The organism is Nocardia amikacinitolerans NBRC 108937 (assembly GCF_001612615.1).
GTDB classification, from domain to species: domain Bacteria; phylum Actinomycetota; class Actinomycetes; order Mycobacteriales; family Mycobacteriaceae; genus Nocardia; species Nocardia amikacinitolerans.
The window spans coordinates 171,389-228,899 of the sequence record NZ_BDAU01000030.1 but is presented as its reverse complement, the minus strand read 5'-3'; the positions used below and the strand labels follow the sequence as shown (position 1 = coordinate 228,899).

General features: G+C 69.8%; 51 protein-coding genes (1 of these 51 only partly in view). 38 read left to right on the top strand and 13 right to left on the bottom strand.

The window, feature by feature from the left end:
- The 3 genes in view from NAM01S_RS22475 to recN are tightly spaced (each overlapping or abutting the next) and all read left to right on the top strand, a layout consistent with a single transcriptional unit that may run on beyond the window.
- On the top strand, positions 1-643 hold the 3' portion of the coding sequence (locus NAM01S_RS22475) for a TlyA family RNA methyltransferase (protein WP_067788262.1). 179 nt of this gene lie to the left of the window's left edge; the window shows 643 of its 822 coding nt (coding positions 180-822); its start codon lies beyond the left edge, outside the window; its stop codon occupies positions 641-643.
- On the top strand, positions 640-1,632 hold the full coding sequence (locus NAM01S_RS22470; protein ID WP_067788260.1) for an NAD kinase: 993 nt from the start codon (positions 640-642) through the stop codon (positions 1,630-1,632). The genes NAM01S_RS22475 and NAM01S_RS22470 overlap by 4 nt, the downstream gene beginning before the upstream one ends.
- Complete coding sequence (gene recN / locus NAM01S_RS22465) at positions 1,610-3,379, top strand: DNA repair protein RecN (protein ID WP_067788258.1); 1,770 nt, start codon at positions 1,610-1,612, stop codon at positions 3,377-3,379. The genes NAM01S_RS22470 and recN overlap by 23 nt, the downstream gene beginning before the upstream one ends.
- A gap of 66 nt (positions 3,380-3,445) precedes the next feature.
- On the opposite strand, the gene NAM01S_RS22460 is transcribed toward recN, so the two are convergent.
- Positions 3,446-3,868, bottom strand: a complete 423-nt coding sequence (locus NAM01S_RS22460; protein WP_067788255.1) for an SRPBCC family protein — start codon at positions 3,866-3,868, stop codon at positions 3,446-3,448.
- Between the two features lie 159 nt (positions 3,869-4,027).
- Between NAM01S_RS22460 and NAM01S_RS22455 the strand changes: the two genes are divergently transcribed.
- Together NAM01S_RS22455 and NAM01S_RS22450 are read left to right on the top strand one after the other, a co-directional pair.
- Entirely contained in the window at positions 4,028-4,363 is a 336-nt protein-coding gene (locus NAM01S_RS22455) for a hypothetical protein (protein ID WP_067788253.1), read from the top strand.
- A 201-nt stretch (positions 4,364-4,564) separates the two neighbouring features.
- Positions 4,565-5,752, top strand: a complete 1,188-nt coding sequence (locus NAM01S_RS22450; RefSeq protein ID WP_067788251.1) for a zinc-dependent alcohol dehydrogenase — start codon at positions 4,565-4,567, stop codon at positions 5,750-5,752.
- 1 nt (position 5,753) lies between these two features.
- Here NAM01S_RS22450 and NAM01S_RS22445 read toward each other — a convergent pair whose 3' ends face one another.
- Positions 5,754-5,975, bottom strand: a complete 222-nt coding sequence (locus NAM01S_RS22445) for a lipopolysaccharide assembly protein LapA domain-containing protein (RefSeq protein ID WP_067788250.1) — start codon at positions 5,973-5,975, stop codon at positions 5,754-5,756.
- A gap of 246 nt (positions 5,976-6,221) precedes the next feature.
- Positions 6,222-7,028, bottom strand: coding sequence for an LLM class flavin-dependent oxidoreductase (locus NAM01S_RS22440; protein ID WP_067788249.1), 807 nt, complete (start codon positions 7,026-7,028; stop codon positions 6,222-6,224).
- A 331-nt stretch (positions 7,029-7,359) separates the two neighbouring features.
- Here NAM01S_RS22440 and steA point away from each other — a divergent pair, with 331 nt between their 5' ends.
- From steA to NAM01S_RS36190, 12 genes are all read left to right on the top strand, one after another.
- Positions 7,360-8,586, top strand: a complete 1,227-nt coding sequence (gene steA, locus NAM01S_RS22435) for a putative cytokinetic ring protein SteA (protein WP_067788247.1) — start codon at positions 7,360-7,362, stop codon at positions 8,584-8,586.
- A complete protein-coding gene (locus NAM01S_RS22430) occupies positions 8,586-9,530 on the top strand; it encodes a copper transporter (protein WP_067788245.1) in 945 nt (314 codons plus the stop codon). Before steA ends, NAM01S_RS22430 begins: the two co-directional genes overlap by 1 nt.
- Positions 9,531-9,687: 157 nt before the next feature.
- Positions 9,688-11,400 (top strand): CTP synthase, encoded by a 1,713-nt coding sequence (pyrG, locus tag NAM01S_RS22425; RefSeq protein ID WP_067788241.1) that lies wholly within the window; start codon positions 9,688-9,690, stop codon positions 11,398-11,400.
- A gap of 7 nt (positions 11,401-11,407) precedes the next feature.
- Complete coding sequence (locus NAM01S_RS22420; RefSeq protein WP_067788240.1) at positions 11,408-12,067, top strand: NUDIX domain-containing protein; 660 nt, start codon at positions 11,408-11,410, stop codon at positions 12,065-12,067.
- 12 nt (positions 12,068-12,079) lie between these two features.
- Complete coding sequence (gene xerD / locus NAM01S_RS22415) at positions 12,080-13,021, top strand: site-specific tyrosine recombinase XerD (protein ID WP_067788238.1); 942 nt, start codon at positions 12,080-12,082, stop codon at positions 13,019-13,021.
- Positions 13,022-13,330: 309 nt separating this feature from the next.
- Positions 13,331-14,275, top strand: coding sequence for a ParA family protein (locus NAM01S_RS22410; RefSeq protein ID WP_084483178.1), 945 nt, complete (start codon positions 13,331-13,333; stop codon positions 14,273-14,275).
- A 197-nt stretch (positions 14,276-14,472) separates the two neighbouring features.
- Positions 14,473-15,423 carry a segregation and condensation protein A gene (locus NAM01S_RS22405; RefSeq protein ID WP_067788341.1) on the top strand — a complete coding sequence of 317 codons (951 nt, stop codon included), beginning with the start codon at positions 14,473-14,475 and terminating at the stop codon, positions 15,421-15,423.
- A gap of 56 nt (positions 15,424-15,479) precedes the next feature.
- Positions 15,480-16,289 (top strand): SMC-Scp complex subunit ScpB, encoded by an 810-nt coding sequence (scpB, locus tag NAM01S_RS22400; protein ID WP_301318106.1) that lies wholly within the window; start codon positions 15,480-15,482, stop codon positions 16,287-16,289.
- A gap of 8 nt (positions 16,290-16,297) precedes the next feature.
- Positions 16,298-17,584 (top strand): pseudouridine synthase, encoded by a 1,287-nt coding sequence (locus tag NAM01S_RS35795; protein ID WP_169810883.1) that lies wholly within the window; start codon positions 16,298-16,300, stop codon positions 17,582-17,584.
- 65 nt (positions 17,585-17,649) lie between these two features.
- On the top strand, positions 17,650-18,321 hold the full coding sequence (cmk, locus tag NAM01S_RS22390) for a (d)CMP kinase (protein WP_067788335.1): 672 nt from the start codon (positions 17,650-17,652) through the stop codon (positions 18,319-18,321).
- A complete protein-coding gene (gene der, locus NAM01S_RS22385; RefSeq protein WP_067788237.1) occupies positions 18,318-19,733 on the top strand; it encodes a ribosome biogenesis GTPase Der in 1,416 nt (471 codons plus the stop codon). Before cmk ends, der begins: the two co-directional genes overlap by 4 nt.
- Positions 19,734-20,536: 803 nt before the next feature.
- On the top strand, positions 20,537-21,778 hold the full coding sequence (locus tag NAM01S_RS36190; protein ID WP_218018433.1) for a helix-turn-helix domain-containing protein: 1,242 nt from the start codon (positions 20,537-20,539) through the stop codon (positions 21,776-21,778).
- Positions 21,779-21,932: 154 nt separating this feature from the next.
- Here NAM01S_RS36190 and NAM01S_RS22375 read toward each other — a convergent pair whose 3' ends face one another.
- Positions 21,933-22,814 (bottom strand): YobF C-terminal domain-containing protein, encoded by an 882-nt coding sequence (locus NAM01S_RS22375; protein WP_067788231.1) that lies wholly within the window; start codon positions 22,812-22,814, stop codon positions 21,933-21,935.
- A gap of 129 nt (positions 22,815-22,943) precedes the next feature.
- On the opposite strand from NAM01S_RS22375, the gene NAM01S_RS22370 reads away from it, so the two are divergent.
- From NAM01S_RS22370 to car, 4 genes are all read left to right on the top strand, one after another.
- The gene (locus NAM01S_RS22370) at positions 22,944-23,294 is read left to right on the top strand and encodes a DUF3703 domain-containing protein (RefSeq protein ID WP_067788333.1); all 351 of its coding nucleotides are present in this window, start codon (positions 22,944-22,946) and stop codon (positions 23,292-23,294) included.
- Positions 23,295-23,373: 79 nt separating this feature from the next.
- On the top strand, positions 23,374-23,919 hold the full coding sequence (locus NAM01S_RS22365) for a carboxymuconolactone decarboxylase family protein (RefSeq protein WP_067788229.1): 546 nt from the start codon (positions 23,374-23,376) through the stop codon (positions 23,917-23,919).
- 49 nt (positions 23,920-23,968) lie between these two features.
- Positions 23,969-24,727 carry an acyl-[acyl-carrier-protein] thioesterase gene (locus NAM01S_RS22360; RefSeq protein WP_067788227.1) on the top strand — a complete coding sequence of 253 codons (759 nt, stop codon included), beginning with the start codon at positions 23,969-23,971 and terminating at the stop codon, positions 24,725-24,727.
- A 112-nt stretch (positions 24,728-24,839) separates the two neighbouring features.
- Positions 24,840-28,328, top strand: a complete 3,489-nt coding sequence (car, locus tag NAM01S_RS22355; RefSeq protein ID WP_067788226.1) for a carboxylic acid reductase — start codon at positions 24,840-24,842, stop codon at positions 28,326-28,328.
- A 215-nt stretch (positions 28,329-28,543) separates the two neighbouring features.
- Here car and NAM01S_RS22350 read toward each other — a convergent pair whose 3' ends face one another.
- The 4 genes from NAM01S_RS22350 to NAM01S_RS22335 all read right to left on the bottom strand — a co-directional run bounded on the left by NAM01S_RS22350 (position 28,544) and on the right by NAM01S_RS22335 (position 33,264).
- The gene (locus tag NAM01S_RS22350) at positions 28,544-29,407 is read right to left on the bottom strand and encodes an ABC transporter permease (RefSeq protein ID WP_067788224.1); all 864 of its coding nucleotides are present in this window, start codon (positions 29,405-29,407) and stop codon (positions 28,544-28,546) included.
- On the bottom strand, positions 29,400-30,245 hold the full coding sequence (locus tag NAM01S_RS22345) for an ABC transporter ATP-binding protein (RefSeq protein WP_067788223.1): 846 nt from the start codon (positions 30,243-30,245) through the stop codon (positions 29,400-29,402). Before NAM01S_RS22345 ends, NAM01S_RS22350 begins: the two co-directional genes overlap by 8 nt.
- Positions 30,242-31,321: an ABC transporter substrate-binding protein gene (locus NAM01S_RS22340; protein ID WP_084483176.1), complete on the bottom strand. Its 1,080-nt coding sequence runs from the start codon at positions 31,319-31,321 to the stop codon at positions 30,242-30,244. The genes NAM01S_RS22345 and NAM01S_RS22340 overlap by 4 nt, the downstream gene beginning before the upstream one ends.
- A gap of 353 nt (positions 31,322-31,674) precedes the next feature.
- The gene (locus tag NAM01S_RS22335) at positions 31,675-33,264 is read right to left on the bottom strand and encodes a putative glycoside hydrolase (RefSeq protein ID WP_253799051.1); all 1,590 of its coding nucleotides are present in this window, start codon (positions 33,262-33,264) and stop codon (positions 31,675-31,677) included.
- Positions 33,265-33,369: 105 nt separating this feature from the next.
- Between NAM01S_RS22335 and NAM01S_RS22330 the strand changes: the two genes are divergently transcribed.
- Complete coding sequence (locus NAM01S_RS22330; protein ID WP_067788218.1) at positions 33,370-34,383, top strand: polysaccharide deacetylase family protein; 1,014 nt, start codon at positions 33,370-33,372, stop codon at positions 34,381-34,383.
- A 25-nt stretch (positions 34,384-34,408) separates the two neighbouring features.
- On the opposite strand, the gene NAM01S_RS22325 is transcribed toward NAM01S_RS22330, so the two are convergent.
- Positions 34,409-35,263, bottom strand: a complete 855-nt coding sequence (locus NAM01S_RS22325; protein WP_067788216.1) for an aminoglycoside 6-adenylyltransferase — start codon at positions 35,261-35,263, stop codon at positions 34,409-34,411.
- 469 nt (positions 35,264-35,732) lie between these two features.
- Here NAM01S_RS22325 and NAM01S_RS22320 point away from each other — a divergent pair, with 469 nt between their 5' ends.
- Positions 35,733-36,431, top strand: a complete 699-nt coding sequence (locus NAM01S_RS22320) for a hypothetical protein (RefSeq protein WP_067788214.1) — start codon at positions 35,733-35,735, stop codon at positions 36,429-36,431.
- A 49-nt stretch (positions 36,432-36,480) separates the two neighbouring features.
- Here the strand turns inward: NAM01S_RS22320 and NAM01S_RS35790 are convergent, their stop codons facing one another.
- The gene (locus NAM01S_RS35790) at positions 36,481-36,642 is read right to left on the bottom strand and encodes a hypothetical protein (RefSeq protein WP_169810882.1); all 162 of its coding nucleotides are present in this window, start codon (positions 36,640-36,642) and stop codon (positions 36,481-36,483) included.
- 310 nt (positions 36,643-36,952) lie between these two features.
- On the opposite strand from NAM01S_RS35790, the gene NAM01S_RS22310 reads away from it, so the two are divergent.
- Complete coding sequence (locus NAM01S_RS22310; protein ID WP_067788210.1) at positions 36,953-38,194, top strand: alpha/beta hydrolase; 1,242 nt, start codon at positions 36,953-36,955, stop codon at positions 38,192-38,194.
- Positions 38,195-38,371: 177 nt separating this feature from the next.
- A complete protein-coding gene (locus NAM01S_RS22305) occupies positions 38,372-38,767 on the top strand; it encodes a hypothetical protein (protein WP_067788208.1) in 396 nt (131 codons plus the stop codon).
- A 54-nt stretch (positions 38,768-38,821) separates the two neighbouring features.
- Here the strand turns inward: NAM01S_RS22305 and NAM01S_RS22300 are convergent, their stop codons facing one another.
- Entirely contained in the window at positions 38,822-39,283 is a 462-nt protein-coding gene (locus tag NAM01S_RS22300) for an RskA family anti-sigma factor (RefSeq protein ID WP_067788206.1), read from the bottom strand.
- Positions 39,284-39,513: 230 nt separating this feature from the next.
- Here NAM01S_RS22300 and NAM01S_RS22295 point away from each other — a divergent pair, with 230 nt between their 5' ends.
- The 11 genes from NAM01S_RS22295 (at position 39,514) to NAM01S_RS22245 (ending at position 54,763) form a co-directional block, all read left to right on the top strand.
- Positions 39,514-41,400 carry a cutinase family protein gene (locus tag NAM01S_RS22295; protein ID WP_157107850.1) on the top strand — a complete coding sequence of 629 codons (1,887 nt, stop codon included), beginning with the start codon at positions 39,514-39,516 and terminating at the stop codon, positions 41,398-41,400.
- Positions 41,401-41,982: 582 nt separating this feature from the next.
- Entirely contained in the window at positions 41,983-42,999 is a 1,017-nt protein-coding gene (locus tag NAM01S_RS22290; protein WP_253799052.1) for a FecCD family ABC transporter permease, read from the top strand.
- Positions 42,999-44,042 (top strand): FecCD family ABC transporter permease, encoded by a 1,044-nt coding sequence (locus NAM01S_RS22285; RefSeq protein WP_067788202.1) that lies wholly within the window; start codon positions 42,999-43,001, stop codon positions 44,040-44,042. Before NAM01S_RS22290 ends, NAM01S_RS22285 begins: the two co-directional genes overlap by 1 nt.
- A gap of 59 nt (positions 44,043-44,101) precedes the next feature.
- The gene (locus NAM01S_RS22280) at positions 44,102-44,863 is read left to right on the top strand and encodes an ABC transporter ATP-binding protein (RefSeq protein WP_084483187.1); all 762 of its coding nucleotides are present in this window, start codon (positions 44,102-44,104) and stop codon (positions 44,861-44,863) included.
- A 70-nt stretch (positions 44,864-44,933) separates the two neighbouring features.
- On the top strand, positions 44,934-45,953 hold the full coding sequence (locus NAM01S_RS22275) for an ABC transporter substrate-binding protein (RefSeq protein WP_067788198.1): 1,020 nt from the start codon (positions 44,934-44,936) through the stop codon (positions 45,951-45,953).
- Between the two features lie 84 nt (positions 45,954-46,037).
- On the top strand, positions 46,038-47,228 hold the full coding sequence (locus NAM01S_RS22270) for an ATP-grasp domain-containing protein (protein ID WP_067788196.1): 1,191 nt from the start codon (positions 46,038-46,040) through the stop codon (positions 47,226-47,228).
- Entirely contained in the window at positions 47,225-49,009 is a 1,785-nt protein-coding gene (locus NAM01S_RS22265; RefSeq protein ID WP_067788194.1) for an IucA/IucC family protein, read from the top strand. The genes NAM01S_RS22270 and NAM01S_RS22265 overlap by 4 nt, the downstream gene beginning before the upstream one ends.
- Positions 49,006-52,005: an MFS transporter gene (locus tag NAM01S_RS36185; RefSeq protein ID WP_084483174.1), complete on the top strand. Its 3,000-nt coding sequence runs from the start codon at positions 49,006-49,008 to the stop codon at positions 52,003-52,005. Before NAM01S_RS22265 ends, NAM01S_RS36185 begins: the two co-directional genes overlap by 4 nt.
- Positions 52,002-53,225, top strand: a complete 1,224-nt coding sequence (locus tag NAM01S_RS22255; RefSeq protein ID WP_067788192.1) for a type III PLP-dependent enzyme — start codon at positions 52,002-52,004, stop codon at positions 53,223-53,225. Before NAM01S_RS36185 ends, NAM01S_RS22255 begins: the two co-directional genes overlap by 4 nt.
- Complete coding sequence (locus NAM01S_RS22250; RefSeq protein ID WP_067788190.1) at positions 53,225-53,989, top strand: HpcH/HpaI aldolase family protein; 765 nt, start codon at positions 53,225-53,227, stop codon at positions 53,987-53,989. Before NAM01S_RS22255 ends, NAM01S_RS22250 begins: the two co-directional genes overlap by 1 nt.
- Before the next feature lie 57 nt (positions 53,990-54,046).
- Positions 54,047-54,763, top strand: a complete 717-nt coding sequence (locus tag NAM01S_RS22245) for a DUF8020 domain-containing protein (protein ID WP_372511704.1) — start codon at positions 54,047-54,049, stop codon at positions 54,761-54,763.
- Here NAM01S_RS22245 and NAM01S_RS22240 read toward each other — a convergent pair.
- Positions 54,729-55,265 (bottom strand): hypothetical protein, encoded by a 537-nt coding sequence (locus tag NAM01S_RS22240; protein WP_157107849.1) that lies wholly within the window; start codon positions 55,263-55,265, stop codon positions 54,729-54,731. The two genes, NAM01S_RS22245 and NAM01S_RS22240, sit on opposite strands and share 35 nt — an antisense overlap.
- 107 nt (positions 55,266-55,372) lie before the next feature.
- On the opposite strand from NAM01S_RS22240, the gene NAM01S_RS22235 reads away from it, so the two are divergent.
- The gene (locus tag NAM01S_RS22235; protein WP_067788186.1) at positions 55,373-56,050 is read left to right on the top strand and encodes a phosphodiesterase; all 678 of its coding nucleotides are present in this window, start codon (positions 55,373-55,375) and stop codon (positions 56,048-56,050) included.
- A complete protein-coding gene (locus NAM01S_RS22230; protein ID WP_067788184.1) occupies positions 56,047-56,436 on the top strand; it encodes a cupredoxin domain-containing protein in 390 nt (129 codons plus the stop codon). Before NAM01S_RS22235 ends, NAM01S_RS22230 begins: the two co-directional genes overlap by 4 nt.
- Positions 56,437-56,521: 85 nt before the next feature.
- Here NAM01S_RS22230 and NAM01S_RS22225 read toward each other — a convergent pair whose 3' ends face one another.
- Positions 56,522-57,460, bottom strand: a complete 939-nt coding sequence (locus tag NAM01S_RS22225; RefSeq protein WP_253799054.1) for an alpha/beta hydrolase — start codon at positions 57,458-57,460, stop codon at positions 56,522-56,524.
- Positions 57,461-57,511 lie beyond the last annotated feature (51 nt).

The following is a 57,511-nucleotide window of genomic DNA, read 5'->3' as shown; positions in this document are numbered from 1 at the left end:
GGTGCAGTGGGCGTCGCGCGGTGCGCACAAACTCCTCGGCGCGCTGGAGCGTTTCGAGGCCGAGGGCGTGCGTGTCGCTGGCAAGCGCTGTCTCGACGCGGGCGCGTCCACCGGCGGGTTCACCGACGTGCTGCTCAGCAGGGGCGCGCGCGAGGTGGTGGCCGTCGACGTCGGGTACGGCCAGCTGATCTGGCGGTTGCAGAACGACGACCGGGTGCGCGTGTACGACCGCACCAACGTCCGCAACCTGACACCCGAACTCATCGACGGCACGGTCGAACTCGTCGTCGGTGACCTGTCCTTCATCTCGCTCGGCCTGGTGCTTCCCGCACTCGCCGCCTGCGCCGCCGACGGCGCCGACCTGCTGCCCATGGTGAAACCGCAGTTCGAGGTGGGCAAGGAAAGGGTCGGCTCCGGCGGCGTGGTGCGTGATCCGGCGTTGCGCGCGGAGGCCGTGCGGACGGTCGCCGCGGCGGCTGCCGAGCACGGGCTGCGCACGCTCGGCGCGGTGGCCAGCCCGCTGCCGGGTCCGTCGGGCAATGTCGAATACTTTTTGTGGCTGCGCAAGGACGGGCAGTTCGAATACGACGCGGAACAGGTCGCTGCTCTCGTCGAGCGTGCGGTTGAGGAGGGTCCACAGTGAACGCGGTGGCGCCGGTATCCGGCGGCCGGGAGATCCTGCTCGTCTCGCATCCGGGCCGGGCCGAGATCATCGAGACCGCCCACCGGGTGGCGAAGATCTTCACCGAGGCGGGAATCGGGCTGCGGGTTCTGGACGACGAGGCCGACAGCACCCGCTTCGACGTCGAGGCCGGGCCGGACGCGGTGGCCCTCGCGGCCCCGGGCGGCTATCCGGTGCGGGTGGTCGAGCACGGCCCGGACGCCGCGGTCGGCTGCGAGATGGTGCTGGTGCTCGGCGGCGACGGCACGTTCCTGCGCGCCGCCGAACTGGCGCGTCCCGCGTCGGTGCCGGTGCTGGGAATCAACCTGGGCCGCATCGGTTTTCTCACCGAGGCCGAGGCCGAGCACCTGGACGAGGCATTGGGCCAGGTGGTGCGCGGCGACTACCGCATCGAACACCGGATGACGATCGACCTGTCGGTCCGGGTGGACGACGAGGTGGTGGAGACCGGCTGGGCGTTGAACGAGGCAAGCATCGAGAACGCTTCGCGGATGGGCGTGTTGGAGGTGGTGCTCGAGGTCGACGGGCGTCCCGTCTCGGCGTTCGGCTGCGACGGCATCCTGCTCTCCACACCGACCGGTTCCACGGCCTACGCTTTCTCGGCGGGCGGGCCGGTGGTGTGGCCGGAGCTGGAGGCGCTGCTGGTGATCCCGAGCAACGCGCACGCGCTGTTCGCCCGGCCTCTGGTGACCAGCCCGGAGTCCAGGATCGCGGTGGAATCCGTTGCCACGGGCCACGATGCGATAGTTTTCCTGGACGGCAGGCGCACCATGGCGCTGCCGAAGGGCGGCCGCGTCGAGGCCGTCCGCGGCGCCGAGCCGGTGCGCTGGGTGCGGTTGGACTCCGCGCCGTTCGCGGACCGGATGGTGCGCAAGTTCCAGTTGCCTGTGACCGGCTGGCGAGGCCGACGGCGAACGGAGAGCACACGTGCTGACAGAGATCAGGATTGACAGCCTCGGCGTCATTTCCACGGCCACGGCGCAGTTCCACGAGGGTCTCACCGTCCTGACCGGTGAGACCGGCGCGGGCAAGACCATGGTGGTGACCAGCCTGCATCTGCTGAGCGGGGCCCGCGCCGACGCGGGCCGGGTGCGGCTCGGCGCGGCGCGCGCGGTGGTGGAGGGCCGGTTCACCGTCGAGGACGTGAACGAGGCCGCCCGCACCGAGGTCGGACAGGTGCTGGAGTCGGCGGCGGCAGAAGCCGACGACGACGGCAGCATCATCGCGATCCGCACGGTCGGCAGCGACGGACGCTCCCGCGCGCACCTCGGCGGGCGCGGCGTGCCCGCCTCGGTGCTGGCTGATTTCACCGCGCCGCTGTTGACCGTGCACGGCCAGAACGACCAACTGCGCCTGCAACGCCCGGAACAGCAGCTCAACGCGCTCGACCAATTCGCGTCCGAGACCGTCGGCCCGCTGCTGCGCAAGTATCAGGTGCACCGCCGCTCCTGGCTGGACGCACGCAACGAACTGCTCGAACGCACCGCGCGCAGCAGGGAATTGGCGCTGGAGGCCGATCGGCTCAAGCACTCGCTCGCCGAGATCGACGCCATCGCACCGGAACCCGGCGAGGACGTGCGGATCGTCGGCGAGGTGCGCAGGCTCAGCGACCTGGATTCGCTGCGCGAGGCCGCGGCGACCGCCCACGACGCGCTGGCCGGTCCGGCCGACGCGCCCGAAGACGGTTCCGGCGCACTGGAATTGCTCGGCGCCGCGCGCTCGCGGCTGGAATCGGCCGACGACCCGGCGCTGTCCGCGCTCGCGCCCCGGCTCGGTGAGGCCATCGCGGTGGTCGTCGACCTGACCACCGACCTCAGCGGCTACCTCTCCGATCTGCCGTCGGATCCCGGCGCGCTCGATTCGCTGCTGACCAGGCAGGCCGAACTCAAGAGCCTGACACGTAAGTACGCGCCCGACATCGACGGCGTCATCGCGTGGGCCGACGAGGCGCGCGCCCGGCTGGATTCGCTGGACGTCTCCGAGGAGGCGCTCACCAAGCTGGCCGCGGAGGTCGACATCGCCGCCGAACGCGTGCGCGCGGCGGCTCGCAAGCTCACCGCGGCCCGTACCAAGGCGGCGGGCAAGCTGGCGGCGGCGGTCAGCGCCGAGCTCGGCGGTCTGGCGATGGGGAAGGCGCGGCTGGAGGTCGAGGTGCGCCCGGTGCCCGCGGGGGCTCAGGATTCCGCGCCGTTGACCGTCGACGGCACCGAACTGCACGCGGGTTCGTCCGGTGTGGACGAGGTCGAGTTCCGGCTCTCCGCGCATTCGGGCGCGCAGTCGCTGCCGCTGAGCAAGAGCGCATCCGGTGGCGAGCTGTCGCGGGTGATGCTCGCGCTCGAGGTGGTGCTCGCCAGTTCCGATCACGGCGCGACGATGGTGTTCGACGAGGTCGACGCCGGTGTCGGCGGCCGGGCCGCGGTGGAGATCGGCCGCAGGCTGGCCAGGCTCGCGCGCACCCACCAGGTCATCGTGGTGACCCACCTGCCCCAGGTCGCGGCGTTCGCCGACACGCATCTGGTGGTGGACAAGTCCGACGACGGCAAGGGCAAGGTCAACAGCGGTGTCCGTGCGCTCACCAAGGACGAGCGGGTCATCGAGCTGGCCCGCATGCTCGCCGGTCTGGACGACACCGAGACCGGTCGCGCGCACGCCGAGGAACTCTTGGAGACCGCCCGCGCGGAGCGCGCCACCGCCTGAGTTCTCGGAAACGCGAAAGGCCCTCGCCCCGAATCGCTTCGGAGCGAGGGCCTCGTCACGTACGGGTCAGCGGAACGCCTTCTGCGCGCCCTTGATGAACTGGTTGATCAGGACCCGCAGGCCGGCCTCGACTGCCTTGGCGGGCACCGGAAGGCTCGGTTCCGATTCCATCGTGTACGTCACCCGGGTGCCGCAGTCGGCGTCGGCGAAGGTCACGATGCCGACGTGGCGCTTCACCGGGACGCCCTTGACGATCTTGTATTCCATCCGCTCGCCGGGCACCAGCTTGGTGGTCTCCTCGATGAAGCCGAGGCTGCCGCGGCCTACCACGTACTGAGCGCCCACGCCGGAGGGCGTCGGAGAACCCGGCTTCTTCAGGGTGAACTGCACGCCGGGCAGGTGGCCGTTGATGCCGTCCCGTTCGGCGAAGAACTTGTAGACGGCCTCGCGCGGGGCGGGGATTACGGCGTCGACGGTGCTGGTGGCCATGCGTGTCTCCTCTTCGAGCTGTCTGTGACGGAAGTGTATAGGTACCACGTCACGCCCCGGAGTGCCGTGTAGGCGCGGTCACATTCCGTCGATTCGGTTTCGGCGCGCGCTGACGGGCAACTGCGGGTACATCGACAGTCGAACTTCAGGAGGACGACGATGTTCCGAACGGGTCTTCGCTTGGCGTTCATCACCGCGGCCGCCGCCTCGGCGGTCGTGCTCGGCGGCGGGCTCGCCGCCGCGGCCCCGACGCTCACCGCCGACACCGCGGAGGAAGGCAGCATCGCGGTCGGCAGCAACCCGGCGGGTGAGCAGTGGACATGCGTGCTCGTCGGCTCGGCCGAGGAGGCGGGGAGCCGCTTCGACATGGCGCGCGCCGGAGAGAGCCGCGGCGGGTTCGCCGCGGGCAGCACGGTGACCGCGGGATGCCTCAACACCCAGTCGTTCGCCATCACCGTCGTCACGGGCGTGACCTCGCTCGACGACGCCGACTGACGCGGTCCGGCCGCCGAGGAGTTTCGGTAGGCGGCCCGGCTCGGTCGTTCGAAGACCGGGGCGGGCCGTCTGCGACAGCACTCGCGTCGGAGCGCCTGATTTCGAGATAGGCAGGCCGGAGCGCGCTTCCGGCCTCGACAAAGACTTGGTCCGACGGCGCGTCAGGGCCGCCGGTATTCGAACACTCGGCGAGGAGACCGCATGAAGGCCGTGACGTGGCAGGGCAGGCGCAAGATATCGGTCGATTCCGTGCCGGATCCGCGCATCGAATCGCCCACGGACGCGATCGTGCGGGTGACGTCCTCGGGCATCTGCGGTTCCGATCTGCACCTCTACGAAGTGCTCGGCGCGTACATGAGCGAAGGCGACGTGCTCGGGCACGAGCCGATGGGCATCGTCGAGGAGGTCGGCTCGGAGGTGACCGCTCTGTCCAGGGGCGACCGGGTGGTGGTGCCCTTCCAGATCAGCTGCGGTCGCTGCGTGATGTGCGCGGCGGGTCTGCCGACCCAGTGCGAGACCACGCAGGTCCGCGACTACGGCAGCGGCGCCGCATTGTTCGGCTATTCCAAGCTCTACGGCCAGGTGCCGGGCGGGCAGGCCGAGTATCTGCGTGTGCCGTACGCCGACCACACGCACATCAAGGTGCCCGAAGGTCCCGGTGACGACCGCTTCCTCTACCTTTCCGACGTGCTGCCCACGGCGTGGCAGGCCGTCGAGTACGCCGGGGTGCCGGACGGGGGTTCGGTCACCGTGCTCGGCCTCGGCCCGATCGGTGATATGGCGTGCCGGGTCGCGGCGCAGCACGGTTACCGCGTGATCGGCGTCGATCGCGTGCCCGAGCGCTTGGCGCGGGTCGCCGCGCGCGGTATCGAGGTGCTCGACTTCGAGGCGGTCGGTCAGCCGCTCGGCGACGTGATCAGGGCGCTGACCGAGGGCCGAGGCACCGACGCGGTGATCGACGCTGTCGGGATGGAGGCGCACGGCTCGCCGTTCGCCTCGATCGCCCAGCGCTCCGCGGCCTACCTGCCGGACGCCGTGGCGCAAAAGCTGATGGACAACGCGGGCATCGATCGTCTCGCCGCGCTGCACTCGGCGATCGACATCGTGCGCAGGGGCGGGACGATCTCGCTGGTCGGCGTGTACGGCGGGATGGTCGATCCGATACCGATGCGGGTGCTTTTCGACAAGCAGATCCAGCTGCGGATGGGCCAGGCCAACGTCACCCGCTGGGTCGACGACATCATGCCGCTGCTGGTGGACGGCGATCCACTCGGCGTGGAATCCTTTGCCACGCACCGTCTTCCACTGTCCGCCGCGCCCGAGGCCTACGCGATGTTCCAGCAGAAGTCCGACGGTGCGGTGAAGATCGTGCTGGAACCGAGCGCCTGAGCTAGCGCCGCTTGCGCATGGTCAGCACGCCGGCGATCCAGCCGACGGCGAACATGACGAGCAGGATCAGCCACATCGGCGATTGCACGCTGATCAGCAGGAATTCGATCGTCACCTTGGTGCGGTTCTCGAAGACGAACACCACCGCGAGCACCGTCAGAGCCAGTGCGGCCCACTGCGTGGGCGAGATCCGCGACAAGAACGAACGGGATTCGGTGGCCATCGGTCGATCCTCTCTGCCCGGGTGCCTGCCGTGCCGTCGCCGCCGCTGCGGCTACGCCGCGAACGTGCTCGGCAGTGAGAAGTCGCTCCAATGTAGCCGAGTCGCTCGAGTGGCGGTGACGATGACACGGAATTGCCGCCTCGACCTCAGTCGTTGGCGATGCAGGCGTCGATCTCGAAACGGTAGCCGCCCAGGCGCGTCGGGCTCAGCCGGGCCGCGGAGTGCTCACGGGCCGATTTCGGAGGTTCACAGTGTCTGCTGGAGTTCGGCGGCGAACTCGTAACTCGCCTCCCACCCCGTGGGCGAAGGCGCGAGGATCACCCGTTCGGCGCCTGCGGTGGCGTATTCGGCCAGTTGGTCGGCGGCTTGCGCGGTGGCGGTGGGCAGCGGCGGGGCGACCACTGTGATCGTCGGCGCGCGGCGGCCGAATCCTTCGGCGAGCGTGGATAATTCGCGCGCGCTCGCGGAGATCTGGGCGGGACTCGCGCCGATCGTGATCCAGCCGTCGGCGTATTCGGCCGCCCGCCGTCGGGCGCGTGGACCGTCGCCCGCGACCAGGACGGGTGGCATCGTCGCGACGGGGGCGAGGGCGAGCTCCGTTCCGTCGGTGAGCGTTACCCGTTTCCCGGCGACCAGGTCGGGGAGGAGGCGCAGCGCCTCGTCGGTGCGTCGGCCTCGGTCGGCGAAGGACGCGCCCGCCGCGCGCCAACCGACGTCGCCGTGTGCCGGATTGCCGGTGCCGACGCCGAGCAACAGGCGGTTCTCCGACACGTACTGCAACGCGCCGACCTGCCTGGCCGCCCAGGTGACCGGGCGCATGGCCAGCAGCAGCACCCCGTAGCCGACGCGCACGCGGTGGGTCGCCGCGGCCGCCGTGGCGAGCACCACCGTGCTGTCCAGAATCGGGCCGCTGGCCACCAAATGATCGGCGGCCCATACCGATTCGAGACCCGCCGCTTCGGCCGATCGCGCGGCCGCGCGGACGTCGCCGAGGATCGGGTGTTCGGGATCGGGGGACGAGGTGGGCAGGATGACGCCGAGCTGCAAAGTCATGCCGGCGACGTTACGAGCGGCGCCGCACGTGGCCAATGTCGCGAAAGCTCATCCTCATGTCAGCGACACTCACCGCCGAAGGCGCTGCGCCGCCGACCCTTTCGAGGCCGCATCGGGCGGCGTCGGTGAGTTGGGTGAGCAGACACAGCAGCGGCCGTCGCGGCGCGCGAACACATCGGTGGCCCACGTCGACGCGCTGCCCGTCTGGAGCGTGAAGACAACGGTCCGGTCGGTTCGATTATGGGACTGGCTTGTATCACTGTGACGAATGGGGCGCGTGGTTCCGGCGCGCCTCCACCAGTGGTTGAGGGTTTGCGGCCATCATCGGGCCATGAGGATGCTGGCGTTGTTGTCGAAGAACACCGAAACGCTGCCCGGTCTGACCGGGACGGCCCGGGTGGATCGCAACACCCGGCGCCTGCTGCGGCGGGTCGGTCCCGGCGATGTCGTCGTACTCGACGAGATGGACCTGGATCGGATCACCGCCGATCGGCTGGTGCAAGCGGGGGTGGCCGCGGTGATCAACACCTCACCCTCGATCTCCGGCCGCTATCCCAACCTCGGTCCGGAAGTGTTGGTGGCCAACGGCATTCCGCTGCTGGACACCGTCAGCTCCGACGCCTTCACCAAGATCAAGGACGGCAGCCGGGTCCGCATCGACGGTGGCGTCGTCTACGCGGACAAGCTGACCAAGAAGGAGCCGGAGGTCCTGGTCGAGGCCATCGAGCTCACCGAGGCCGCGGTCGCGGAGCGGATGATCGAGGCGCGCAACGGCCTGGCCGATCACCTCGAGGCCTTCGCGGGCAACACCATCGAGTTCGTCCGCACCGAGAGCGCGCTGCTCATCGACGGCATCGGGGTTCCGGAGCTGGATCTCGACATGAAGCGCAGACACGTGGTCGTGGTGGCCGACGGCCCCGACCACGTCGACGACCTGAAGCGGCTCAAGCCGTTCGTCAAGGAGTACGCGCCGATCATGGTCGGCGTCGGCCGCGGCGCGGACACCCTGATGAAGCAGGGATACAAGCCCGATCTGATCGTCGGCGATCCGGAGGAGATCACCTCGGCGACCATGAAGTGCGGCGCGGAGGTCATCCTGCCCGCCGACACCGACGGCCACGCCAAGGGTCTGGAACGCATCCAGGATCTGGGCATCGGCGCGACCACCTTCCCGTCCTCCGGCTCGCCCGCCGACCTCGCCCTGCTGCTGGCCCATCACCACGGCGCCGCGCTGATCGTGACCGTCGGCGCGGCGGCCTCGCTGGACGACTTCTTCGACCGCGGCCGCCGCGACAGCAACCCGGCCACCTTCCTGACCAGACTCAAGCTCGGCACCAAGCTGATGGACGCCAAGGCCGTCGCCACCCTGTACCGCAACCGGGTGTCGGGCGTGGCGATCGCGATGGTGGTGCTTGCCGCGCTGATCGCGGTCATCGTGGTGCTGCTCGCCTCCAACTCCGGCGGCGAACTGCTCGACTGGGGCGTGGCCACCTGGAACCGCCTCACGATCCGAGCCGAGGGCCTCCTACAAGACTTGTCGAACACTCAGGGGCGGTAATGATCTCACTGCGCCAGCACGCGACATCCCTCGTGGCCGTCTTCCTCGCACTCGCCATCGGCGTGGTGCTCGGCTCGCAGACGCTCGCCGCCGACCTGCTGTCCGGACTGCGCGCGGACAAGACCGAGCTGCGTCAGCAGGTCGACGCGCTCGGCGCACAGAACCGCCATCTCACCGACCAGCTCGACGCCGCCGACCGGTTCATCGCGGGCTCCGCCGACCGCATTCTCGGCGGCGCGCTCGGTGGTCGCTCGGTCGTGGTCTTCACCACTCCGGACGCGGACGCCGCCGACGTCGAGGCGGTGTCGAAGGGCATGCAGACCGCGGGCGCGACCGTGGCAGGCCGGATCGCGCTGACCGACGCGTTCACCGACGCGACCGAGGGCGACCGGCTGCGCACCGCGATCACCAACGTCATCCCGGCGGGCGCGCAGCTGCGCACCGGCGGCGTCGATCAGGGCAGCATGGCGGGCGATCTGCTCGGTCTGGTGCTGCTGCTCGATCCGGCCAACGCGCAACCGCGCAGCACCCCGCAGGAGCTGAGCCTGGTGCTGGAGACCCTGCGCGGCGGCGGCTTCCTCGCCTACGGCGACACCCCGGTGCAGCCCGCGCAGCTCGCGGTGGTGGTGACCGGCAACGGCGCGAAAGCCGAGGAGAACAGCCAAGGTTCGAATCTGGCCCGGTTCGCGGGCGGACTGCGCGGGCGCGGCGCGGGCGTCGTGCTCGCGGGCCGTTCCGGCGCGGCCGAGGGCGCGGGCCCGATCGCGTCCGCCAGGTCCGACGCGACACTGGCCACCACCCTGACCACCGTCGACAATCTGGATCGGGAGATCGGCAGGGTCACCGCCGTGCTCGGGCTCACCGAGCAGCTCAACGGCGGCGCGGGGCGATACGGCACCGGTGCGAAGGCGACCTCGCTCACCCTCGCCGCGCTGCCGCGCTGAGCCCGCGGACCGCCGCTATCCCTCGGTACGTGCGGCCGACGCCGGGCGATCCCGCTCATAGTCGAAGACCCGGCGCTCTGACCGACTTCTGGCGATCGGTCAGCAAACGTGCGTGGCGTTCGTTTCACCGGGCCTGGACGTGTTACCGTGAAGACCCGTGGGTCAAACACGGATTCAGACGCGAACCGCTACCAAACACATCTTCGTCAGCGGTGGTGTCGCCTCCTCATTGGGTAAAGGCCTTACCGCTTCCAGCCTCGGTCAGCTGCTGACGGCGCGCGGTCTGCGCGTCACCATGCAGAAACTCGACCCCTATCTGAACGTCGATCCGGGCACCATGAATCCGTTCCAGCACGGAGAGGTGTTCGTGACGGAGGACGGCGCCGAGACCGATCTCGACGTCGGCCACTACGAGCGGTTCCTCGACCGGGACCTGTCCCGCGACGCGAATGTGACCACGGGGCAAATCTATTCGTCGGTCATCGCCAAGGAGCGCCGCGGCGAGTACCTGGGCGACACGGTGCAGGTGATCCCGCACATCACCGACGAGATCAAGAGCCGCATCCTCGCGATGAGCGGACCCGATCTGCAGGGGCAGACCCCTGACGTGGTGATCACCGAGATCGGCGGCACCGTCGGCGACATCGAGTCGCAGCCGTTCCTCGAGGCCGCCCGGCAGATCCGCCACGACGTGGGTCGCGACAACGTCTTCTTCCTGCACGTCTCGCTGGTGCCGTACCTGGCGCCCTCTGGTGAGCTGAAGACCAAGCCGACCCAGCACTCGGTGGCCGCGCTGCGCAACATCGGTATCCAGCCCGACGCGCTGATCCTGCGCTGCGACCGCGAGGTGCCGCAGGCGCTCAAGAGCAAGATCGCGCTCATGTGCGACGTCGACGTGGACGCCTGCATCTCCACCCCCGACGCGCCCTCCATCTACGACATCCCGAAGGTGCTGCACCGCGAGGGCCTTGACGCGTACGTGGTGCGCAGGCTCGGTCTGCCGTTCCGCGACGTGGACTGGACCGTGTGGGGCGACCTGCTCGATCGCGTGCACTCGCCGCGCGAGGAGGTCGAGGTCGCGCTGGTCGGCAAGTACGTCGACCTGCCCGACGCCTACCTGTCGGTGACCGAGGCACTGCGCGCCGGCGGATTCGCCTCGCGCGCCAAGGTGAAGATCCGCTGGGTGCCGTCCGACGAATGCGAGACCGAGTCCGGCGCGGCGGCCGCGCTGCGTGACGTGGACGCGGTGCTGATCCCCGGCGGCTTCGGTATCCGCGGTATCGAGGGCAAGGTCGGCGCCATCCGCTTTGCCAAGTCCAGGAAGATCCCGCTGCTCGGGCTGTGCCTCGGGCTGCAGTGCGTGGTGATCGAGGCGGCCCGCTCGGTCGGCCTGACCGAGGCCAACTCCGCCGAGTTCGAGCCCGACACCCCGCATCCGGTCATCTCCACCATGGCCGACCAGGAGCAGGCCGTCGCGGGCGAGGCCGATCTCGGCGGCACCATGCGCCTCGGCGCGTACCCGGCCACCCTGACCAAGGGTTCGGTCGTCGCGCAGGCCTACGGCGCCGAGCACGTGTCCGAGCGGCACCGGCACCGCTACGAGGTGAACAACGCCTACCGCGACAAGGTCGCCTCCAGCGGTCTGAAGTTCAGCGGCACCTCGCCCGACGGACACCTGGTCGAGTTCGTCGAGCTGCCCGCCGACGTGCACCCGTTCTTCGTCGCGACCCAGGCGCACCCGGAGCTCAAGAGCCGCCCGACCCGCCCGCACCCGTTGTTCGCGGCGCTCATCGCGGCGGCGCTGAAATACAAGCTGGCCGAACGACTTCCGGTGGACATCCCCGGCGAGGAACTGGCGAACGCGGAATAGGCATCGAATGAGCGACAGAGGGGGAGATGTGCCGGGCCGTCACGATTTCGAGACCGTCGCGAGCAAGACGCTGTACACCGGGGCGATCCTGGCGCTGCGCCAGGATCGGGTGGCGATGCCAGGCGGGCACGTGGTCGAACGCGAGGTCGTCGAGCACCACGCCGCCGTCGCGGTGGCCGCGATCGATGACGACGACAACATCGTGCTGATCCGCCAGTACCGGCACCCGCTCGGCGCCCGGCTGCTCGAGCTGCCCGCGGGACTGCTCGACATTCCCGGCGAGGATCCGCTCGAAGCCGCCAAGCGCGAGCTCGCCGAGGAGACCGGGCTCGCCGCGCGGGAGTGGGCGGTGCTCGTCGACGTGGCGCTCTCGCCGGGCTTCACCGACGAGGCGCTGCGGGTCTACCTGGCAAGCGGGCTGTACGACACCGAGCGGCCGGACCCGGAGTTCGAAGAGGCGGACCTGGAATTGGTCCGCATGCCGGTCACCGAGGCGGTGCGCGCGGCGCTGGCCGGGGAGATCACCAACGCCACCGCGGTGGCAGGCGTGCTCGCCCTCGTCGCGGCGCGATCCGGCGACACGCCGCTGCGACCCGCCGATGCGCCGTGGCCGGGGCAACCCACCGCGCTGCTGCGGCGTAAAGCGGCGCCACCGCAGGAAACCTGACAGTATTCCAGGGTGGTTGCGCGCGAGATCGACTCCTACCTCGACCATCTCGCGGTCGAGCGCGGAGCCGCGCGCAACACCCTCGGCGCCTATCGCCGCGATCTCGAGCGCTATCGCGATTTCCTGATCGGGCGCGGTGTCACGGAATTGGATCGGGTGGCGGAATCCGATGTCGCCGACTTCACCGTCGCCCTGCGCTCGGGCGGTGAACAGCATCCGCCGCTGGCCGCGAGTTCGGTGGCGCGCGCGTTGATCGCGGTGCGCGGACTGCACCGCTTCGCCGCGGCCGAGGGCCTCACCAGGACCGACGTCGCGCACGCGGTGAAGCCGCCCGCGCCGGGCAGGCGGCTGCCCAAAGCGCTGCCCTACGACAAGGTGCTGCGTCTGCTGGAGGCGGCGGGCGGCGCCATCGCGGACGAGAACGCGGTCGACGGCGGACCGCGCGGGTTGCGCGACCGCGCCCTGCTGGAACTGCTCTACTCCACGGGCGCGCGCATCTCCGAGATGGTCGGCCTCGACGTCGACGATCTCGACACCGAGGACCGCGCTGTCGTCCTGCGCGGCAAGGGCGGCAAACAACGCATGGTGCCGATCGGCCGACCCGCGCTGTCCGCGGTGGAGGCCTATCTGGTGCGCGGGCGTCCGACGCTGGCCGCCGCGGGCAAGAACGCCGCGGGCGCGTTGTTCCTGAACGCGCGCGGCGGGCGGCTGTCGCGTCAGAGTGCTTGGCAAGTCCTGCAAACCGCCGCCGAACGCGCGGGAATCGGCGCGGCCGTCTCGCCGCACACCTTGCGGCACTCGTTCGCGACGCACCTGCTCGACGGCGGCGCCGACGTGCGCGTGGTGCAGGAACTGCTCGGCCACGCCTCGGTCACCACCACCCAGATCTACACGCTGGTCACCGTGAACACGCTGCGCGAGGTGTGGGCGACCGCCCATCCGCGCGCCCGCTGAGCCGCGCGCATCGGCGTCGATCGCTCGTCGCCGACCCGGACAGCGGGTATCGTCCGAAATCGAAGTGCTTCCGGCAGCTCGGTCGCGACACGTGCGGCGAGTCGGGGTGGGAGAGCATCGCGACAGCAACGCGGGTGTCGCGTGTCCGAGCGCGGGTCTCGCGCGGTCAAGCGGTAGCGTCTACCGAGAGCTGGACCGTACGAAAGCGAGGTCGGGCCTGATCGGCCTCGCTAGGCTCGGCGAGGCAACGGGCAGGGAACGTCTAAGGAGCAGCGGATCGTGACGACAGCCGGCGCGGCGGAGCCGCCGATGGGTGCTGGGGCGCAGCCGCTTACGGGGCCCCGGTCGGACGGGTACTCGGACGCCGCGGCGGAAACGCTGTGGGGCAGCGGAGCCGAGCCCGTTCCGGACAGCCCGGAACTGGGACCGACCGGACGCCCACTGCGCCTGGTGCCCGACCCGCCGCCGGTCGCCCGGCACGGCGAGGCGCTCATCGTGGCCATGTGCAACCAGAAGGGCGGGGTCGGCAAGACGACCTCCACCATCAATCTCGGCGCGGCACTTGCCGAGTACGGCCGCCGCGTGCTGCTGGTCGATCTGGATCCGCAGGGCGCGCTCTCGGCCGGACTCGGTGTGGCCCACCACGATCTCGACCTCACGGTGCACAACCTGCTCGTCGGCAGCCGCACCTCCATCGACGACGTGCTGATGCGGACCAAGGTCGAGAACATGGACCTGCTGCCGAGCAACATCGATCTGTCGGCCGCGGAGATCCAGCTCGTCAACGAGGTCGGCAGGGAACAAACCCTCGGCCGCGCACTGGAACCCGTGCGCGACCGCTACGACTACATCCTCATCGACTGCCAGCCCTCGCTCGGCCTGCTCACCGTCAACGCGCTGGCCTGCTCCGACGGCGTCATCATTCCGATGGAGTGCGAGTACTTCTCGCTGCGCGGGCTCGCGCTGCTCAACGACACCGTGGAGAAGGTGCGCGACCGGCTGAACCCGCGGCTGAGCCTGTACGGCATCGTGGTCACCATGTTCGATGCCCGCCTACTACATTCGCGCCAGGTGATGGCGCGCGTCGTCGAGGTCTTCGGCGATCTGGTCTACGACACGGCCATCGCGCGCACCGTCCGTTTCCCGGACGCCAGCGTGGCCGGTGAACCCATTACCACGTGGGCGCCGAAATCCGGTGGTGCCGAAGCATATCGGTCGATGGCGCGGGAAGTCATCCACCGGTCCGGCCGGTGAGCGACGCAACCGACCCCGCACGACAGAGGACGACCACGCAGACGATCGGCCCGCACGTTGTCGAAGCGCGGGGCGATTCGAGTGAGCCGCGAGCGATCGCGGAATCGGGCGATGCGGTGACCTCGGGCGATGCCGCGGCGCCCCGCGATTCGGCGACGTCCGGCGATCCGGCGGCACCGGGCGAGCCTGGTGGTGCGGTGAACTCGGGCGATGTCGCGGAGCCGCGCGATCCGACGACGCATGGCGATTCGACGACTCCGCGCGAGGGCGCGACGCAGGACGATGCGGCGGCGCCGGGCGATGCCGAACCCAGCGAGCAGACCGAAACCGGATTCCGCCTCAAGCTCAGCAATTTCGAGGGGCCGTTCGATCTGCTGCTCACCCTGATCAGCTCGCGCAAGCTGGACGTCACCGAGGTGGCGTTGCATCAGGTCACCGACGAGTTCATCGCCTACACCAAGGCGTTGACCGCGAGCATGAACGAGCAGAGCGGGCTGCGCGCGGACAAGATCCTCGATCAGACCACCGAATTCCTGGTCGTCGCCGCGACCCTGCTCGACCTGAAGGCCGCGCGGCTGCTGCCCTCCGGTGAAGTCACCGACGCCGAGGATCTCGAGCTGCTGGAGGCGCGCGACCTGCTGTTCGCCCGGCTGCTCCAGTATCGGGCGTTCAAGCAGGTCGCCGAGTTGCTCGGCGAGCTGGAGGCGGTCGCGCTGCGGCGCTATCCGCGCTCGGTCGGCTTGGAGGAACGGTTCGCCGGTCTGCTGCCCGAGGTTACGCTGGGAGTCGACGCGGCCGGATTCGCCGATATCGCCGCCGCGGCGTTCCGTCCGCGCCCGACGCCGAAGGTCGGGCTGGACCACCTGCACGCGCACGCGATCTCGGTCGCCGAGCAGGCCGCGCTGGTGCTGGAACGACTGAAGACGCGCGGCGCGGGCGGGTGGACGACGTTCGCCGAGCTGGTCGCCGACTGTGAGGTGCCGGTGCAGATCGTGGCGCGCTTCCTCGCGCTGCTCGAGCTGTACCGGGGCAAGACCATCGAGTTCGACCAGCCCGATCCGCTCGGCCCGCTCGCGATCAGCTGGATCGGCGACCCAGAGGACGGAGCACCGGCGCAGGCCGTGACGATCGAGGAGGACTACGGGTGACGGACTCGACCATCGACACCACGGCCGCCAACATTGCGGCCGACGAAGCCGCCGCCATGGACGGCGATTTGGCCGTTGCCGACACCGAGGACACCGCAGCACCGAGTTTCCAGGCGAGCGCGGCGGATGCCGAGGACACCGGAGCGCCCGGGGCGGCGGATGCGGTGGTGCGAGTACCGGACGTGGCGGAAAACACGTCGGGCGCCGCTCGCGCGGAAGCAGTGGCGGGGTTCACCCCCGAGACCCTCGACGACGCCGAATTCCGCTCCGCGCTCGAGGCGATGCTGCTCGTCGTCGACGCTCCCGCCCCGGTAGAACAGCTGGCCGCGGCCCTGGACGACACCACCGAACGGGTGGAGGCGGTCTTGCGCGCGATGTCGGCGGAGCTGACCGCGCGCGGCAGCGGCATCGATCTGCGTTTCGTCGGCGACGGGTGGCGCTTCTATACTCGCAGCGAGTACGCACCGTATGTGGAGCGCGTACTGCTCGACGGCGCCAGGACCAAATTGACGCGGGCGGCGTTGGAGACATTGGCGGTGGTGGCCTACCGCCAACCGGTGACCAGGACCAGGGTGAGCGCCGTTCGCGGCGTGAACGTCGACGGCGTGATGCGCACGCTGCTCGCCCGCGGGCTGATCGCCGAGGCCGGGGTCGACCCGGAGACGAACGGCACGCAGTACTGCACGACCGAACTGTTCCTGGAACGGATCGGACTTGCCTCGCTGTCCGACCTGCCACCGCTGGCGCCCCTGCTCCCGGGCGTCGACCTGATCGATGAGATCAACGAGAGCCTGGAAACGGACCCCCGTTACACCAGGCTGAAGAAACCCGCCGAGGCCGACCTGGATCTCGGCACCGAGGATTGACAGGACAGATGAATACTTCCGCTCGCCGAGATGGCACACCGGATCGTAGGAAGACAAGCGGCCAGCCCGCCAGGGGCGGCGCGAGCCGCAACGTAGGCGCTCGCGGCGCGAGGGCCGCCCAGCGGGGAGGCACCTCCCGCGCGGCCACGCCGTGGGGGTCGGACGAGAGCGGCGGTGCGCGCCGCGGCACCGGCGGTTCGAGCAGGGGCGGTGAATTCCAGCGGGGCTCGGGCCAGGGCGGTTCGGGCCAGCGTAATTCGCCCCAGCGCGGCGGTTCGGCTCAGCGTGGTTCCGCGCAAGGGGGTTCGGCCCAGCGTGGTTCCGCCCAGGGCGGTTCGGCCCAGCGCGGCTTCGACCGCGGCGGCTCCGGCCATGGCGCTTCGGCGCAGCGGTCCTCGTGGGGTCAAACCGGGTCCAAGACTCCGGCCGCACGCAAGTCGAAGAATCCCAAGCCGCAGCGCCAGATCCCGGCGCAGCCGCTGCTGAGCAACGCCAAGCCGGCCCGCCGCCAGAACGTCGAGCCCGCGCACACCGAGGGCCCCGTCAAGCTGCCGTGGGGCGAGGGCGAGCGGTTGCAGAAGGTGCTCGCCAAGGCGGGCGTGGCTTCGCGGCGCGCGGCCGAGGAGATGATCGACCAGGGCCGCGTCGAGGTCGACGGCGCGATCGTGCGCGAGCAAGGCCTGCGCATCGACCCGCAGACGGCGGTGGTCCGGGTCGACGGAACCCGCGTCGTTGTCCGCGACGAACTCGTGCACGTCGCCCTGAACAAGCCCAAGGGCTGGCAGTCCACTATGTCCGACGATCTCGGCAGGCCGTGTGTCGGCGATATCGTCGCCGAGCGGATCGCGGCCGGACAGCGGCTGTTCCATGTCGGACGGCTGGACGCCGACACCGAGGGCCTGCTGCTGCTGACCAACGACGGCGACCTGGCGCACCGGCTCATGCACCCCTCCTTCGAGGTGTCCAAGACCTACCTCGCGACGGTCAACGGCGAGGTCAACAACAAGATCATCGGCAAGCGGCTGCGCGACGGCGTCGAGCTCGAGGACGGCCCGGCCAAGGTGGACCGCTTCCAGGTGCTCGAACTCGGCGAGGGACGCTCGCTGGTGAAGATCGTGTTGCACGAAGGGCGCAAGCACATCGTGCGCCGTCTGCTCGACGCGGTCGGCCATCCGGTGACCCGGCTGGTGCGCACCCATATCGGCCCGGTGGCGCTGGGCGATCAACGGCCGGGCACGCTGCGTGTCCTCGGTCGCGATGAAATCGGCAAACTCTACGAGGCGGTGTCGTTGTGAACGGTGTGGAGATTCCGGTCGAGGTTCCCGGCGCGCTGGCCGGGCAGGCTCCGCTGGTGGTCGCCATGGACGGGCCTTCGGGCACCGGTAAGTCCAGCGTCTCCCGGCGCCTCGCCACCCGGCTCGGCGCCCGCTACCTCGACACCGGCGCCATGTACCGGGTCGCCACCCTGCGGGTGCTGCGGACGGGCATCGAGCTCACCGACAGCGCGGCGATCGGCGCCGCGGTCAAGGAGCTGCCGTTGACGATCGGCACCGATCCCAGCCACGAGGTGATCGAGCTCGACGGCGAGGACGTTTCCGCCGAGATCCGCGGCGACGCCGTCACCAAGGCGGTCTCGGCGGTGTCCGCAGTGGCCGAGGTGCGCGAGCTGCTCGTCGCGTTGCAGCGCGAGATCACCGCGACGGCGCAGCGCATCGTCGTGGAGGGCCGCGACATCGGCACCGTCGTGCTGCCCGACGCGGACGCCAAGATCTATCTGACCGCCTCCGCGGAGGCGCGCGCCGAACGGCGCAACCAGCAGAACATCCGGGAAGGCCGCGGCGACGACTACGCGGCCGTGCTCGCCGACGTGCAGCGTCGCGACAACCTCGACTCCACCCGCAAGGTCTCCCCGCTGCGTCCCGCCGCGGACGCGGTGCTCGTGGACACCAGCGAGCTGAACATGGACGAGGTCATCGACGAGCTGTACCGCGTTGTCGCGCAGCAGATTTCGACAACGGGAGGGAATCGGTGACCGAGGACGTACTGGCCGGTGACGGCGTATGGAGCGACGAAACCGACTGGGAGATCGCCGATCTCGAGGGTGAGCAGGAGGGCGAGGAGCATCTCGCCATGCCGACGCTCGCGGTGGTCGGGCGTCCGAACGTGGGCAAGTCCACGCTGGTGAACCGGATCCTCGGCCGCCGCGAGGCGGTCGTCGAGGACATCCCCGGCGTCACCCGCGACCGCATTTCCTACGAGGCGAGCTGGGCCGGTCGGCGATTCCTGGTGCAGGACACCGGCGGCTGGGAGCCCGACGCCAAGGGTCTGCAACAGCATGTCGCGCGTCAGGCCGAGGTGGCCATGGCGACCGCCGACGCGATCCTCCTCGTGGTCGACGCGACCGTCGGCGCGACCGCGACCGACGAGGCCGCGGTGAAGAAGCTGCGCCGGTCGAAGATCCCGGTCATCCTGGTCGCCAACAAGGTCGACGACCAGCGCGTCGAGTCCGAGGCCGCGGCGCTGTGGTCGTTGGGGCTCGGTGAGCCGCGCATGGTCTCCGCCGCGCACGGCCGCGGCACCGGCGACCTGCTCGACGACGTGCTCGCCGTGCTGCCCGAGACGCCGCGCGAGGGTACCGGCGGCGCAGGACCGCGCCGCGTCGCACTGGTCGGCAAGCCCAACGTCGGCAAGTCCAGCCTGCTCAACAAGCTCTCCGACGAGGAGCGCTCGGTGGTGCACGATGTCGCGGGCACCACCGTCGACCCGGTCGACTCGCTCGTCGAACTGGGCGGCAAGATCTGGAAGTTCGTCGACACCGCGGGCCTGCGCAGGAAGGTCTCCAACGCCAGCGGCACCGAGTTCTACGCCTCGCTGCGCACCAAGTCGGCGCTGGAGGCCTCCGAGGTGGCGATCATGCTGATCGACGCCTCGCAGCCGATCACCGAGCAGGACCTGCGGGTGATCAGCCTGGTCGCCGACTCCGGACGGGCGCTGGTGCTCGCCTTCAACAAATGGGACCTGGTCGACGAGGACCGCCGCCTCCAGCTGGAGAAGGAAGTCGATCGCGAACTGGTGCGCGTGCCGTGGGCCCAGCGCGTCAACATCTCCGCGCACACCGGCCGCGCCGTGCAGAAGCTGGTGCCCGCCATGGAGACCGCGCTGGAATCCTGGGACAAGCGCATTCCCACCGGCCGGCTGAACACCTGGCTCAAGGAAGTCGTCGCCGCCACGCCGCCGCCGATGCGCGGCGGTCGGCTGCCGCGCATCCTCTTCGCGACGCAGGCCTCCACCCGGCCACCGACCTTCGTGCTGTTCACCACCGGCTTCCTGGAGGCGGGCTACCGTCGCTTCCTGGAACGCCGCCTGCGCGAGGAATTCGGTTTCGACGGGTCGCCGGTGCGGATCTCGGTGCGCGTGCGGGAGAAGCGCGAGCGGAGGAAGTAGGCGGAATGTCGCGGGCCCCGGGAGGACGTCGTCCACCCGGGGCCCGTGGCATAGGTGTCACGCCGGGCGCGTAGCCTGCTCGGCTTCTCTGCGAATGCCGCTCCGACGGCGCTCCTCGCGTGGACACTGAGCGTATGGGTCGCGCGGACGCCGAGTGTGTGCGGGTTGCGTGGGCGCCGAGCGTGCGGGTGTGGGCGCCGAGCGGGGTCGCTTGATCGCCGAGCGTGCGGGCTGCGTGACTGCCGAGCGTGCGGGTCGTGTGGGCGTTGAGTGTGCGGGTGTGGGCGCTGAGTGTGTGGGTCGCTTGATCGCTGAGCGTGTGGGTCGTGTGGGCGCCGAGTGTGCGGGTCGCTTGATCGCTGAGCGTGTGGGTCGTGTGGGCGCCGAGTGTGCGGGTCGCTTGATCGCTGAGTGTGCGGGTTGTGTGGCTGCCGAGTGTGCGGGTTGTGTGGCTGCCGAGTGTGCGAGTTGTGTGGCTGCCGAGTGTGCGGGTTGGGTGGGCGCTGAGCGTGCGGGTTGGGTGGGCGCCGACCGTACGGGTCGCGCGGACGCCGAGTGCGCAGGTGTGGGCGCCGAGCGGGGTCGCTTGATCGCCGAGTGTGCGGCTTGCGTGACTGCCGAGCGCACGGGTCGTGTGGGCGCTGAGTGTGCGGTTCGTGTGGGCGCCGTGTGTGCGGGTTGCGTGACTGCCGTGCGTGCGGGTCGTGTGGGCGCCGTGTGTGCGGGTTGCGTGACTGCCGAGCGTACGGGCCACTTGGACGTCGACCGTACGGATCGCGCCGTCGGTCCCGTACGGTCGGTGAGTGGACGCGGGTGACTCCGGGGAGATGGCGGATGGCGGTGATACACGGCGCTGGCGGGGCATCGCCGCGCTCAGCCCTGGGCGACTGGTGATCGTCGGCCGGATCGGCACCGCAGCCTTGCACGCGCACCACTCCGTGCAGATCATCGTCTCCGACGCGAACATGGTGCTCGCCGACGCCACGGGGCAGCAGGTGGTCTGCCGCGCGGCGGTAGTCCCGCCTGACGTCGCCCACGCGGTGATCCGCGGTGCGCCGCATGGAGCGGTGGTGCATCTGGATCCGGAGTCGGCACCGGGTGCGCGGTGGGCGGCTGTGGCGCGACCACGCGAGTCGGTGCGCGGATGGGCTCGCGCGGCAGTGGAATTGGGGTTGGACGCCGCCGCACCCTGGCTACGGCCGGAGCAGTGCTCAGGCGAACCCTGGCCCGCCGAATCAGATGCTGCCGAATGGTCGCTCGGCGAACCGGGTGCTGGTGAACGGTCACCCGGTCAGGCGGGTGCTGGTGCGGAGGTGTCGCCGCGGGGATCTGGTGAAGTGTCACCTGGCGAATCGGCTGCTGGGTCTTCGCGGTTTGGCGAGGTCGGGTCGGATGCGGTGCGGCATGTGGCGGGATGCTGGCCCAGCGAACCGGATGCGGGTGAACGGTCACCCGGTGAGTGCGGCGCTCGTGAGCTGTCGTCGGGTGAGGCGGGTACCGGTGAGCCGTCGTCGGGTGAGGCGGGTACCGGTGAGCCGTCGTCCGGTGAGGCGAGGATTGGTGAGTCGTCCTCCGGCGAGGCGGACGCTGGGGAACCGTCGCGGGTGCCGCTCACCGAGGAAGCGGCCGCCTTCGTCGGTTGGGTGCGGTCGGCGCTCGAGTCGGGGTCGGAGGCGGAGTGGTTGCGTGTCGGCGCGGGCGAGGGGGTGCGCCATCCGGCGGTGGCGAAGGTGCTGCGAATGTTGCCGGAGCGAATCGCCGAGGGACCGGTTCGGTTGGCCGACTTGGCTCGTGCCGTCCATCTGTCGGAAAGCCGTCTGGCGCATGTCTTCTCGGCCGAACTCGGCTTGCCGTTCCGCCCGTACCTGCGCTGGCTCCGTGTGCAGCGCGCCGTCGAACTGCTCGCCGCGGGCCACACACTCACCGAGGTCGCGCACGGAGCGGGCTTCGCCGACAGCGCACACCTGACCCGCGTCTGCCGCGCCATGTTCGGCGCTCCCCCTTCCCAATTCGGTGACCTGGACTGGCGAGGCGCACTCCACTGACAGTCTCCGTATCACGACGCGCATCGTCGCAATCCCGCTGAGCAGTGCGAAAGGTGGTGGGGTTTCGATGGCACATACCTTTCACACGCCTCACATAGCCATCGCCTATGTGAGGCGTGTGAAAGGTGTGTGGAAGGTGCCGCGCAAGCGGGGGTCAGCCGCTCAGCGCTGATCGGAGGTGTTCGTAGCCGGGGGCGAGGCGGCGGAGTTGTGTTGCGAGTTCGGTGTCGTTGCCGGTGATCAGCGGGTGCTGGAGTCCGCCGATGACGCGTGACTGTTCGGCCGCGATGTGTGCCGCCCGATGTCGGCCCACCCTGGACAGGCTCGTCGCGGCGTCGGCCAGGCGGCGCGCGCCCAGACGTATACCGAAGACTCCCAGCAGATCTCGCGCGTCGGGCGTGAGCCCCGCGTCGACCAACTCCGCGATTCGCTCCGTGGATTCCGGCGCGCCGGTCAGCCAGCGGACCGCTCTCGGCATGGCGGCCTCGAGTGCCTCGTCGACGGAAACCACACGCGCCCGCACGAATTCCGACCGCATGACGAAAGGCGCGTCGGCGTAGGCGATCTCGTCGGCTCGCCACGCCGCCGCGAGATCGGCGACGGGCAACGTCGCGTACGGGTGACCCTGAGGATCGTGCAGGACAACGACATCCGCCTCCATGACGAGCGCCACGACGTAGTGGTCCGCGCCGATGGCCACGCCTGAGCCGGGTCGATAACTCAGCAACCCCATGTCGAGCGGACCCAGCAGAACAGGGCCGTGGTCGAGCGCGACACGCAACCGGTCCACGGCCTCGGCGGCTGACCCGCCGTTGGTGCGCGCGCACCGCCATCCCAACAGATCGATCGCCGCGTCCAAGCCGATCTCCGGGTGCCAGCCGACCGGATCGAAGTACGGTCGTTCGCCCTCCACCTGCGCGCCGAACGGCGCTCCGGTCAGCGTTTCGATGACCCCGACCGGCGGTGCGTCCGCACCGAGCAGCATGGCGAGGGAGTTGCTGTAGCAGTAGGGACCGGAGCCGATGTAGGGGTGCATGGGCCCCAGCCAACGACCTGCCACAGTGGGAGAGTCAAGCAGCAGGTTTGTTCAAGACTCCGGCCCGGCGGATCGGCGACGCTCGATGACGAGACATTCCCGCCATCCCAGGAGGAAACCGTGGCTCCGATGCCGCCCACCGTCCGCACCGCCTTCGAGGACGAACTGCGTTCGGCAAGCGCCGCAACAGATCTCGACGACATGTGGCGCGCGTTGGAACGCGCGCACATTCTGTCCCAGCCGTGGCCGTGGCCGCACACCCGCTCGCACTGGCACATGCTGAAGCTGGCGCTGCGGTGCCGCGACAGGAAGGAGGCGCTGGGGCAGGTGGTCCGGCTGTCGGGCGCGGGTCTCGCCTCGTCGCTCGGCAGGGTGCCGATCGGCAATACCGGTCGCGCCACCGTCGGCATCTTCCAGCCCATGCCGATCCCGGCCGATCTGGCCGCGATCCTCGAGGCGGGCAAGAGCGCGCGCACGTAGCCGAATATCTACTACAGGCTGTCGTTTTGGGCGTAGGATGGCGGCAACAACTCGTCACGAGCTCAGGGGAGGCTGAACGATGCGAGCGGTAGAGCGTATTCGAAACCATGCGCGGGCGATGCGACGGGCCAAGCGTCATCGCATGGATCTGGTCGGCTGGCTGGCGCGCAGGCCGCAGCTGCTGGCGAGCACGGCGTTCTACGAGACGATGTCGATTTTCGCCAACCGCCTCGACCCACGTCTCAAAGACCTGGCCGAGCTGAAGACCGCGGGTCTGGTGAACTGCGAGTTCTGTCTCGACATCGGCTCGGCCATCGCGCAGACCAGCGGGCTCACCGAGCGGCAGATCACCGATCTGCCGCGCTACCGGACCAGCGACGCCTACACCGAACTGGAGAAACTGGTCATCGCCTACGCCGAGGCCGTCACCGCGACGCCCGCGATCGACCTGGACGAACTGCGCGAGCGACTGCTGAACCATCTCACCAAGGCGCAGCTCGCCGAGCTGGCCGCCGCCATCGCCTGGGAGAACCAGCGCGCCAGGCTCAACCAGGCGCTCGGTGTGCGGCCCACCGGCATGGCCGAGGGCATGGCGTGCGCGATTCCGGAGACCGGACTGGGCTGACCGGAGTGCCGGACGGGCCGATCGGCCTCCGCCTGGCATCATCCGACCCATGGTCATTCCCAGCTCGCTGCCGGAACGTCCGCCCATCGGGACCCCCTTTCGGACGGGGTGGCCGGTTCGTCTCGCCGATACCGACAGGCAACAGCGACTTCGCCTCGACGCCGTCGCCCGCTACCTGCAGGACATCGGCTTCGAACACCTCGACGCGGTGGAGGACGGCGACACCCACCGCGGGTGGGTGGTGCGCCGCACGGTGATCGACGTGCTGAAGCCGGTCGTGTGGGGCGAGCGGGTCACCCTGCACCGCTGGTGCTCGGCGCTGTCCAACCGCTGGTGCAACATGCGCGTGCAGATCTGCGGCAGCGCGGGCGGTCTGATCGAGACCGAGGCCTTCCTGATCCACTTCGGCATCGAGAGCGGCGTGCCGACCAGGATGAGCGACCGCTTCATGGCGCCGATGCTGGCCAGCACCACCGAGCATCGCCTGCGCTGGCGGGCCGCCCTCACTGAGCCGATGCCCGACGTGGCGGCGGCCGATGTGGAGGTGCTGCCCTTCCCGCTTCGGGTGGCCGACATCGACGTGCTCGATCACGTGAACAACGCCGTCTACCTCGGTGCGCTCGAGGAGCTGCTGGCCGGACACGGCGAGCTGATCTCGGCCGCGCACCGGGTGATCATCGAGTACGCCAAGCCGCTCGAGTCGCGCGACGAGGTTCGGGTGATCGGCCGTCGGGCAGGCGACACTTTGGACGCCTGGCTCGCCGTGGGCGACGAAGCGCGCGCGGTCGCTCGCGTCACCCCGCTCTGAGTGGTCCGGAGGGACGCGGCGGTTTCGGGCACCGTGGAACCTCGTGACCGAAATCCTTAGGTGAGCTAACGTGACGATGAGAGACCAGGTGACTCATCGTGGAGGCGTACCTATGGCGGACGTAGCGCGGGCCGCGCGACAGACCGAGCGAATCGCGCGGTTGTACGCCGAGCACCGGCAGATCCGGGACGCGAAACCGAGCGCGGAGATCAGCGCGGCGATCCGGCAGCCGGGGATGCGGTTACCGCGCATCGTCGAAACCCTCATGACCGGCTACGCCGAGAGGCCCGCGCTCGGTCAGCGCTCGGTGGAGCTGACCACCGACCCGCGGACCGGCCGCCGGACGACGCGTCTGCTGCCGAGCTTCGACACCATCACCTACGGCGAGGTGTGGGCGCGGGTCGGCGCGGTGGCCGCCGACTGGCAGCACGAGATCGGCTTGCGCGCGGGCGATTTCGTCGCCGTCCTCGGCTTCACCAGCGCCGAGTACACCATCCTGGATCTGGCCTGCCTGCACGTCGGCGCCGTCGCGGTGCCCTTGCAAGCCAGTGCGCCCGTCGCGCAGCTGCGCCCCATCCTCGCCGAGACCGCGCCGCGGATTCTCGCCACCAGTCTGGATCTGCTCGACCACGCGGTGGACTGCGTGCTCGCCGGCCATGTTCCGGAACGTTTGATCGTCTTCGACTACCACTCCGGCGCCGACGATCAGCGCGCGGCGCTGGCATCGGCCCGCCGCCGACTGGCCGCCGCCCCGATCGTGATCGACACCCTCGACGAGGTCATCGACCGCGGCCGCGGACACGCGCCCGCGGCGCTGCACGATCCCGACGACGATCCGCTGACCCTGCTCATCTACACCTCCGGCAGCACCGGAACGCCGAAGGGCGCCATGTACACCGGCAGTTTGGTGACCGCGATGTGGCTGGCCCAGCCGCTGGTCGCGGCGATCAACCTGAACTACATGCCGATGAGTCACGTGGCGGGCCGGATGACGCTGCACGGCGTGCTCGCCCGCGGCGGCACGGCGTATTTCGCCGCGGCGAGCGACATGTCGACGCTGTTCGAGGACATCGCGCTGGTGCGGCCGACCGAATTGTTCTTCGTGCCGCGCGTGTGCGACATGGTCTTTCAGCGGTACCAGAGCGAACTCGACCGCAGGGCCGAGGGTGGCGTCGCGTCCGCCGAACTCGTGGAGGAGGTCAAAAGCGAACTGCGGCAAGACTTCTTCGGTGGTCGCTACATGACCGCGATCTGCGGCAGCGCCCCGCTCGCCGCCGAGATGAAGGCCTTCGTGGAGTCCGTGCTCGACCTGGACCTGCACGACGGCTACGGCTCCACCGAGGCGGGCGGCGGGCTGGTGATCGACACCCTGGTGCGCAGGCCGCCGGTGCTGGACTACAAGCTCGTCGACGTCCCGGAACTCGGCTATTTCCGGACCGATTCGCCGCACCCGCGCGGCGAGCTGCTGCTGAAGACGACCGCGATGATCTCCGGATACTACAAGCGGCCCGATCTGGACGCCGAGATCTTCGACGAGGACGGCTTCTACCGCACCGGCGACATCGTCGCCGAACTCGGCCCGGATCGTCTGGTCTACGTGGACCGCCGCAACAATGTGCTGAAGCTTTCCCAGGGCGAATTCGTGACGGTCGCCAAGCTGGAGGCCGTGTTCGCGGGCAGCCCGCTGGTGCGGCAGATCTTCGTGCACGGCAGCAGCGAACGCGCCTATCTGCTCGCGGTGATCGTGCCCACCGACGAAGCGCTGAACCGGTGGGAAGGCGCGGAACTGGCCGCGGCGCTGAGCGAATCGCTGCAACAGGTCGCCAAGGACGCGCAGCTGAACTCCTATGAGATCCCGCGCGACTTCCTGATCGAGACCGAGCCGTTCAGCGCGGCGAACGGACTGCTCTCCGGCATCGGAAAGCTGTTGCGCCCCAAGCTGAAGCAGCGCTACGGCGCGCGCATGGAGCAGTTGTACGCCGACCTCGCCGCGGCCCAGAACGACGAACTCCTCGCCCTGCGCCACGAGGCGGGTACGCGGCCGGTGCTGGAGATCGTCGGACGGGCGACCCGCGCTCTGCTCGGCTGCGCGGGCGCGGATATCCGTCCCGACGCGCATTTCACAGATCTCGGCGGCGACTCGCTGTCGGCCCTTTCCCTGTCGAACCTGCTCGGCGATATCTTCGGGATCGAGGTGCCGGTGGGCGTGGTCACCAGTCCGGCGAACGACCTGCGCAGGCTCGCCGACTACATCGACGCCGCACGCGAAACCGAGGGGCACCGGCCGACATTCACGTCCGTGCACGGAGAAAGCTTGCGTGTCACCGCCACTCAGTTGTCCCTGGAAGCTTTTGTGGATCCTCCGACACTGGCCGCCGCGACGGATCTGCCCCTGGCGGCGGGTCCGCCCCGGACGGTGTTGCTGACGGGCGCCAACGGCTACCTCGGCCGGTTCCTCTGCCTGGAATGGCTGGAACGGCTGAACAGTTCAGGGGGACAGCTGATCTGCCTGGTTCGTGGCGCCGACGCGTCCGCCGCGCGCAAACGGCTCGAGGAGTCCTTCGACACCGGCGACGCCAACCTGCTCGACCGCTTTCACGAACTGGCCGACAGCAGCCTCGAGGTCCTCGCCGCCGATATCGGTGAGCCGAACCTCGGTGTGGACGAGGCGACTTGGCGTCGGCTCGCCGCCGATGTCGATCTGATCGTGCATCCGGCGGCGCTGGTCAATCACGTCCTGCCGTACCGGCAGTTGTTCGGCCCCAACGTGGTCGGCACGGCCGAGCTGATCCGACTGGCGCTCAGCACGCGTCGCAAGCCGATCACCTACCTGTCGACGGTGGCGGTCGCCGCGCAGATCGATCCGTCGAAGTTCGCCGAGGACGGCGATATTCGCGAGATGAGTCCCGTGCGCGTCCTCGACGAGAGCTACGCCAACGGGTACGGCACCAGCAAATGGGCGGGCGAAGTGCTGCTACGCGAAGCAAACGACCGCTTCGGGCTCCCGGTGGCGGTCTTCCGCTCGGACATGATCCTGGCGCACAGCCGATACACCGGTCAGCTCAACCTGCCGGACATGTTCACCCGGCTGCTGCTCAGCCTGCTCGCCACCGGCATCGCGCCGCGATCGTTCTACCAAACCGACGCCGACGGTCGGCCTCGTCGCGCCCACTACGACGGCCTCCCGGTGGATTTCACCGCCGCCGCCATCACCGCGCTCGTCGCCGCGGCCACCGACGGCTTCCGCACCTACGACGTGCTCAACCCGCACGACGACGGAATCTCCCTGGACACCTTCGTCGACTGGCTGATCGAGGCGGGCCACCCGATCCACCGCATCGCCGACTACGGCGACTGGTTCACCCGTTTCGAATCCGCCCTGCGCGCCCTCCCCGAGCACCAGCGCGCCAACACCCTGCTGCCGCTGCTGCACGCGTTCCGGCGACCGGCTCGGCCGCTGCGCGGCGCGGCGCTGCCCGCCGAGAACTTCCGCGCCGCGGTCCGGTCCCTCGGACTTCCCGAAGCGCCGGACATCCCGCACCTGTCGCCCACGCTGATCGAGAAGTACGTGAGCGATCTGCGACAGCACCGGCTGCTCTAGTCCGGCGTCCATCCGCTCCGAACCTCGCCCGCCGCTACGTAGTCCAGCGGTCGACTCTGGATCTCAGGCGGTCCCGGGGCTTCAGGCGAATCGCCGAGCATGGCATGTTCGCCGACGGCCTCGCGATCGGCTCGTGGCTCGAGCACCACTGTGCGCGCCCCGGCGCCTCGGTGCGCGCGGCTACGGCCAGACATCCTCGCGGTGGCCGACGCGGATCAGGAGTGGTTGCGCCACCGGGAGAAACGGCGTTCGAGGGCGACGAGGATCCCGTTGAAGGTCAGGCCGAGCAGCGAGATGGCGAGGATGCCCGCGTACATGTCGGGGATCTGGAAGTTCTGCTGCGCCGCGGTGATCAGGTAGCCGAGTCCCGCTCGCGCGCCGACCATCTCGGCGGCGATGAGCACCAGGATCGAGGACGCAGCCGCCATTCGGACGCCGGTGAAGATCGACGGGACCGCTGCGGGCAGCACTACCTTCTGGAACAGCCGCAGCGGGCCGAAGCCGAGGGAGACCGCCGATTTGATCAACAGCGGATCCACCGTGCGCACGCCGGTGATGGTGTTCAACAGGATCGGGAAGAAGCTCGCGTAGAGCACCAGCGCGACCTTCGAGGTCTCCCCGATGCCGAGGATCAGGACGAACACCGGAAGCAGCGCCAGCGCGGCGGTGTTGCGGAACAGTTCCAGGATCGGATTCAGGAAGTCGGCCACCGGCTTGTACCAGGCGATGCCGATACCGACCGGGATGGCGACGAGCAGCGCGAGGGTGAAGCCGATGAGCGAGCGGGTCAGGCTGGTGGACACGTGCTCCCACATCTCGCCGCTCGCCACCAACTCGGCGAATGCCCGCGCCACCACCGAGAAGCGCGGCAGGAACACCTCGTCGACCAGCCCGAGCCGCGGCGCGGTCTCCCACAGCGCCAGGAACAGCGCGATGACCACGGTCGGCTTCACTACCCGCCAGGCGATCCGAAGCGCCGGGGCGAGCAGCCGGGACGACTGCCGCTCGACCACCGGTGCGGACGTCTCGAATTCCGCTGGTGCGGCTGACTTCTCCAGCACCTGCACTGCGCTAGACATGGGCGTTCCTCCTGTCGTTGCCTGCGAAGCCGATCTCCGCGCGTTCGAGTCCTTGCGCGCGACTCACTTCGGTCCGCAACTGCTCCCAGATCGCGTGCCGATATTCGCGGAAACGCTCGCCGGAGCGGATGTCCGCGCCGGACACGCGGTCGATATCGATCTCGAGAATCGACTTGACCCGCCCCGGTCGCGAGGTCAGCACCGCGACTCGCTGCCCGAGGTAGACCGCCTCGTCGATGCCGTGCGTGATGAACAGGATCGTCTTGCCGGTCGCCTTCCAGATGCGTAACAGCTCGTCCTGCAACGACTCTCGGGTCTGCGCGTCCAGCGCGGCGAACGGCTCGTCCATCAGCAGCACCTCGGGGTCGAAGGCGAGGCTGCGGGCGATGGCGACGCGCTGTTTCATGCCGCCGGACAACTCGTGCGGATAGCGGTCGCCGAAGCCCGCCAACCCGACCAGTTCCAGGTAGTGGTCGGCCAACTCCCGGCGCTGCGGTTTGCGCAGTCCCTTCGCCTCCAGCCCGAACTCGATGTTCGACCGCGCGGTGCGCCAGGGCAACAGCGCGTACTGCTGGAACACGATGCCGCGATCCAGACCGGGTTTGGTGATCGGCTTGCCGTCCAGCAGGAGTCGGCCCTCGGTCGGCTTGCTCAGCCCGCCGAGCAGATCCAGCAGCGTCGACTTGCCCGAGCCGCTGGGACCGACCAGGACGAGGAACTCGCCCTCGCGCAGGTCGAGCGAGATGTCCGCGAGCGCGGTGAACTGCTCCTGCGAGCCGCGGACCGCGAACTGCTTGCGCACTCCTTCGAGGCGCAATTTCACCGCTGTGCCCGTCATTTCGCGAGCACCTCTCCGGTCGGGCCGGTCGTCGGTCCGTAGGTCCCGTTGGCGTAGGGGTTGTCCTTGTTGGTGAACAGGTCCTTCGCCGACAGCTCGCCCTCGGACAGGTCGCCGTTGCGGACCAGCCAGTCGATCCAGATCTGGAGTTCCTGCTCCGCGATCACCGCGCCCGGAACCGGAATGCCTGGGCTGCGCCAGTACTTCAGCAACTGGGTGTTCTCGTTGCGCCCGCGCCGGTTGATGATGGACTCGAAGCGCGCGAGCACCTCGTCGCGCGGTGTCACCTGTAGCCAGCGGGTGGCGCGTGCCGTGCCCTGGACGAAATCGCGGACCGCGGCCGGATGCTGCTCGATGTAGTCGTTGCGGAAGACGTAAGTGCCGTAGTCGAACTCGCCGAAGATCGCCTTGTCGATGAAGAGGGGGCGGATGCCGCCGCGTTCGACGGCGGTCTCGCGGAACACCCCGCCGAGCGCGGCGACGTCGATCTGCCGGTTGCGCAGCGCCTCCTCGGTGTTCACCGGCGGTACCACCACGAGCTCGACCTGGTCGATCTCCTGCTCGCTCAGGCCCTGCCGGTGCAGCCACTCGCGGGTGACGAACTCGTGGTGCGCGCCGAGGGTGTTGATCCCGACCTTCTTACCGATCAGGTCCCGTGCCGAGGCGATGCCGGAGTCGTCGCGGACGAAGTAGCCGGTGTACGAGAGCTCGTCGGCGCCATAGGAACTCAGGACCGAGGTGACCTGGGCGCCGCCGGACACCAGCTTCACGACGGCGCCGTTGAACGCGCTGCCGAATTCGATCTGCTTGGTGGCCGCGGCCTGGATATTGGCGGGCCCGCTGGTGGTGTCGCCTTCCCAGCGCAGCGCGATCTCCGAGAAGTAGCCGAGGTCGGCGGCCAATTCGAAGGCCGAGACCTGGCCGGTGGCCCCCTGATAGCGGAGCACAGTCTTGCCGTCGGCGGTGGTGGTGGGTTCGGACGAGCCGCACCCGGCCAGGACCGCGACGGCGGTGGGGATCGCGAAGGCGGCGGCGAGCGCGCGGATCACCCGCGGTCGTCGGTTCAGGGACAACATCTTTCGGTTCTTTCGCTGAATGCGCCCACCGCCCGGAAATGGGCATGCCGGTACGGCAGGTGAGCTGGGAAGGGCTACCTGGTCGAGGGGCGTGGCACCGCGCCACCGTTCAGCGGCGACAGACTCCGTGCGGGACGCGCATGAGATCCACCGTGCGGCGGCGGATCAGCCGGGGACCGACCTCACCCATGCGGACCTCCTGCGTGTAGCGGCGAATCGAACGTGCAAGCACTATCGCCGGGCAGGGCTCGTCGCGACAATGGTTCCGCGCAGGGCGCGCAATACTGTGGTCCCGCCGTACCTTCGCCCGCGCTCCGGTGTGCGCGGGCATCCCACAGACTTGGTCCGGTGTTTCAGAGGTGGTACCGCACAACGGGACTCCACAGCACCCAACTGTCGATCCCAGCGGCCGCGGTCGCATCGATCTGGGCCTGCACCTCGGCGTGGCCGTAGGTGACACCGAGGCTGAAGTCCTGCAACCACGGCACCACCTTCGCGCCGGTGCCCTCGGTGACCCGCCGGAAGTCTTGCAGCGAGCGAAGCACGATGTCGTAGGGCTGCCCGTTCGGGTTCGCGACGCCGTATTCGCCGGAGTTCCAGTGCGAGGGATAGACCATCGGAGCCACGTAGTCCAGGTGCGCGGCCATCATCGGGATGTCCTGGGCGATCTGGTCGGGACGGGTGACGGCGATGCCGAACACCGCCGCGCTCTGGAAGGCTCCCGCGTCGTGCACCGGGTCCCGGCTCTCGCGCAGGAACTCCGCGATGGAGACGATCGGGTCCACCGTCGCGCCGGGGAACGCCATGCTCGACAGGCTGCCGTCCGGGCGGCGGATGTAGTCGTACATGATCTCGTCGAAGCCGAGCGCGGCCGCTTCGACGGCGAGATCGATGTTGTACTTGCGCACCTCCGGATGCGCGAAGTTGGTGAACGCGATCGCGCCGTAGTGGCTGGAATACGGCTGGCCGCCGGGATTCTGCACGACCCAGTCCGTGCGTCCGCCGCGCCATGCCCATTCGGCCAGCGTCGGGTCGCGGAACGCCACGATCCGGCCGATCACCCGCAGGCCCATGTCGTGCAGCTGGGTCAGCGCGGCACGCGCGTCGTAAATCGCGGTGGCGGCGCCGGATTCGCGCGCCAGCGGCACCTTCGAGTCGTAGCCGACGACGCCGTCCTCGTCCTTGATGTCGAGCTGAACGGTGTCGATCCGGCCGGAGCGGGCCAGGTCGAGCACGCCCTCGCGCAGCCCTTCGTGCGACCACGCGTGCGCGGTGACGTGCACCGCCCTGATCCTTGGCAGCTCGACGGTCGCCGTGAGGGGCGTTCGGCTCGCGTTGCCCGCGGCGTCGACCGCGACCAGCTCGTCGCCCTTCGGCGCGCGAGGCAGGGTGATCTCGAAGGCGCCGTCCTCGGCGACCGGCACCGAGACCGAGCCCACCGAGACCTGCTGCGCGCCGATCGCCTTGCCGCGCAGCGTGACCGGCTCGCGGTAGGAGCGCACCGGCCGGGGCGGGTCGAGCTGGACCGTGGGCGGCGTCGTGTCCACCGTGACGGCCACGGTGGCGCGCGGTTCGGAGCGCAAGAAGCCGAGCGGGCCGTCCGAGGGGATCTCGGCGGTGAATTCGTATGTCCCATCGGGCAGAACACCCGGGCGGTAGACGACGTCGTCACCCTCGACCACACCCGTCACCGGCGAGCCGTCGAGCTTCATGCGGACTGCGTTCGGGTCGTGGCCCGCCGCGTCGACGCGCAGCGCCAGCTCCGGCGCGGCGGCGGCGCCGACGACACCGGCGGGCAGTCCTGTCACCGCCAGTCGCTCTCCCTCGGGCCGAAAAGCCGTGACCAGGACCGCGACGGCGAGAATCGACCCGACAACGGCCACCGCGATCGAAGCGAGCCGCCGAGCGCGGCTTTCCGGAACACGTTTGAGCAACGCGCACACCAACTTTCACCTCAGGTTCCCCTACTATCCACGGCGGCCCGCCCGATGTCGGGCATTTCGCCCATATGTCGGCGAATCGATACGGAGCCCGCGTACGGTGAGCCGATGGCGAGCACTGGCGCCTTCGCGTATCGATGGGCACTGTCGGCACTGGCTTCCGCACTGCTGCTCGGGTGCGGGACAACGGCGGAATCCGCGACACCCGAGCCTGTTTCCGCTCCGGCGCCCGCCGAGCCCGCGCCCGCGCGGGTGGACCCGGCCGCGGTCGGCGCGAACGAACTGGGGCTCGTCCCGGTGCTGATGTATCACCAGGTGACGCCGAACCCGGCGGGCGAATACGACCAGACGCCCGAGGAATTCCGCGCGGAACTCGAACGGCTGTACCGCGAGGGCTACCGCCCGGTCACGGCGGCGGCCTATATCTCGGGCGCCATCGACATCCCCGCCGGTACCCACCCCGTCGTGCTGACCTTCGACGATTCGACCGTCAGCCAGCTCACGCTGACCGGCGACGGCCGCCCAACGCCCGACAGCGCGGTGGGCATTCTCGAGGAATTCGGCGCCAGCCACCCGGATTTCCGGCCGACCGCGACCTTCTACGTGAACAACGAGCCCTTCGGCGACGACCCGCGCGCACTGGCCTGGCTCACCGAGCACGGATACGACATCGGCGCGCACACCGCGTCCCACGCCAACCTCTCCGGATTGGACGCGGCGGGGGTGCAGCGCGAACTGGTGCAGAACCTGCGGGCCGTCGCCGCCGCCGCGCCTGGCGCCCGGGTGCGCACGATGGCGTTGCCGCTCGGCATCTTTCCCGCCGACCGGCGGCTCGCCGCCGCGGGCGAATGGGACGGCGCGCCCTACACTTTCGAGGCCGTGATGCTTGTCGGCGCCGAACCCGCGCCCTCACCCCACGGCCAGGTCGACCCGGCCGGTATTCCGCGGATCAGGTCTGGACGCGGTGCGGTTCCGTTCGATTCGGCGCACTGGCTGGACCGGCTCGCCAAGGACCCCGGCCTGCGCTACACCTCCGACGGCGACCCGAGTCGCGTCTCCTTCCCCCGGAGCCTCACGCCCGAACTCGGTGCGGCATGGGCGGATCGAGCGCAGCCCTACTGAGCGCAGGCGTCGATCCGGGTATCGCTCAGCGGTGCGACCGGTACTCGGCGAGCAGCCGTCGCACACCGTCGACCAGGTCGTCGCGCCACGGAAAGCCAAGGCGGGCGGCGACTTCCGCGCCGACATCGGCGAACAGGTCGACCGTTGCGTCCAGCGCGCGCCTGGCGTCGTCCGCGTCGAAGCGGCCGAACGTCTCGTGGACCCGCCGCCAGTGCTCGGCGGGCAGCCATTCGTCCATGTGGTGGCCGATGTACCAGGTGTAGCGCGGGCGTTCGGGATCGGTCGCGCCGTACCACTCCAGCATCTGGAGCAGGTACTCCTTCATGGTGTTGTCACGGAACTTCGCCACCCACAGCTCGCCGCGGTTCAGGTAGATCGGCACCTGAGTGGCCTCGAAGAAGAATTCCTCGGTGACCGTGGTGAATTCGTCGAGATCCGGCACGGTCGGCTTCGGGGTCTCGCCCGTGGGCGCGGGAAGTTTCGCGGCGAGACCGGTGCGGTCCCAGTGCACGCGGAAGCCGCGCTGGTACAGCTCGTCGAGCCCGTGCTCGATCATGTCGGTGAGGCGTTCCTCGCCCGCGATCGTGACATCGATCTTGCGTCCGCCCGTGAACACCACGAGCAGGGGAGCGGGCCACGGGCGGTCTTCGTCCTCGTCTTCGAACGACACGTTGAGCAGGACGGCGCCGAAACGGTCCAGCCAGCTCTGGTCGGCGAAGAGTTCGCGCCACTCCGGAGTGATGATCTCCAAGTCGAGATCGGAGTAACGATCGATCCGGTCGCCGCGGCCGTGCGATCCGGTCTGCACGAGCGCGGTGATCCGCTCGTCCTGTCGCGCCCATGCGACGACGGCGGCGAGGAGTTCCTCGGCATCCTCCATGGGACGACCGTACCAAGGAGCGGAATTCCGGCGGGCCAGATGGGATTCGGGCTGAAGCCGGGACCCGACTCCCAGCTGACCTGCTCGGCGATGGTGGGCGCGTTTCGGGGGCACCGCGTCCCACCCTGCAACCTCGGGGCTACCGAGGTGATTCCAGCGTAAGCCAATGATTTGCTATGCCAGCTCGTTTCGAGCGAATGACGCCGTGTCGTTACCGAAAATTCGCAGACAGGGTGTGGTGCTGGTCCTGATTCGCCGGATGTCACGAGGTGTTGCGAGATGCCTGCGGGGCGGTCACGGTCGCGCCACGGGCCGACGCGCCGTACGCCACGGCGGGCAAGAGATGGACCGATCGGCTATGACAAGGCACACTTCGCCGTGTAAGACCGCGGATTCGGTGTATCCCTCAGTGGTCGAGTGTTTCGTGACCCCGCCGCTTCTGGGCGGGACGTAGGAAAGGTCGTGGTCGATGATCCGGGAACGCGTGGACAAGGTCCTGCTGTCGGCGATCGACAAGGGCGCTCGCTTGCAGACGCCGTTGGTCGAACGCTACGGCGACTGGCTACGCGCCGCGCATCCGGACGAAACGCCCGAGCAGGTGCTCGAACGCGTGCAGCGGCACTACCTGACCGCGGTCACCGCGAGCGGCGTCACGGTCGGCATCTGCGCCGCGGTGCCCGGCATCGGCGTGCTCACCGGCTTGGCGGCGATGGGCGTGGAGACCGTCTTCTTCGTCGAGACATCGGTGCTCTACGCGCTCACGGCCGCGGCGATCCACGGCGTCGAGCCCGAGGAGGTGGCCCGCGAGACCGCGCTGGTATCCGGGATCGTTTTCGGACCCGGCGGCGTCGAGTTCGTCGGCAAGAACACCGCGAACTCGGCCAAGAACTGGGCGTCCGAACTCGCCAACCGGATTCCGGTGGTGTCGAGCCTCGGCGAGGGCCCAGTGAAGCGGATCGTCGTCCGGACCATCGCCAAACGCAGCGTGCTCGCCTTCGGCAGGGTGATTCCGGCAGGCATCGGCGCGATCATCGGCGCGACCGGCAACCGGGTGCTGGCCAGGACGGTGATCGCCAACGCGCGCAACGCATTCGGCCCCGCTCCGGCGAGCTGGACCGTTGTCGAGCTGGATGAGGGGCCGCGCGAGATACCGCTCCTCGACGCATGAGGAGCCGAAGCGATTCGGCTCCGGCGCGAGGCGGGGAGTGCTCGGAAGGCTACTGCTTCGTGGTCCCGTAACGGGTTTCGCGCGGAGTGGCCGGCCGGGCGCTCGAGCCGAACATGACGCGCTGCCACCATGGCTCGAGTCGGCTTGGTTCGGGCCAGATCACGATGGCGGGATCGGGTTCGGACGGCTCGGTTGCGGCGTTGTCGACCATGCTTGCCTCCTCGGCAGGTGGGCTGGGCGCCGACATGGTCGTGTCGCGATACACCGCGGCGTGCGACATTGCACCGGACCGACCGGCGAACCCAAAGACTTCCTGCCCCCAACGAGATGACGCGAACAGGACGCCGACCCACTTCGTATTCCAGGTAGCGACAATTTTAGCTGATGTCGGCGTTGCCGGGCCGAAACTTTTCGGACGGGGTCCCCGTACTCAGCCCGGTTTGCGAACGCCGAGACAGGTGCGGCTTCCGATTCCGGCCGGTAGGTAGCGTGATATCGGCCCGCGGTGGGAGTGTGGATTGATGGCGACGGAGGAGAATTTCCGGTGCGCGGGTGGTTCGTCGAGGCGGGCGATCAGGTCCTCGGCGGCGCTCGTGGCGGCGCTGGCGTTGCTGCTCGGCGGGCTCGTCGGGTGCGGTGCGCAGCGCGACGGCGTCGCGGCCGCGCCCGGTGAGGTCGTCTCGGTGACGCAGGTGCTCGGCGCGACGACGGAGCAGACCGCCGCGTATCTGAACCAGTGGACGATCCAGACCCCGGTGCGCAACGGTGTGGACGCGTACCGGGTCGTCTACCGCACCTCGGCGCCCGACGGCGCCGATACCACCGCCAGCGGCCTCGTGGTACTGCCGCGCGGCGAGGCGCGCAGGCTCCCGGTCGTCAGCTACGCGCACGGCACGATCGTGCGCAAAGACGAGGCGCCGTCGGCCGACGCCGAAACCGATCGGGCGCGGACCGTCCTGTTCGCGGCCGCGGGCTACGCCGCGGTCGCACCGGACTACCTCGGTCTCGGCGAGGGCCCGGGCTCGCACCCGTACGCGCACGCGCCGACCGAGGCGAGCGCCTCGGCGGATCTGCTGCTGGCCGCCCGCGAGGTGGCCGAGCGGGAGGGGCGCGAACTGGACGGCACCTTGCTGGTCACGGGGTTCTCCCAGGGCGGCCAAGCCGCGATGGCCCTGGCCCAGCGGGTGACCGCCGAGCCGAGTCTGGGGTTCACCTTGGCCGGTGTCGCGGCGGTGAGCGGTCCCTACGCCCTCCAGGAGGTGCAGAAGCCCGCCGCGTTCGACGGCCGGATCACCCCGCGTGCCGCGGTGCTCTACATCGCCTACTGGCTCACCGCGATGAACCGGATCTACCACCTCTACGACGATCCGAGCGAGGCGTTCCAGCCGCCCTACGCCGAGCGCGTCGAGCAGCTCTTCGACGGTCGGCACGACATCCTCGCCGTCTCCACGGGCCTGCCCGCCACCCCGCGCGAACTGCTGACGCCGCGGTTCCAGGAACTCGCGCTCGATCCGACCGGCGCGGCGCTGCGCGCCATGACCGACAGCGACGACGTCTGCGACTGGACGCCCCGCGCACCGGTGCGACTCTACGTCTCCTCGGCCGACCGCAGCGTGCCCGCCGCCAACGCCGAGCTGTGCCGCGCGGACCTCGGCGACCGGGCGAGCGTCATCGATCTCGGGCCCGTCGACCACTCGGTGACGGTGCGCTTGGCGCTGCCGCAGGCACTCGCCTGGTTCGGCGAGCTGGCCCCCGCTCCGTAGCGGCTCGCGCGATCGACGAAACATCTTGCGGGGCAACGCCGCTGGTGAGACACGCGCGGGTGGCGCGAGCGGTGACCATCGGTATATTGACCGTCAGGTCGGGGCCTTTGATTGGAGTGATTCACTGATGCGTCAAAGATCGACGTTCGGCCTCGGACTCGGCGTCGCGTCGTCGTCATGACGGCGGCCGGGATGCTCGCGCCCCAAGCGGTCGCGCAGGAGCTCGCGCCCGGCGTCTCGTGCGAGGGTTACAGCTGTCGCAACGACACCGACGACACCTACCGGGTGGAGTCCGTGGTGACGTGCTCGGACGGGGCGGGCCAGTTCCCGGTCACGACGTACGCGCTGCCGCGGGCCACCACCGAACTTCGGTTCGGCTGCCCGACCACGACCACTCCTGGCCAGTTGCAGCAGCAGCCGCCGGTCCTGAACCCGGACGGTCCGGGGTACGTCACCCCGCCGCCCACCATGGGGCCGCCGCAGGTGAAGATGACCCATCCGGTTCTCGTCGAGCACCGCAGCGCCGTGATCGACAACAACCCGCCGCAGGAGCCCACGGGGTCCGCGGGCTGATCGCCGGGAAAGGCGGGGTGCTCGGCGCCCCGCCTTGGTTCCAGCCGGGGACGATCAGGGGAGATTCGTCCGCGTGATCGGCATCGGCCGCTCGGGAGCGCGCGCCTGCTGAACGGTGGTCGCCAAGACATCGGTCGGCGGAAGTGGCGCGCGCCGGTATCGGCCGCGATGAGTGGCGGCGGCGATGCCCGCCGCGACGGCGATCAGCAAGGCCATCGCGGCGGCCAGCCAATTCCTGCGCGAGCGCCGCCGAGTTCGTCGGCGCGTTACGTCGTCGAGTGCGCGCATCAACCGGTCTTCCAGACCGGCGGGCGGGGGCAGCGCATCGAGAATGCTCAACGCGGCCAACGTTTCTCGCGTCGATCCGACCCGCGCGTCGAACTCCGCGGCGCGCGCCCGACCTGCGGCGGCCCTACGCCGCTCGATGAGTTTGCGCTCGAAGTCGGTGACGGCGTGCATCGCGTACGGGTAGGCCAGCTCGAGCAGGTCCGCCTCGGGCTGTTCTGGGGTGTTCATCGGGTGCCACTTCCTGTCGGGCATGCTCCGCCGTCCTCGCGCGCCGAGCCGGCCACGGTCTTGTTCGATAGAAAGGACTTCGGTCAGGTCCGGCGCGCGGATTGGTCTCGACGGGTCGATTTCTTTCTCCCTGTGTGAAATTTGCGCGTTTCACCTCGCGGGTGTGGCGGTCGCTGGTGAAATGAGTTGGCGTTTATCGGGACTCGGCCGGGGCGGCAGGAGGTGTTCAGGTGAATCGATCCGACCGATCTGCCGCCGCAAGGGCTCGGGTGTCGGTCCTGCTGTTCTCCGCGATGATCGCACTGGTCACCGTGATCGTGCCCGGCTCGGTCGTCGCGCGTGCGGAGGCGGGCTGCCCGGCGGTCGCGGGGGTCTTCCTGCCGGGAACATGGGAGACGAATCCCTGGGCGGACGAGTCGGCGCCGGTCGGCATGCTCGCGCCGCTGGCCACCGCGCTGTCGGCGGATCTGGGCGACGCGTTCGCCTTCCGGTTCCCGGCCTACGAAGCCGCGGCTTTCGACCGCATGCCCTACGGCGACAGCAAGGCGACCGGCGTCGAAGCGGCGACGCGCGCCATCGACGACTTCGGACGCGATTGTCCCGCAACGAAATTCGTCCTCGCCGGATACAGTCAGGGCGCCGACGCGATGGGTGACGTCGCCGCGACGATCGGCTGCACCGGCGCGCCGGTCGCCGCGGACCGGGTGCTCGCGGTCGGCTTGATCGCCGATCCGCGCCAGGGCACCGGCGGCGCGACCCTGGTCGGGCCGCCAGTTCCCGGGCATGGCATCGCCGGGCCGCGCCCGAGCGGATTCTGCGCGGTCTCGGCGGTGACGGCCCAGATCTGCGCCACCAAGGACAGGTACTGCTCGACCGACGCGGCGACCCATCCGCTGCTCGCGTCCCTCGGCCTGCTGCTCGCCCAGCCGACCGACGCCGACCAGGCCACCGCGAACGACACGAACACCGCCGCGCTGAACAGCCTGCTCGCCTCCGACTTCGGCGACGTACGACTGGCCGAGCTGCCCGCCGCGATCGACCGGCTCGGCGGATACGGCGCGGTGGGGCCGGGGGCGACCGCGCGGATCGCGGCCGCGGCGGGCGGGCTGGTCGCGACGCTGCGCCCGTTGCGCGAACTGGCGGGCTGGATGGACGAACATCCCACGGCCCGAGACGAACTCGTCGAGGGCGATGAGCCCGAGCGGCTGGCGGCGGCCGTTCTGGACGGGGTGGCCCGATCCGATATCGGCGCCGCGCTGGCCGTGCTCGACGCTCTCGCGGAGCCCGACCGCGAGCCCGCCACCGCGGCGAGCCACGCAGTCGATGTCGTCGCCGACGCGACCGCGCCGCTGCTCGAGCTGGTGCGCACCGAGTCCGAGCAGGCGTTGCGCGAGGCATGGCGGGTGCTCGCCGAGCTGTGGCCCTCGGTGCTGATCGGGCGGATCGCGTCGGTGGCCGCCGACACCGTCCATTTCGCGGCGCGGCTGCCCGCCGTCGGCGAAGCGCTGGCCCGGTTGGGCGCCATGATCGCGAACGGGCTCGACTTCGCGGCCGTCGCGCGCGAGCTGTACGACATTGTCGCGCAGCTCAATTCGGCGTTCGCGCCGCTGGTGCGGACGGTGGGCGACGACCTGCGCGAGGTGTCGCGGCTGCTCGGCCTGATCCCGGACGACAGCGGCGCGGTCCACCTCGCGGCGCAGCTGGTGCGCGCGCTCGCGGAGATCGACGCGCCCGCGCTGGTCGCTCAGGCGACTCTGTTGCAGGACGATCTGTGGGACGTCGTCCAGGCGGCACGGTCCGGTGCGGCGCCGCTCGACATCGCGGCGCGGGCGCACGCCGTGCTCCCGACCCTGCTCGGCTTCGTGACGTTGGCCGCGGACGACCTCGCCGGCGCGGCGGGCGCGGAACTGCACCGGCTCACCCGCGACGTACTCGGCGCGGTCGGCGGACAGGGACCGGACGCGGTCCTGCGACTGATCTCGGAAGCGTTGAGCGCAACCGCCTTCGTCACCTCGGGCGCGCACCAGAGCTACGGCCACTACGTCATCGACGCCGACGGCCGAACCGCCGTCGACTGGCTGGCACAGTGGTTCCTCGCCCGCGCCCGCGCCGGGTGAGGGGCGTGTCCAGGAGCGGGCGAACGCCACCGTCGAACGTCTAAACCTTCGGAGACGGTTCTCACAGCCCGCGGCGACGAGATGTTCGCGCCGTCGGCCGGTTGCGTCGGAGATTTTCCGCGCGACGACGCCAACTGAAGGATGTTCGTTTCCGATGGCTGTGTGGCGTCCTCCGCCCGTCGCGCGCATGCCGGGCCGGGCCGGTGTGGTCGTGGCGGCCGCCGGGCCGGTCGTCGGCGGATCCGGACAAATCGACGAACCTGTGAGTTTGCTGTGAAGGCTATTGGTGGAGAGCGCAATTCATCGGTAGCCGCTTGGTGGCTCGGGCGCTGATCCGCTGTCGAATCTCGGCGTGGGCGACTCGGTCCGGCGCGTCTTCGAAGCGGGGACGGTTGGGCATCGCCGCAGTCCGGTTACCCGGCCTCCGAGGGCGTCGCCGAGCGGCCCGGCGGGCTCGTTCCGCGCGGTGTGAAGCGTCGGTTTCCGCAGGTCTGAAACACTATCGAGCCGGACCGTTTCGGTCGCTCGACCAGCACGAACTCGTTGACAAACTTAGGTATAGCTAACCTATGCTTCCGCCCCGTGACCACGACCGAGATGAGGCGAACCGCCCCGCGACGGCGCCGGATTCCGGTGTACTTCGCCGGGATTGCGGGATTGCTGCTGTGCATCGTTCTGAGTCTCGCGCTCGGCGCGCGATCGGTGCCCGTCGCGACGGTGGTCCAGGCATTGCTCGGCGCCGTGCAGAGCCGCGACGCACTGGTGATCATCGATATGCGGCTTCCGCGCACGCTGGTCGGCATCGCGGTGGGGGCCGCTCTCGGGCTCGCCGGAGCGATCGTCCAAGGAGTCACGCGCAACCCGCTCGCGTCCCCGACCACCCTCGGGATCAACGCAGGCGCCGGATTGGCCGTGGTGACAGCGATTTTCGCGCTCGGTCTCGACCGGCCGGTGCAGTTCGTCTGGTTCGCCTTCGCGGGCGGCGCTGCCGCGGCGGCTTTCACCATGGCGCTCGGACGGCGCAGCGGCGGCTTGGACCCGGTCCGGCTGGTACTCGGCGGCACCGTCCTGCAATTGGTGCTGGTCTCGTGGACCTCGGCGGTACTGGTGTTCAGCGAGCGCACGCTGGACGAGGCGCGTTTCTGGTTGGCGGGTTCGATCGCCCAGCGCGATCTCGCCGCCCTCGTTCCTGTCGCGCCCGCGATGGTGCTCGGTCTGCTGATCGGGGCCGGGATCGCGCCCGCCCTCGACACCCTCGCGCTCGGCGACGAGGCGGCGAAGTCGCTCGGCGCGCCGGTCGCCCGGATCCGGTTGGCCGGAACGTGTGCCGTTGTGCTGCTTGCCGGTTCGGCGGTCGCGGTGTCCGGGCCGATCGCCTTCGTCGGCTTGGCGGCGCCGCACCTGGTGCGTCCGCTGGTCGGCAATTCCCACCGGCTGTTGCTCCCCGGCTGTCTGATCGCGGGACCCCTGCTGTTACTGGCCGCGGACATTCTCGGCCGCCTGGTCGCCCGTCCGTCCGAGGTGGAGGTCGGTATCGTCACCGCCTTTCTCGGCGCGCCGCTGCTCGCCCTGCTCGCCCGCACGCGGGAGGTTCGCTGATGGTGGTGGAAACGACGACGCCTGTGGCGACATCCCCGATCTTCCGACGACGGCGCGTGGCCGTGCTGATCGTGGTGTGCGCAGTTGCCTTGGCGCTGTTCACGATTCTGGCGATCGCCTTCGGTGAGGTGCGGATGTCGGTTCCCTCGGCGCTGCGGGCGGCCTTCGGCGTCGGCGATCCCGGCGAGGTGTACGTCGTCCAGGAGTTCCGCGCGCCGCGGCTCGTCGCCGGAATGATCGCGGGCGCCGGTCTGGCGATCGCGGGGGCGGTGCTGCAACGACTTTTCCGCAACCCGTTGGCCTCGCCGGATGTCATGGGCGTGACCGGCGGCGCGTCGCTGGGCGCGGTGCTGGTGCTGGCGGCGGGCGCGGGGCAGACGCTGATTCCGCTCGGCGCGCTGGGCGGTGGCCTGTTCGCCGCGTTCCTGCTCGGTGTGCTCGGCTGGCGTTCGGGGCTGCCGGTCCTGAGGCTCGTGCTGGTCGGCCTCGCGGTGCAGGCGGGCTTGGCGGCGGCGGTGAATCTCGTCGTCGTGCGCTTCCCGAAAGAACTTGCCGGAGCGGCGATGCAGTGGACGGCGGGTTCGCTCTACGGCCGCACCTGGCCGGAAGTGCGCGGCGCCGCGATCGCCTGCGTGCTGGTGCTGATCGCCTTGGCGGTGCAGCACCGAACCCTGGCCGTGCTCGACCTCGGCGACGAGTCCGCAGCCACCCTCGGCGTCGCCGTCTCCGCCGCGCGGCTGCGGCTGCTGCTGACGACCGTCGCGTTGGCTTCGCTTGCTGCCGCACTGGCCGGACCGGTGTCGTTCGTGGCGCTCGCGGTGCCGCACCTGGTGCGCATGCTGGCCGGGCCGCCGACGGCCGCGACGCTGGCCGCGACCGGTCTGGCAGGCGCGACGCTGCTGGTCGGCTGCGACCTGACGGCCCAGCACCTGCTGCCGATCGAGGGGCTGCCGGTCGGCGTCGTCACCGCGACGGTCGGCGCACCGTGGCTGTTGATCCTGATGCTGCGCGACAGCGGCCCGGCCCACCGGAGGAACGCGTGAACGAGCTCGAGGCGCGGGACCTTCGCCTGCACTACGGCGACCGGGTCGTGATCGACGGCATGAACCTGACGTTGCCTGGCGAGGCTGTCACGGCGATCGTCGGACCCAACGCCTGCGGCAAGTCGACGCTGCTGCGCGGACTGACCCGCCTGCTGCGGCCGTCCGGCGGGATCGTCACCCTCGACGGCGCCGATGTGCATCGGATGTCCGCCCGCGCGCTGGCCGCGAAGCTGGGTTTGCTTCCGCAACAACCGATCACGCCGGAGGCCATCACCGTCGAGGCGCTCGTGCGGCTCGGCCGCTATCCACACCAGCGGCTGCTGCGGCCGTGGTCGGCGCACGACCAAGCGGCGGTGGAGAACGCCTTGCGCCGCACCGGAACCGACGAGCTGCGCGACCGCCAGGTCGATCACCTCTCCGGCGGCCAGCGCCAGCGCGTCTGGATCGCACTGGCCCTCGCCCAGGACACCGGCCTGCTGCTGCTCGACGAGCCGACGACCTTTCTCGACCTGCGCCATCAGCTCGACGTCCTCGACCTGGTCGCCGATCTGCACGCGCACGAGGGCCGCACCGTGGTGATGGTGCTGCACGATCTCGGCCAGGCCGCGCGCTATGCCGACCACCTCGTCGTGCTGCACGACGGGCGACTTGCCGCCGCTGGCGCACCCGAGGACGTGCTCGACGCCGACCTGGTGCGCACCGTCTTCGGCGTCGACTGCCGCGTCGTACCCGACCCCGAAACCGGCACGCCCCTGGTCGTTCCCATGGCCCGCGGCGGCCGACATACCGGCCGGGGGGAGCACGTCGCCGTTCGAGCCTGAGGGCCGGCGGACGCACGACAGCACCCGTCCGGGGTGGTGTCGCTTCATCTAGGAAAGTCGAGGATCTCTCATGTCCACAGGACGATTCCGCCTGCGCGGATTCGGCCGGATCGCCATCGCCGCCGTCACGGCGGGATTGGCGGCCACCGCGCTCGTCGCGTGTGGAAACGATTCCGGCGCAACAGAATCCGCACAGGTCACCGGCGCCGACCCGGCGGCCTTCCCGCGCACGCTTGACACCGCGATGGGGCAGGTCACGATTCCGCGGGTGCCGGCGCGGATCGTCGTGCTCGACACCGCGGAGCTCGACTCGGTCACCCTGCTCGGCATCCGGCCCGTCGGAGCTGTGGTGCCGCACACGAAGACCAGGGGCGGGTTCCCGGAGTACCTGGCGAGCAAGGTGGACGGCGTCACCGACGTCGGCCCACTGCTGGAGCCGAACCTGGAGCGCATCGCCTCGCTGCGCCCCGATCTGATCCTCTCCTCGAAGGTCCGCCACGAGAAGATCTACGACAAGCTCAGCGGCATCGCCCCGACGGTGTTCACCGAGACGACCGGCGGCCCGTGGAAGGCGAATCTCGCCGTGCACGGCAAGGCGCTGGGCCTCGAACAACAGGCCGCCCAGGCGCTGCGCGCGTACGAGGACCGCGCCCGCGCGCTCGGCGTCGCGATCGCGTCCGCGAACAACGGTGTCCTGCCGAGTGTTTCGGTCGTTCGCTTCCTCGCGGGTCCGACGCGGCTGTATCAGAGCAACTCCTTCAGCGGCGTCGTGCTCGCCGACATCGGGCTGCCGCGTCCGGCCTCGCAGGTCTCCACGGATCCGAAGAAGATCATGAAAGAGGTCAGCCCTGAGCAGATCGACCAGGCCGACGCGCAGCTGATCTTCGTCGCGACGATCGACGATCCCGGCAAGACCGAGAAGAACGCCGTCACGGCGGGCCGGGTCTGGCAGGACCTCGCGGCGGTCAAGAGCGGCAAGGTGTTCGAGGTTCCTGACGAGACCTGGATGTCGGGGATCGGCGTGCAGGCAGCCGATCGAATGCTCGCCGATGTCGCAACGGCGACCGGAGTGGGGCTGCCCGGCAAGTGATCGCGGTCGCGGGGAGCGGCGATTGGGCGCCACTCCCCGCCACCGCCTCCCTGTGTTCACCCTTCGGCAGGAAAGGGCTCACCCGTGCAGTTGTATCTGCTCGCACACAACCCGACCGACTCGGTATCGGAAGGATTCCTTCCCGCGGCCGCCGCGCTCGGCCTCGACGTCACCGTTCTCACCGACCAACCCGAGGCGCACCGGCGCAGGCATCCGGACATCCGGGCGCTCGACTGCGATGTCCGCAGTCTGCCAGCCATCGTCACGGCCATCTCCGGCGGGCGCGCGCCCGACGCCGTCTTCTCCAACAGCGATCACCTCCAGACCCAGACCGCCCTCGCCGCCACGTATTTCGGTCTGCCAGGCAAGGATTGGCGCGCCACGTTGCGGGTGAAGAACAAGGTCGAGATGCGCCGCTTCTTGGCGGCGGCCGGGCTCGACACCGTCTGGTCACGGGAACTGCGCCCCGGCGACGAGCTCGCGCCACTGGCCGAGATGGAGCTTCCGTTCCCGTGCGTCGTCAAACCCGCCGAGGGCGTGGCCAGCGAGGATGTCGTGCTGGTCGGCGGATGCGCGGAGCTGCTGGCGCGGTGCGCGGAGATCAGGCTGCGGCGACCCGAGGCCACGCTCATCGTGGAGGAGTACCTGCCCGGCGAACTGCACACGCTGGAAACCCTGGGTGACGGGACGCGCAGGCATGTGCTCGGCGGATTCCGCACCACATTGTCACCGCCGCCGCACTTCATCGAACTCCGGCACACCTTCGTCCACGCCCATCCGGAACCGGTCCTCGCGCAGGTGCTGTCCCAGCTCGACGCGTTGGGTGTCGGGTTCGGTTCGTGCCACACGGAATTCGTCGTGGACCGGGGCCGTGCCCGCCTGATCGAGGTGAACTATCGCGCGATCGGCGATCAGTGCGATCTGCTGCTCGCCCAGCTGCTCGGCATTCCGTTGTTCGAGCACATCCTCCGAACCCACCTCGGGGACCCGCTGCCCGACGATCTCGGCGCACGCACCGACGGCGCCGCCCGCATCGATCACATCTGCGCTCCGGGTTCCGGAACCCTCACGGCGGCACCGGAATCCCTCGATGCCGTGGTCGACGGCGTCCGCCTCGCCTACCGGCCGCTGCGTGCGATCGGCACGCGGCACGACTTGCGGCACACCAACCGCGACTACGTCGGCGTGCTGCGCGCCGCGGGCACCGATAGCGCTGCCGTCGACCGCGCCGCGGAGTCGTTCCTGGCGACGCAGCACTGGGAGGTGCTCCCGTGACCTCGACATCCACCGTGCCGCAGGCAACCCACCGCGTCGAGGGACCGGACCGACGCGAAAGCGCCTTGGTCACAAGAATTCTCGAGACAATGCTGCGCGAAGACGTGCTCGGCCTGCGCAGCGGGAGCGTCACCGTCCGCCGCGCCGACGGTCGCTGGTTGCGTCTGACGAACGCCGTGGACCACGAGGCGCTGCTGCTTCCGGTGACAGCGGACGGCTTCCTGTGCGACGACGCCCCGCGACTGCCGTTGCTGCTGCGCGAATCCGACGGTCGCGAACTGCGCACCACCGCGGAGATCCTCACGGCGCTTGCCGCGTTCGCCGATCCGCTGGACCGGCCGGGCTTCAGCGCGTTCGCCGAGGAATGCGCGCAGGCGCTCGCCGCGACGCGACTGCACGACGCCACCCGCGGTCGGAGCGCCGCGTTGCTCATCGCCCACCACGGCGATCGGCTGGAACGGTGGACGGGCGCCGCGGCACTGGCGTTCGACACGCTCGCCGCCCGGCACGATCACCCGGTCTATCCGACCTCGCGTGCTCGCGCCGAGCTGAGCCAGGCTCAGCTTCGCGCGTACGCGCCGGAGTTCCATCCGCGATTCGCGCTGCGCTGGCTGGCCGTCCCGCGTTCGGCGGTAACCGTCGGCGGCGGCGTCGATTTTCCCGCGTACTGGCCGACGCCACACCAGCTGGGGTTGCCGCACTCCGCGCACGACCATCTGATGCTGCCGGTGCATCCGCTCACCGTCGGCGCTCCGCTGCATCGGGCGCTGCGCGATATCGGCATCGAAAACGATTGCGCACTGGTGGATTCGGCGTATCTGGAAGTCTCGCCGACGCTGTCGATGCGGACGGTGGCGCTCACCGAGGATTTCGGTGAGCACCTCAAGCTCCCGGTGGCCACCGCCACGCTCGGACGGCGGAATGTGCGCACCGTCAAGCCCCGAACCTTGGCCGACGGTGCGCTGACCCACCGCATCCTGAGCACCGTGCTCGCGCGCGAATCCCGTTTCCGCGACACGATTCTGCTCGCCGACGAGAGCACCTACGCCCACGCCGGGCACGAACTGCTCGCCGTCCTGCGCCGGGGCATGCCCGCGGAGGTGCGCGATTCGGTGGTGGTACCGATGGCCGCGGTCACGGCCAGGGCGCACGACGGCCGCCGGGTGCTCGACCACCTCGCCGACGCGTTCTACGACGGCGATCCGACGGCGCTTTTCGACGCCTGGATCACGCTGCTGTTCGACTGGCAGGCAACGTTGTTCGAGTACGGCATCGCTCTGGAGTCGCACCAGCAGAACGTCTCGCTGGTACTCGACGGCGCGGCCTCCGGTCGCGCTCGGCTGCGGTTGCTGTTCAAGGACAACGACACACCACGCATCCACACCGCTCGGCTGCGCGACCGGCTCGGGGCCGAGCCCGCCGTCTTCGCCGATCCGCGCGTCAACGTCGCCGACGACCGACCGCTGACCGACCTGTTCACCACCATCACGGTGCACCTGTGCGCGGCCGCGTACGCGTTCGAACTCGCCGCGCTCGGTTACGGCGTGCGATCGGCGCTGGTGGGGTTGGTGCGGGACCGGCTCGCCCAGGCGATCGATCGGCTGCCTCCCGAGCCTGCCGCCTGTTTGCGCGCGCACGTGCTGGACGCCGAGAACCTGCCGGTGAAGGCGATGGTCAGCGCCGGAACGCTGTTCGACAAGGAACGCAGCGGAGCGACCGACATCAACAAACACTATGTCCGCGGGCCGAATTACCTGCGCGTCAGCGGGGGAGCGCGGTGAGTACGACGCTGGAGCGATCCGCGAAACCCGTTGCTGCCGAGACTGACCGGCGTGTCTACGCCGTCGCGGGCTCCTATTTCGTCGCCTCGTTCGCCGCGCTCGGCCTGCCGCCGTACCTGACCCAGATCCTCCCGGAGCTCGGCGATCCCACCGCCCGCTTGGCGGGCGTCCTCTATGTGGTGCCGACCGTCTTCGGCGGTCTCGGTGCTCCGCTGTGGGGTCGGCTGGCCGACCGGTTCGGCCGCAAAAGGCTGCTGCTTCGCGCGCAACTCGGTCTCGCGATCGCCTTCGTCGTCGCGGGAACGGCCGACTCGATCCCGATGTTCACCGCGGCTCTGGTGTTACAAGGCGTGCTGGGCGGGACGTTCGCCGCGTCGAACGGCTATCTCGGTGCGGCACTGCACGGTTCGGCGTTGGCGCGGGCGCTCACCGTCTTGCAGGGCAGTGCGAGGGCGGCCTTGGTCTGCGCGCCGATCGCCGTCGGACTGTTGTCGCCGTGGCTCACCCCGCACCGCCAGTACCTGGTGCTCGCGGTGCTGCCGCTGGCCGCGGCACTGATCCTGGTGTGGCTGCCCGAGCCCGATTCCGCACGGGGACCGGCGCCCGCGACCGGTGCGCGGCCGCCAGGAGCTTCGGATCACGCGTCGCCGCGCCGGTTGTTCGCGGTGGAGTTCGTCTTCGTCTTCACGACCGTGATCTCGTTTCCCTACTTCATCGCGTTCGTCGGCGATCGGCTACCCGACCTCTCGCCGCTGGCCGCCGGTGGCTTGTTCGCCCTGCCCCACCTCGTCTACTTGGTGATCTCGCTGCCCGTGCAACGGAGGTGCCGCGCGGCCGGACAGCCGATCGTGCTCGGTTTCGGTTGTCTCGCAGTGGGACTGGCCGCGCACGCCGTGGCGGATTCGCTGATCGAGCTCGTCGCCGCGCGGCTGCTGCTCGGTATCGGGCTCACCCTCGGCCTGGTCGGCCGCAACATCCTCGCCGCCGACTGTGCCTGCGGCAGGGCGCCGGGCGGTCTGTTCGGTTCGCTGGAATTCTTCGCCAAAGCGGGCGCGGTCGCCGCCGGGCTCGCCGCGACCGCGGCCAATGCCGGATTCGGGCCCGCCGCACCGGCACTCGTCGGCGGTGTCACCGCCCTGCTCGTCGTTCTGTCCGTCTCGGTCCGCCGAATTCCCCTCACCCGCCGGAGTCGTCCTATGTCCTTGTCCACCAACACCATCGAGCTGACGTCGACACGGGTGCCCGCCGGTTCAGCGGAAGCGGGCCTGCCCCACGCCGATACGGCGACCGCGCACACGTTGCTCAACTGCCTGCTGCGCGAAGTGTCCGGACCCGAACAGCAAGCCACCGTCGCGGGCGACCACCTGTTGCTGCGGCTGCCCCGTCGGGGCGTGCTGCTGCGCGTCCGGCTCCGCCGGACTTCGCTGTTCGGCGCGCACCGTTTCGCCGGGCCGGTCGACGAACTGCGCGCGGGCGAATGGCAGCCGGTCGGCTGGCGTCGCCTCGCCGAGCACACCCGGGACGAACTCACCCTGCGCACCGGCGTACGCAACGAGGAGTTCGTGGACCAAGTCGCGGCGAGCCACCGGACGATCACGACGACGCAGGCGAGCAGGCCGCCGATCGGCACGGCCGCGCTGGACTACCTGGATTCCGAGCGCGCGCTGGTATTCGGTCACCGCTTCCATCCGGCACCCAAGGCGCGCAGCGCTTCCGACGACTCGTGGGCGCGGTACGCGCCGGAGCACGGCGCCGAGTTCGGCCTGCGGATGCTGGGCGTCCGTGCGCATCTCGTGGCGGAGGAGTCCGCGGCCGCCGCGGCGACGGACGCCCTGGATCGACTGCACCCGACCGTGCCGGCGGGCTACCGCCTGCTGCCCGCGCATCCCTGGCAATTCCGCATGCTGCGCGACCTTCCCGCCCTGCGGCACGCCATGGACCGGGACGACATCCTCGACCTCGGCGTCGGCGATCGCCGGTTCGCGGCCACCGCGTCGGTGCGCACCCTCTACGACGGCGAGACGTTCCTCAAGTTCAGCCTGAACGTGCGCATCACCAACTGCCTGCGCAAGAACGCCGCCTACGAGCTGTCCGGCGCGGTGGCGCTCACCCGAATCCTCGCGCCGATCCTCGCGGAACTGGAATCCCGCTTTCCCGGCTGCGCCGTGCTCCGCGAGCCCGCCTACCGCAGCCTGGCGCTGCCAGGACCCGACGGCACCGCCGACCGCACGCTACTGGAGGGCTTCGGCGTGATCGTCCGCGAAGGGCTGGCGACGCGGCTGGCTCCCGGCACCACCGCGCTGCTGGCCGCGGCTGTCGCCGACGAGTACCCGAGCAGCCAGGCACAGATCTCCCGACTGCTCGCCGACGCCGACTCCAGCGCGGCGATGCGGTGGTGGCGCGCCTATCTCCGGCTACTGATACCTCCGGTGCTGGCCGCCTATTTCGACCACGGCGTCGTGTTCGAACCGCACTTGCAGAACGTGCTGATAGTCGTCGACGAGTCGGGTATGCCGACGCGGGTGCTGCTGCGCGATCTGGAAGGCACCAAGCTGCTGCCGGAATCGCACGCCGCGGCGCTATCCGGTCTGCTGCCCGAGGTGGCGGCCCGGATGACCTACGACGACGAGCGCGGCTGGGACCGGGTCGTGTACTGCCTGATCGTGAACCACGTGGCCGAAATGCTTGCCGCGCTCGCCGATTCGCATCCCGATCGGGAGGCGGAGTTGTGGGAAGCGGTCCACGAGGAGTTGACCGCGTACGCCGAGGAACATGGCTGCCCGCCGCGCCTCGCCGCTCTGCTCGCGGGCGTTCCGTTGCCCGCCAAGGCCAATCTGCTCACCCGATGGGAACGCAAACCGGATCGGGACGCCGACTACGTCCGGCTTCCCTCGCCCTTCCCCTTGCTCGGCGTGACCCGCGCCGCCGAGGTCGCGTCGAGCAGCCGGATTGCTTCCCGCATGCCGGAGCCGAGCGTCAGCGAGGCGCAGGCATGAGTGGTCTTTCCGCACCGGTCCGGGAACGCGTCGAAACCCTCGACGCCGCCGAACTTCCCGCCTATGTCTACGATCTGGACGCCCTGCGCACGCATGCCGCGGCGATCCGGGCGGCGCTGCCGGACAGCGTGGAGCTGTACTACGCGGCCAAGGCGAATCCGGAGCCGGAGATCTTGCGTGCGCTCGCCGACGTCGTCGACGGCTACGAGGTGTCCTCGGGTGGCGAGCTCGCCCACGTGGCCGCTGCGGTGCCGAATCGGCCCTTGGCGTTCGGCGGACCGGGCAAGAGCCCCGACGAACTCGCCGCCGCGCGGGTACACCGTGTGCACCGCGTGCACGTGGAGAGCATCGGCGAATTGCGCCGTCTCGCAGCGCTTTCCACACCGGGCGAGCCGATCGGCGTCCTGCTGCGGGTGAACCTGCCGCTGGCCGACCGCGCGCTGAGCGGCAGTGCGCTGGCCATGGGCGGCCGCCCGACACCGTTCGGCCTCGATCCTGGGCAGGCCGAGCTCGCGGCGGCCGCTCTCGCCCGTGGGCGATTTCCCGGGCTGCGCTGGCACGGTGTGCACGCTCATCTGGCCAGTGGGCTCGAGGCGGCCGAACTGGTCGCGGTGGCGGAATCGATCGTCGACTGGTCGATCGGTCTCGGTGCACGACACGGTGCGGACCTCACCGAAGTCAATGTCGGCGGCGGCATGAACGTCGACTACACCGCGCCCGACCGCCGCTTCGACTGGGCCGCCTACGGTGCGGGTCTGCGCCGGATCACCGACGCGCGGCCGGGGCTTCGGCTGCGCATCGAGCCAGGCAGGGCGCTGACGGCCTACAGCGGCTGGTACGTCACCGAAGTGCTGGACGTGAAGCCGAGCCATCACGCCGAATTCGCCATCGTGCGCGGCGGCACGCATCACCTGCGCACGCCCGCCGCCAAAGGACACGACCAACCGTGCTCGATCGTGCCGACCGAGCACTGGCCGCATCCCTGGCCGCGCGCCGCGACGACCACGGAGCGGGTCACCGTCACCGGTCAGCTGTGCACACCGAAAGACGTTCTCGCCGAGAGCGTGCCGGTCAGCGGGCTACGCACGGGCGACCGTATCGCCTTCGACCTGGCGGGCGCCTACGCCTGGAACATCTCGCACCGCGATTTCCTCATGCACCCGCCGCCAAGCTTCCACTTCCTGCGCGAGGCAGAAGCATCCGAGCGAGGTCGTGAGTGATGCTGCGCGCCAACGAAGTCAAGCGGAAACTCGCACGCGGCGATCTCGTGCACGGCCTCTTCTGCACTGCGGCCGCGCCCGAGCTCGTCGAGATGATCGCCCACGGCGGCTACGACTTCGTCGTGCTGGACACCGAGCACACGCTGCTCGGCGGACGCGAACTGACGCACGCGATCCGGGCCGCCGAAACGTGTAGTCTCACGCCCTTCGTGCGGATCGCGGAGGGCGACTTCGCCACGAGTCTGCGGGCGTTGGACGCCGGTGCGATGGGAATCGTCGTACCCCACGTCCGTTCGCGCGCCGATGTGTCGGCGGCGATCGATGCCCTGTACTACGCGCCGCTTGGCAAGCGGTCCCTGGGTAGCGGCCGATCTTCCGGTTTCGGCCGCTACGAGCCGGTCGAACACCTGCGCCGCGCCAACGACGAGATCATGCTCGTCGCGCTGATCGAGGACGCCGAGGGCGTTGCCGACATCGACCGGATTCTCGCGGGCGGTGGCGTCGACATGGTGCTGCCAGGACCGGCGGATCTCTCGCAATCCTTCGGCGTACCTTGGCAACTCGGCGATCCGCGGGTGCGCGCCGCGCTGGATCGGCTGCGCGCCGCGTGCGCCGAACACGGTGTGCCGTACTGCGCGATGGCGCGGACCCCGCAGCGATACGCGCAGTGGCGCGACGCCGACGTGCGCGCCTTCGTCTGCGGTGACGCCGTCGACCTGGCCGCGGCCGCGCTGCGCCGCGGCCTCGCCGAACTTCGCGGCTGACCGCCGCGAGTCCATTCCATCGACACCACGGATGGAACTTCCGAGAAAGGAAAACCCATGATGAGGAAGAAGAAGGCACTTCGTGGCCCGATCGGGGCCGCGATCCTGAGCATCGCCCTCGGCGTGGTTGCGGGCACCGGCACCGCGGCCGCCGACACCGACGCGGTGGGGTACCGGTCGTCGGTGACCGAGAAGTCGACGATCATCTCGACCGACGCCGGGTCGATGGCCGTCGAGGACGGCGTCTTCAAGATCAAGGCGGACAACGGAGTCGTGCTGGCGGGCACCGAATTGTCCTTCCGCGTCGATGATTTCGTGTTCCCGATCGCGGCCGACATCACCGACCGCACCGCGACCCTGACGCCGCGATTCGACCTCGAACACGCGGTGTACAAGCCGGTGGCGCTGCCGTACGAGGACAAGGCGCCCTGGAAGAGCGAATACGAGCGCGAACAGGCGGCGTGGAGCCGGATGACGAGCACCATCGGCATGGGCGCCACCATCGGCACCCTGGTCGGCGGGCTCACCGGCGCGGGCGTCGGATGCGTCCTCGGCGGCATCGCGGGGGCGACGGTCGCGGCCGCCACCATCGTCGGCATGTTCGGGCCGTTCATCCCGGCCGCCGCGGTCGGCTGCCTCGGCGGAATCCTCGCCATCGGCGCACTGGGCACCGTCACCGGTCAGCTCTTGGTGACCGCGCCCGTCGCCATCATGGCCGCCGCGCAGTACTTCACCACCATCAATTCCCCGATGCCGCCCGCGCAGGCGAAATGATCGCCGCCCGCGTCCCATCCTCGACCGATGATGGGACGCGGGCCGCGGAAACCCCTGGCTGCCAATCGAAGTCGACCTCGGTGGGGTAGCCGTGCCTGGCGTGATCGAACGTGGAGCGGATCACCCGTGTGTCCTTGGTGAGCGCGTCCACGATCTGCCAGCCGACGGCGTGGCGATCCCGATGCAGTTCCGATCGGGTCGTCGCGGACATTCGCACCCGCGTCACGTCGTCGGTGCACGAAACGGTGCAGTCGAGCATCGAGTCGTCGGTGGCGGAGTCGAGGAGTCCGCGCGCGACCTCCTCCACGATCAGGCCGAGTTCGGCCGCGCCGTCGGCGTCGTCGTAGGCGACCACCGCCGTCGATTCCACGGTCGTGCGCAGCATCGTCAATCCGATGGGTCGCGCGGGTACCCGCACACTGACCGTTTCGGTGGCCGGTCGGAGTGCTCGAGTCGATGTCATCGTGTTCACCGCCTTGCGGGGCTGGGATGTGATCGTCATCGCCATGGGAGTACCTACGGGAGCGCTTTTGCCACATCGGGCCCGGTTTATTGTCCGCGCGGCGGGGCAGTCGGTGGTTGTCGACCGCCCCGATCGAAGGAGTCGCGATGACCGATCTCGCAGCGGATGCCGTGCGCGGTGTTTTCTCCGGAGTGGCGAGGTTGCGCCACGCTCGGGTCTTTCATCCGAACGGGCTGCGCCTGTCCGGGCGGCTGCACGCCGAACCCGAGTACGAGTACCTGTTCGGGGCGGGGGAGCGGGCGGTGCTCGCGAGGTTGTCCAAGGGCATCGGCACCCCCGCCGGACTGCCGGACGTGCTCGGCCTCGCGCTGCGGGTACTCGATCGCGACGACCACCCGTGGGACTTCGCGTTGGCGACCACCGGCACCGGCTCGCTCAGCCGCTTCGTCATCACACCGGCGCGCAGCTGGCGCACGGCCAGGTACGGCTGCCTGATGCCCTACCGGCTCGGCGACTCCGCGGCGACCTGGATCTTCGCCGAACCCGATGACGATCAGCCGGAGACCCCGTCGCTCGACGCCCTGGCCGACCACCTGCGTGCGGAGCCCGCCACCTTCGTCCTCTCGGCGAGCGAGATGGGCAAGCCGGAGCACCGGCTCGCGGAGGTCACGCTGCATCCGGCCGACCCGGGCGACTACCGCACCGACTTCTTCGACCCGATGACCAACCATCCCGACGAGGTCAAGATCCTGCCCGAGGTGATCGGGCGGGTCCGCGAACTCGCGTACGTCGGCAGCCGCAGCGGTCGCGGCGAACAGCCGTGAGAGCGGTGCGCCGGGTCGGACGGCCGATCCGGTTGGCCGCGGTGCTGCCGCTGATCGCGCTGGCAGCGGCGTGCGGCGATGAATCCGAAGAGGACCCCGCCGCATCGAGTCCACCGCCCGGCCCGCCGCCGATCCCCGCCGTCACCATCACGATCCAGGATCTGGCCTACCCGCGAACGCCGCCGATCACCCCCAACGCGAACATCACGGTGGTGAACAACGATCTGGTGGAGCACAGCATCACCAGCAAGCGGCCCGGCTTGTTCGACCACGACATCGATCCGGGACAGTCCGTCACCTTCCCCGCCCCCGCCGAGATCGGCTCGCACCCCTTCTATTGCCGCTACCACGGCCTGATGGACGGGTGGCTCAGCGTGCGGCAGTAGCCCACCACCTGGCACACACCCCGTGTACGCGTCACATAGCCGGTGCCTATGTGCGGCGTGTGAAACCTGTGTGGCACGAGCCGGGTCAGGCGCCGATGGCGGGGGCTAGGTGGGGCCAGGATTCGTGGAGGTCCATTTCGAACAAGCCCCAGGTGTGCGATCCGGTGGGCCGCTCCACGTGGATCGCGGGGATTCCGAGCTGGTCGAGCCGGCCAGCGAACGCCGCGGTGCAGGCGTTGGCGATGGCCTCGACGGGCGGGAAGGGCAGGCCGCGGTCGATCGTGCCCGGCACGCCGGAGCCCGCGGAGAGGTAGACGGCCTTACCGGCCAACGCGCCCGCGCGGGCGAAAGCGTCGTGCGCGCGCCATCCCGCGTCGCCCGGCGGACCCCACATGTTGGCCGGGTTGGCGCCGCCGCGGACCACTTGCGCGGTGACGAAGGCGATACCGAGCGGATCCGACGTCCACGGGCATCCGCTGTAGGCGGCGACCGCGCTGTACAGGTCGGGCGCCTGGATGGCGAGGTCGACCGCGGAGGCGGCGCTCATCGAGACACCGGCGATGGCGTTGCGGCCGGTGGCGCCGAGCTGTTCGTCGACGACCGCGGGGAGCTCTTCGGTGAGGTAGGTCTGCCAGCGGTGGCGGCCGATCGACGGGTCGTCGGCGCGCCAATCGGTGTACATGCTGAACGCGCCGCCGACCGGCATCACCACGTTGACGTGCTTGTCGGCGAAGAACCGCACGACATCGGTGTCGTCCCACCAGGAGATGCCGTCCTGGCCGCCGCCGATGCCGGTCAGCAGGTACAACGTCGGCGCGGGACCGCCGCCCGCGGCGCGGATCACGCGGTTGGTCACCACGGTGTCCATGGACGGCGAATACACGTCCATCCGCACCGCCGCCTCGCCGAGCGGCGCCTCGCCGACCACGTGCGCCGCCGGAGCCGCGGAAACCGACGCGAACGACGGGCCGACACTCACCGCGAGGACACCGAGAAGCGCGAACAGATATCTACGAGCCGTCACCTCAGAGGTCTACCCGCGCAAGATCACCTCTACCGCAACGACTTTCATCGA

Excerpts from the sequence above, each read along its gene's own strand:
- NAM01S_RS22360 (WP_067788227.1), top strand. The coding sequence starts at position 23,969 with ATGGTCATTCCCAGCTCGCTGCCGGAACGTCCGCCCATCGGGACCCCC.
- NAM01S_RS22455 (WP_067788253.1), top strand. The coding sequence starts at position 4,028 with ATGTTCCGAACGGGTCTTCGCTTGGCGTTCATCACCGCGGCCGCCGCC.
- cmk (WP_067788335.1), top strand. The coding sequence starts at position 17,650 with ATGGACGGGCCTTCGGGCACCGGTAAGTCCAGCGTCTCCCGGCGCCTC.
- NAM01S_RS35790 (WP_169810882.1), bottom strand. The coding sequence starts at position 36,642 with ATGGTCGACAACGCCGCAACCGAGCCGTCCGAACCCGATCCCGCCATC.
- NAM01S_RS22460 (WP_067788255.1), bottom strand. The coding sequence starts at position 3,868 with ATGGCCACCAGCACCGTCGACGCCGTAATCCCCGCCCCGCGCGAGGCC.
- NAM01S_RS22410 (WP_084483178.1), top strand. The coding sequence starts at position 13,331 with ATGGGTGCTGGGGCGCAGCCGCTTACGGGGCCCCGGTCGGACGGGTAC.
- NAM01S_RS22340 (WP_084483176.1), bottom strand. The coding sequence starts at position 31,321 with ATGTTGTCCCTGAACCGACGACCGCGGGTGATCCGCGCGCTCGCCGCC.
- NAM01S_RS22255 (WP_067788192.1), top strand. The coding sequence starts at position 52,002 with ATGAGTGGTCTTTCCGCACCGGTCCGGGAACGCGTCGAAACCCTCGAC.
- NAM01S_RS22440 (WP_067788249.1), bottom strand. The coding sequence starts at position 7,028 with ATGACTTTGCAGCTCGGCGTCATCCTGCCCACCTCGTCCCCCGATCCC.
- NAM01S_RS22365 (WP_067788229.1), top strand. The coding sequence starts at position 23,374 with ATGCGAGCGGTAGAGCGTATTCGAAACCATGCGCGGGCGATGCGACGG.
- NAM01S_RS22350 (WP_067788224.1), bottom strand. The coding sequence starts at position 29,407 with ATGTCTAGCGCAGTGCAGGTGCTGGAGAAGTCAGCCGCACCAGCGGAA.
- car (WP_067788226.1), top strand. The coding sequence starts at position 24,840 with ATGGCGGACGTAGCGCGGGCCGCGCGACAGACCGAGCGAATCGCGCGG.
- NAM01S_RS22325 (WP_067788216.1), bottom strand. The coding sequence starts at position 35,263 with ATGGAGGATGCCGAGGAACTCCTCGCCGCCGTCGTCGCATGGGCGCGA.
- NAM01S_RS22370 (WP_067788333.1), top strand. The coding sequence starts at position 22,944 with ATGCCGCCCACCGTCCGCACCGCCTTCGAGGACGAACTGCGTTCGGCA.
- NAM01S_RS22250 (WP_067788190.1), top strand. The coding sequence starts at position 53,225 with ATGCTGCGCGCCAACGAAGTCAAGCGGAAACTCGCACGCGGCGATCTC.
- NAM01S_RS22235 (WP_067788186.1), top strand. The coding sequence starts at position 55,373 with ATGACCGATCTCGCAGCGGATGCCGTGCGCGGTGTTTTCTCCGGAGTG.
- NAM01S_RS22305 (WP_067788208.1), top strand. The coding sequence starts at position 38,372 with ATGACGGCGGCCGGGATGCTCGCGCCCCAAGCGGTCGCGCAGGAGCTC.
- scpB (WP_301318106.1), top strand. The coding sequence starts at position 15,480 with ATGGACGGCGATTTGGCCGTTGCCGACACCGAGGACACCGCAGCACCG.
- NAM01S_RS22310 (WP_067788210.1), top strand. The coding sequence starts at position 36,953 with ATGGCGACGGAGGAGAATTTCCGGTGCGCGGGTGGTTCGTCGAGGCGG.
- NAM01S_RS22300 (WP_067788206.1), bottom strand. The coding sequence starts at position 39,283 with ATGAACACCCCAGAACAGCCCGAGGCGGACCTGCTCGAGCTGGCCTAC.
- NAM01S_RS22330 (WP_067788218.1), top strand. The coding sequence starts at position 33,370 with ATGGCGAGCACTGGCGCCTTCGCGTATCGATGGGCACTGTCGGCACTG.
- NAM01S_RS22375 (WP_067788231.1), bottom strand. The coding sequence starts at position 22,814 with ATGCACCCCTACATCGGCTCCGGTCCCTACTGCTACAGCAACTCCCTC.
- NAM01S_RS22430 (WP_067788245.1), top strand. The coding sequence starts at position 8,586 with ATGATCTCACTGCGCCAGCACGCGACATCCCTCGTGGCCGTCTTCCTC.
- steA (WP_067788247.1), top strand. The coding sequence starts at position 7,360 with ATGAGGATGCTGGCGTTGTTGTCGAAGAACACCGAAACGCTGCCCGGT.
- NAM01S_RS22285 (WP_067788202.1), top strand. The coding sequence starts at position 42,999 with ATGGTGGTGGAAACGACGACGCCTGTGGCGACATCCCCGATCTTCCGA.
- NAM01S_RS22275 (WP_067788198.1), top strand. The coding sequence starts at position 44,934 with ATGTCCACAGGACGATTCCGCCTGCGCGGATTCGGCCGGATCGCCATC.
- NAM01S_RS22450 (WP_067788251.1), top strand. The coding sequence starts at position 4,565 with ATGAAGGCCGTGACGTGGCAGGGCAGGCGCAAGATATCGGTCGATTCC.
- NAM01S_RS22420 (WP_067788240.1), top strand. The coding sequence starts at position 11,408 with ATGAGCGACAGAGGGGGAGATGTGCCGGGCCGTCACGATTTCGAGACC.
- NAM01S_RS22240 (WP_157107849.1), bottom strand. The coding sequence starts at position 55,265 with ATGACGATCACATCCCAGCCCCGCAAGGCGGTGAACACGATGACATCG.
- NAM01S_RS22280 (WP_084483187.1), top strand. The coding sequence starts at position 44,102 with ATGAACCTGACGTTGCCTGGCGAGGCTGTCACGGCGATCGTCGGACCC.
- NAM01S_RS22245 (WP_372511704.1), top strand. The coding sequence starts at position 54,047 with ATGATGAGGAAGAAGAAGGCACTTCGTGGCCCGATCGGGGCCGCGATC.
- NAM01S_RS22445 (WP_067788250.1), bottom strand. The coding sequence starts at position 5,975 with ATGGCCACCGAATCCCGTTCGTTCTTGTCGCGGATCTCGCCCACGCAG.
- NAM01S_RS35795 (WP_169810883.1), top strand. The coding sequence starts at position 16,298 with ATGAATACTTCCGCTCGCCGAGATGGCACACCGGATCGTAGGAAGACA.
- NAM01S_RS22345 (WP_067788223.1), bottom strand. The coding sequence starts at position 30,245 with ATGACGGGCACAGCGGTGAAATTGCGCCTCGAAGGAGTGCGCAAGCAG.
- NAM01S_RS22320 (WP_067788214.1), top strand. The coding sequence starts at position 35,733 with ATGATCCGGGAACGCGTGGACAAGGTCCTGCTGTCGGCGATCGACAAG.